At 52.2% G+C, this 57,671-nt stretch carries 48 protein-coding genes, 3 pseudogenes and 1 other annotated feature (1 of these 52 cut by a window edge); of the genes and pseudogenes, 32 read left to right on the forward strand and 19 right to left on the reverse strand.

All coding sequences use genetic code 11. From position 1 onward, the window contains the following. On the reverse strand, positions 1-601 hold the 5' portion of the coding sequence (gene arcA, locus HV334_RS03560) for a two-component system response regulator ArcA (protein WP_001194359.1). 116 nt of this gene lie to the left of the window's left edge; 601 of the gene's 717 nt are visible here — the first part of the coding sequence; its start codon is at positions 599-601; its stop codon lies off the left edge, out of view. A gap of 95 nt (positions 602-696) precedes the next feature. Here arcA and yjjY point away from each other — a divergent pair, with 95 nt between their 5' ends. The 6 genes from yjjY to thrC all read left to right on the forward strand — a co-directional run bounded on the left by yjjY (position 697) and on the right by thrC (position 6,963). Beyond that, positions 697-837, forward strand: coding sequence for a protein YjjY (gene yjjY, locus HV334_RS03565; protein ID WP_042998021.1), 141 nt, complete (start codon positions 697-699; stop codon positions 835-837). 399 nt (positions 838-1,236) lie between these two features. Beyond that, positions 1,237-1,923 carry a tRNA/rRNA methyltransferase gene (locus tag HV334_RS03570; RefSeq protein WP_181221184.1) on the forward strand — a complete coding sequence of 229 codons (687 nt, stop codon included), beginning with the start codon at positions 1,237-1,239 and terminating at the stop codon, positions 1,921-1,923. A gap of 206 nt (positions 1,924-2,129) precedes the next feature. Beyond that, positions 2,130-2,256, forward strand: a sequence feature (Thr leader region). Next, on the forward strand, positions 2,135-2,200 hold the full coding sequence (gene thrL / locus HV334_RS03575; RefSeq protein ID WP_032337689.1) for a thr operon leader peptide: 66 nt from the start codon (positions 2,135-2,137) through the stop codon (positions 2,198-2,200). (Overlaps the previous feature by 66 nt.) A gap of 23 nt (positions 2,257-2,279) precedes the next feature. Further along, on the forward strand, positions 2,280-4,742 hold the full coding sequence (gene thrA / locus HV334_RS03580; protein WP_047414492.1) for a bifunctional aspartate kinase/homoserine dehydrogenase I: 2,463 nt from the start codon (positions 2,280-2,282) through the stop codon (positions 4,740-4,742). A 1-nt stretch (position 4,743) separates the two neighbouring features. After that, positions 4,744-5,673, forward strand: coding sequence for a homoserine kinase (thrB, locus tag HV334_RS03585; RefSeq protein WP_019078325.1), 930 nt, complete (start codon positions 4,744-4,746; stop codon positions 5,671-5,673). Positions 5,674-5,676: 3 nt separating this feature from the next. Next, complete coding sequence (gene thrC, locus HV334_RS03590; protein ID WP_181221185.1) at positions 5,677-6,963, forward strand: threonine synthase; 1,287 nt, start codon at positions 5,677-5,679, stop codon at positions 6,961-6,963. An 84-nt stretch (positions 6,964-7,047) separates the two neighbouring features. On the opposite strand, the gene yaaA is transcribed toward thrC, so the two are convergent. Both yaaA and HV334_RS03600 read right to left on the reverse strand, forming a co-directional pair. Continuing rightward, a complete protein-coding gene (gene yaaA / locus HV334_RS03595; RefSeq protein WP_016155647.1) occupies positions 7,048-7,821 on the reverse strand; it encodes a peroxide stress protein YaaA in 774 nt (257 codons plus the stop codon). A gap of 77 nt (positions 7,822-7,898) precedes the next feature. Beyond that, the gene (locus HV334_RS03600) at positions 7,899-9,329 is read right to left on the reverse strand and encodes a sodium:alanine symporter family protein (protein WP_016151630.1); all 1,431 of its coding nucleotides are present in this window, start codon (positions 9,327-9,329) and stop codon (positions 7,899-7,901) included. Between the two features lie 274 nt (positions 9,330-9,603). Between HV334_RS03600 and tal the strand changes: the two genes are divergently transcribed. The 3 genes from tal (at position 9,604) to HV334_RS03615 (ending at position 12,687) form a co-directional block, all read left to right on the forward strand. Next, a complete protein-coding gene (gene tal, locus HV334_RS03605; protein ID WP_016151631.1) occupies positions 9,604-10,557 on the forward strand; it encodes a transaldolase in 954 nt (317 codons plus the stop codon). A 110-nt stretch (positions 10,558-10,667) separates the two neighbouring features. Further along, a complete protein-coding gene (gene mog, locus HV334_RS03610) occupies positions 10,668-11,255 on the forward strand; it encodes a molybdopterin adenylyltransferase (RefSeq protein ID WP_141875888.1) in 588 nt (195 codons plus the stop codon). A 124-nt stretch (positions 11,256-11,379) separates the two neighbouring features. After that, the gene (locus tag HV334_RS03615; protein WP_016151633.1) at positions 11,380-12,687 is read left to right on the forward strand and encodes an MFS transporter; all 1,308 of its coding nucleotides are present in this window, start codon (positions 11,380-11,382) and stop codon (positions 12,685-12,687) included. A 34-nt stretch (positions 12,688-12,721) separates the two neighbouring features. On the opposite strand, the gene satP is transcribed toward HV334_RS03615, so the two are convergent. Next, positions 12,722-13,288 (reverse strand): acetate uptake transporter, encoded by a 567-nt coding sequence (gene satP, locus HV334_RS03620; RefSeq protein WP_003018969.1) that lies wholly within the window; start codon positions 13,286-13,288, stop codon positions 12,722-12,724. Positions 13,289-13,899: 611 nt separating this feature from the next. On the opposite strand from satP, the gene dnaK reads away from it, so the two are divergent. From dnaK to nhaR, 4 genes and pseudogenes are all read left to right on the forward strand, one after another. Further along, complete coding sequence (gene dnaK / locus HV334_RS03625) at positions 13,900-15,822, forward strand: molecular chaperone DnaK (RefSeq protein ID WP_016151634.1); 1,923 nt, start codon at positions 13,900-13,902, stop codon at positions 15,820-15,822. An 85-nt stretch (positions 15,823-15,907) separates the two neighbouring features. Further along, the gene (gene dnaJ / locus HV334_RS03630; RefSeq protein WP_008786151.1) at positions 15,908-17,041 is read left to right on the forward strand and encodes a molecular chaperone DnaJ; all 1,134 of its coding nucleotides are present in this window, start codon (positions 15,908-15,910) and stop codon (positions 17,039-17,041) included. Between the two features lie 209 nt (positions 17,042-17,250). Further along, positions 17,251-18,417 (forward strand): Na+/H+ antiporter NhaA, encoded by a 1,167-nt coding sequence (nhaA, locus tag HV334_RS03635; RefSeq protein ID WP_016151635.1) that lies wholly within the window; start codon positions 17,251-17,253, stop codon positions 18,415-18,417. Positions 18,418-18,455: 38 nt separating this feature from the next. Further along, a pseudogene (gene nhaR, locus HV334_RS03640) lies at positions 18,456-19,362 on the forward strand (transcriptional activator NhaR). A 48-nt stretch (positions 19,363-19,410) separates the two neighbouring features. On the opposite strand, the gene HV334_RS03645 reads toward nhaR, so the two are convergent. Together HV334_RS03645 and HV334_RS03650 are read right to left on the reverse strand one after the other, a co-directional pair. Beyond that, on the reverse strand, positions 19,411-21,450 hold the full coding sequence (locus tag HV334_RS03645) for a glycoside hydrolase family 31 protein (RefSeq protein WP_181221186.1): 2,040 nt from the start codon (positions 21,448-21,450) through the stop codon (positions 19,411-19,413). Positions 21,451-21,490: 40 nt separating this feature from the next. Continuing rightward, complete coding sequence (locus HV334_RS03650) at positions 21,491-22,864, reverse strand: MFS transporter (RefSeq protein WP_103766848.1); 1,374 nt, start codon at positions 22,862-22,864, stop codon at positions 21,491-21,493. Between the two features lie 777 nt (positions 22,865-23,641). On the opposite strand from HV334_RS03650, the gene HV334_RS03655 reads away from it, so the two are divergent. Together HV334_RS03655 and HV334_RS03660 are read left to right on the forward strand one after the other, a co-directional pair. After that, on the forward strand, positions 23,642-25,123 hold the full coding sequence (locus HV334_RS03655) for a glycosyl hydrolase family 18 protein (protein ID WP_019078334.1): 1,482 nt from the start codon (positions 23,642-23,644) through the stop codon (positions 25,121-25,123). 257 nt (positions 25,124-25,380) lie between these two features. After that, positions 25,381-26,106 (forward strand): winged helix-turn-helix domain-containing protein, encoded by a 726-nt coding sequence (locus HV334_RS03660; protein WP_103766847.1) that lies wholly within the window; start codon positions 25,381-25,383, stop codon positions 26,104-26,106. 120 nt (positions 26,107-26,226) lie between these two features. Here the strand turns inward: HV334_RS03660 and HV334_RS25220 are convergent. Together HV334_RS25220 and rpsT are read right to left on the reverse strand one after the other, a co-directional pair. Next, a pseudogene (locus HV334_RS25220) lies at positions 26,227-26,559 on the reverse strand (transposase domain-containing protein); the annotation flags it as partial. A gap of 69 nt (positions 26,560-26,628) precedes the next feature. Then, complete coding sequence (gene rpsT, locus HV334_RS03670; RefSeq protein ID WP_003018940.1) at positions 26,629-26,892, reverse strand: 30S ribosomal protein S20; 264 nt, start codon at positions 26,890-26,892, stop codon at positions 26,629-26,631. 105 nt (positions 26,893-26,997) lie between these two features. On the opposite strand from rpsT, the pseudogene HV334_RS25225 reads away from it, so the two are divergent. The 9 genes and pseudogenes from HV334_RS25225 (at position 26,998) to HV334_RS03710 (ending at position 35,446) form a co-directional block, all read left to right on the forward strand. Then, a pseudogene (locus tag HV334_RS25225) lies at positions 26,998-27,213 on the forward strand (DUF2575 domain-containing protein). Between the two features lie 7 nt (positions 27,214-27,220). Beyond that, the gene (gene ribF / locus HV334_RS03675) at positions 27,221-28,159 is read left to right on the forward strand and encodes a bifunctional riboflavin kinase/FAD synthetase (RefSeq protein ID WP_181221187.1); all 939 of its coding nucleotides are present in this window, start codon (positions 27,221-27,223) and stop codon (positions 28,157-28,159) included. 37 nt (positions 28,160-28,196) lie between these two features. Beyond that, entirely contained in the window at positions 28,197-31,013 is a 2,817-nt protein-coding gene (gene ileS, locus HV334_RS03680; RefSeq protein WP_181221188.1) for an isoleucine--tRNA ligase, read from the forward strand. Beyond that, positions 31,013-31,510 carry a signal peptidase II gene (gene lspA / locus HV334_RS03685; protein WP_003018932.1) on the forward strand — a complete coding sequence of 166 codons (498 nt, stop codon included), beginning with the start codon at positions 31,013-31,015 and terminating at the stop codon, positions 31,508-31,510. The genes ileS and lspA overlap by 1 nt, the downstream gene beginning before the upstream one ends. A 117-nt stretch (positions 31,511-31,627) precedes the next feature. Continuing rightward, positions 31,628-32,077, forward strand: a complete 450-nt coding sequence (fkpB, locus tag HV334_RS03690) for an FKBP-type peptidyl-prolyl cis-trans isomerase (protein ID WP_003018929.1) — start codon at positions 31,628-31,630, stop codon at positions 32,075-32,077. A gap of 1 nt (position 32,078) precedes the next feature. Then, complete coding sequence (gene ispH, locus HV334_RS03695; protein ID WP_047500149.1) at positions 32,079-33,029, forward strand: 4-hydroxy-3-methylbut-2-enyl diphosphate reductase; 951 nt, start codon at positions 32,079-32,081, stop codon at positions 33,027-33,029. A 66-nt stretch (positions 33,030-33,095) separates the two neighbouring features. After that, positions 33,096-34,010 (forward strand): ribonucleoside hydrolase RihC, encoded by a 915-nt coding sequence (gene rihC / locus HV334_RS03700; protein ID WP_047500151.1) that lies wholly within the window; start codon positions 33,096-33,098, stop codon positions 34,008-34,010. 97 nt (positions 34,011-34,107) lie between these two features. Continuing rightward, positions 34,108-34,671 (forward strand): glucose-6-phosphate isomerase family protein, encoded by a 564-nt coding sequence (locus tag HV334_RS03705; protein WP_016151641.1) that lies wholly within the window; start codon positions 34,108-34,110, stop codon positions 34,669-34,671. Next, positions 34,664-35,446 (forward strand): glucose-6-phosphate isomerase family protein, encoded by a 783-nt coding sequence (locus HV334_RS03710; protein ID WP_047500153.1) that lies wholly within the window; start codon positions 34,664-34,666, stop codon positions 35,444-35,446. The genes HV334_RS03705 and HV334_RS03710 overlap by 8 nt, the downstream gene beginning before the upstream one ends. Before the next feature lie 41 nt (positions 35,447-35,487). Here the strand turns inward: HV334_RS03710 and HV334_RS03715 are convergent, their stop codons facing one another. The 5 genes from HV334_RS03715 to HV334_RS03735 are packed head-to-tail and all read right to left on the reverse strand — an operon-like array spanning position 35,488 to position 39,801. Then, complete coding sequence (locus tag HV334_RS03715; RefSeq protein WP_016151643.1) at positions 35,488-36,306, reverse strand: PTS system mannose/fructose/sorbose family transporter subunit IID; 819 nt, start codon at positions 36,304-36,306, stop codon at positions 35,488-35,490. After that, a complete protein-coding gene (locus tag HV334_RS03720) occupies positions 36,306-37,106 on the reverse strand; it encodes a PTS sugar transporter subunit IIC (protein WP_016151644.1) in 801 nt (266 codons plus the stop codon). The genes HV334_RS03715 and HV334_RS03720 overlap by 1 nt, the downstream gene beginning before the upstream one ends. Positions 37,107-37,116: 10 nt before the next feature. After that, positions 37,117-37,611 carry a PTS sugar transporter subunit IIB gene (locus HV334_RS03725; protein WP_003837349.1) on the reverse strand — a complete coding sequence of 165 codons (495 nt, stop codon included), beginning with the start codon at positions 37,609-37,611 and terminating at the stop codon, positions 37,117-37,119. An 11-nt stretch (positions 37,612-37,622) separates the two neighbouring features. After that, complete coding sequence (locus HV334_RS03730; protein ID WP_103766845.1) at positions 37,623-38,051, reverse strand: PTS fructose transporter subunit IIA; 429 nt, start codon at positions 38,049-38,051, stop codon at positions 37,623-37,625. Positions 38,052-38,055: 4 nt separating this feature from the next. Continuing rightward, a complete protein-coding gene (locus HV334_RS03735) occupies positions 38,056-39,801 on the reverse strand; it encodes a class I mannose-6-phosphate isomerase (protein WP_181221189.1) in 1,746 nt (581 codons plus the stop codon). A gap of 187 nt (positions 39,802-39,988) precedes the next feature. Between HV334_RS03735 and HV334_RS03740 the strand changes: the two genes are divergently transcribed. The 5 genes from HV334_RS03740 (at position 39,989) to caiF (ending at position 47,468) form a co-directional block, all read left to right on the forward strand. After that, positions 39,989-40,996, forward strand: a complete 1,008-nt coding sequence (locus tag HV334_RS03740; protein ID WP_016151647.1) for a LacI family DNA-binding transcriptional regulator — start codon at positions 39,989-39,991, stop codon at positions 40,994-40,996. Between the two features lie 133 nt (positions 40,997-41,129). Next, complete coding sequence (gene dapB / locus HV334_RS03745) at positions 41,130-41,951, forward strand: 4-hydroxy-tetrahydrodipicolinate reductase (RefSeq protein WP_016151648.1); 822 nt, start codon at positions 41,130-41,132, stop codon at positions 41,949-41,951. Positions 41,952-42,406: 455 nt separating this feature from the next. Further along, a complete protein-coding gene (gene carA / locus HV334_RS03750; RefSeq protein ID WP_181221190.1) occupies positions 42,407-43,555 on the forward strand; it encodes a glutamine-hydrolyzing carbamoyl-phosphate synthase small subunit in 1,149 nt (382 codons plus the stop codon). Between the two features lie 17 nt (positions 43,556-43,572). Next, positions 43,573-46,800 (forward strand): carbamoyl-phosphate synthase large subunit, encoded by a 3,228-nt coding sequence (carB, locus tag HV334_RS03755; RefSeq protein ID WP_047498316.1) that lies wholly within the window; start codon positions 43,573-43,575, stop codon positions 46,798-46,800. Positions 46,801-47,072: 272 nt separating this feature from the next. Beyond that, the gene (gene caiF, locus HV334_RS03760; protein ID WP_016151651.1) at positions 47,073-47,468 is read left to right on the forward strand and encodes a carnitine metabolism transcriptional regulator CaiF; all 396 of its coding nucleotides are present in this window, start codon (positions 47,073-47,075) and stop codon (positions 47,466-47,468) included. A gap of 42 nt (positions 47,469-47,510) precedes the next feature. Here caiF and caiE read toward each other — a convergent pair whose 3' ends face one another. The 3 genes from caiE to caiC are packed head-to-tail and all read right to left on the reverse strand — an operon-like array spanning position 47,511 to position 50,516. Continuing rightward, complete coding sequence (gene caiE / locus HV334_RS03765; protein ID WP_094760786.1) at positions 47,511-48,107, reverse strand: carnitine operon protein CaiE; 597 nt, start codon at positions 48,105-48,107, stop codon at positions 47,511-47,513. A 60-nt stretch (positions 48,108-48,167) separates the two neighbouring features. Beyond that, positions 48,168-48,953, reverse strand: a complete 786-nt coding sequence (gene caiD, locus HV334_RS03770) for a crotonobetainyl-CoA hydratase (RefSeq protein WP_000004376.1) — start codon at positions 48,951-48,953, stop codon at positions 48,168-48,170. Between the two features lie 54 nt (positions 48,954-49,007). Continuing rightward, positions 49,008-50,516 carry a crotonobetaine/carnitine-CoA ligase gene (caiC, locus tag HV334_RS03775; protein WP_249415053.1) on the reverse strand — a complete coding sequence of 503 codons (1,509 nt, stop codon included), beginning with the start codon at positions 50,514-50,516 and terminating at the stop codon, positions 49,008-49,010. A 41-nt stretch (positions 50,517-50,557) separates the two neighbouring features. On the opposite strand from caiC, the gene HV334_RS03780 reads away from it, so the two are divergent. Next, positions 50,558-51,255 (forward strand): IS1-like element IS1B family transposase gene (locus HV334_RS03780; protein ID WP_095033700.1). Its coding sequence is split into 2 segments (ribosomal slippage): positions 50,558-50,807 and positions 50,807-51,255, totalling 699 coding nucleotides; the frame shifts between segments, so codons are not numbered across the junction. Positions 51,256-51,400: 145 nt separating this feature from the next. Here HV334_RS03780 and caiB read toward each other — a convergent pair. From caiB to caiT, 3 genes are all read right to left on the reverse strand, one after another. Then, entirely contained in the window at positions 51,401-52,618 is a 1,218-nt protein-coding gene (gene caiB / locus HV334_RS03785) for an L-carnitine CoA-transferase (protein WP_019078349.1), read from the reverse strand. A 105-nt stretch (positions 52,619-52,723) separates the two neighbouring features. Beyond that, the gene (gene caiA, locus HV334_RS03790; protein WP_003018898.1) at positions 52,724-53,866 is read right to left on the reverse strand and encodes a crotonobetainyl-CoA dehydrogenase; all 1,143 of its coding nucleotides are present in this window, start codon (positions 53,864-53,866) and stop codon (positions 52,724-52,726) included. 34 nt (positions 53,867-53,900) lie between these two features. Next, a complete protein-coding gene (gene caiT, locus HV334_RS03795) occupies positions 53,901-55,418 on the reverse strand; it encodes an L-carnitine/gamma-butyrobetaine antiporter (protein WP_047498325.1) in 1,518 nt (505 codons plus the stop codon). A gap of 481 nt (positions 55,419-55,899) precedes the next feature. Between caiT and HV334_RS03800 the strand changes: the two genes are divergently transcribed. Further along, positions 55,900-56,670 carry an electron transfer flavoprotein FixA gene (locus tag HV334_RS03800; protein ID WP_047498327.1) on the forward strand — a complete coding sequence of 257 codons (771 nt, stop codon included), beginning with the start codon at positions 55,900-55,902 and terminating at the stop codon, positions 56,668-56,670. Positions 56,671-56,685: 15 nt separating this feature from the next. Further along, positions 56,686-57,627, forward strand: a complete 942-nt coding sequence (locus HV334_RS03805) for an electron transfer flavoprotein subunit alpha/FixB family protein (RefSeq protein WP_047498330.1) — start codon at positions 56,686-56,688, stop codon at positions 57,625-57,627. The last annotated feature ends 44 nt before the right edge of the window (positions 57,628-57,671 follow it).

Consider the following 57,671-nt stretch of genomic DNA (forward strand, 5'->3'; position numbering starts at 1 on the left):
CGGTACGGTCATGCGGCTTCAGTTCGCGACCGGTCATTTTTTTCAACAGTTCTGCGCGAGACTGGATTTTGCCCGGATTCTCACAGAAGTGAAGCATGGCGCGGAATTCGCTGCGTGGCAGTTTATACTGCTCACCGTCAGGACCAATCAGAGAGCGGCTGTTGATGTCCAGCTCCCAGCCATTGAACTTGTAGCTTTCGACGCTACGGCGTTCTTCGCTGACAGTACCCAGGTTCATGGTACGGGACAGCAGGTTACGAGCACGGATAGTCAGTTCGCGCGGGTTAAACGGCTTGGTGATGTAATCGTCTGCGCCGATTTCGAGGCCGAGAATTTTATCGACTTCGTTATCACGGCCCGTCAGGAACATCAGCGCAACGTTAGCTTGTTCGCGAAGTTCGCGTGCTAACAGCAGGCCATTTTTCCCAGGCAGATTGATATCCATAATCACAAGGTTGATATCATATTCAGAGAGAATCTGATGCATTTCCGCGCCATCTGTCGCTTCGAATACATCATAGCCTTCTGCTTCGAAAATGCTTTTCAACGTGTTGCGTGTTACTAACTCGTCTTCAACGATAAGAATGTGCGGGGTCTGCATGTTTGCTACCTAAATTGCCAACTAAATCGAAACAGGAAGTACAAAAGTCCCTGACCTGCCTGATGCATGCCGTAAATTAACATGATCGGCGTAACATGACTAAAGTACGTAATTGCGTTCTTGATGCACTTTCCATCAACGTCAACAACATCATTAGCTTGGTCGTGGGTAGTTTCCCTCTGGACCCGACAGTGTCAAAAACGGCTGTCATCCTAACCATTTTAACAGCAACATAACAGGCTAAGACATGCCGGACACCCAATAAAACTACGCTTCGTTGACATATATCAAGTTCAATTGTAGCACGTTAACAGTTTGATGAAATCAACGTATCCAAATGTTTGCTTTCATCACAAAATTGCAATATTACAACTAGTTGCACGAGCAAATTAATAAATGTAATGAATCCAACCGGTGCGATCCATTTTAAATTAAATTATCATGGATAAACAGAGGGATATGCAACTTTTGTTAACATAAAAAGCAATAGTACACCCGGGAAATAGTTTAGCATTTTTTAATGGATGCGAAATGCTTTTTCAGTGATTTCTGTTAAAAATATGTAAATTCGCACTGCGTAATATGTTGAAGCACGTCACATTTTTCCTTGCAGACTGGCCAAAAAGAGTATCGAAATGCGTTTAACAATTATTCTGGTTGCCCCCGCCAGAGCGGAAAATATTGGTGCGGCTGCCCGCGCTATGAAGACTATGGGGTTCACCCAATTACGCATCGTTGACAGCGAAGCCCACCTGGAACCCGCCACGCGATGGGTCGCGCATGGTTCTGGCGATATTATTGATAATATTAGCGTTTTTTCAACGTTGGCGGAGGCGCTGTACGACGTAGATTTTACCGTCGCGACCACTGCGCGTAGTCGGGCGAAGTTCCATTACTACGCTACGCCGGTCGAACTGGTTCCTCTGCTGCAGGAAAAATCAACGTGGATGGATCATGCCGCGCTGGTTTTTGGTCGTGAAGATTCAGGGCTGACCAACGAAGAATTGGCCCTGGCGGATGTACTCACCGGTGTACCTATGGTGGCTGACTATCCTTCACTCAATTTGGGGCAGGCGGTGATGGTGTATTGCTATCAATTAGCAGGTTTAATACAACAACCCGTCAAAAACATTGAGGTGACGGATGAGCTTCAGCTACAGGCATTGCGCGCGCGCGTTTTGCGTTTATTAGCCACGCTGAACGTTTCTGACGACATCAAGTTGGCGGACTGGCTGCAACAGCGAATGGGTCTGTTAGGGCAGCGAGATACGGCAATGTTGCACCGTTTTTTACATGATATAGAAAAAAGCATCACGAAATAAAGTATCGAACTGTTTTTACTGTGTGGTGTTTTATTCTGGATTCAAGTAGGGCTGACATACTGTATTGGTCGAAACTAAAAGGGCAAGCAGTCGCTCGTGAACAAGTTTCGGAATGTGACCAATTTAAAAATTTATTGACTTAGGTCAGCAGATACTTTAACCCTAAAAGAATACAGGACAGATAATAAATAATTACAGAGCACACAACATCATGAAACGCATCAGCATCACCATTACCACAACCATCACCATTACCACAGGTAACGGTGCGGGCTGACGCGTACAGGAAACACAAGAAAAAGCCCGCACCTAAACAGTGCGGGCTTTTTTTTCGACCAAAGGCAATGAGGTAAACCATGCGAGTGTTGAAGTTCGGCGGTACATCAGTGGCAAATGCAGAGCGCTTTCTGCGGGTTGCCGATATTCTGGAAAGCAATGCCAGACAGGGGCAGGTCGCGACCGTTCTCTCTGCCCCCGCAAAAATTACCAACCATCTGGTGGCGATGATTGAGAAGACCATCGGTGGTCAGGATGCTTTAGCCAATATCAGCGACGCCGAACGCATTTTCTCTGAGCTGTTGGTGGGGCTTGCCGCCGCGCAACCGGGTTTCCCGCAGGCTCCGCTCAAAGCCTTTGTTGAACAAGAGTTTGCACAGATTAAGCACGTCCTGCACGGTATCAGCCTGCTGGGTCAGTGCCCGGACAGCATCAATGCTGCGCTTATTTGCCGTGGTGAAAAAATGTCGATCGCCATCATGGCTGGCCTGCTGGAAGCGCGCGGGCACAACGTGACGGTCATCGACCCGGTAGAGAAATTGCTGGCGGTAGGCCATTACCTCGAATCTACCGTTGATATCGCCGAATCTACGCGCCGCATTGCCGCCAGCCGTATTCCTGCGGACCATATGATTCTGATGGCAGGATTTACCGCCGGGAATGAGAAAGGAGAGTTAGTGGTGCTGGGGCGTAATGGCTCTGACTACTCTGCCGCCGTACTGGCCGCCTGTTTGCGCGCCGATTGTTGTGAGATCTGGACCGATGTCGATGGTGTATATACCTGCGATCCGCGCCAGGTACCCGACGCCCGACTGCTGAAGTCGATGTCTTATCAGGAAGCGATGGAGCTTTCTTACTTCGGCGCTAAAGTGCTGCACCCACGCACCATTACCCCTATTGCCCAGTTCCAGATCCCGTGCCTGATTAAAAATACCGGCAATCCACAAGCGCCCGGCACGCTTATCGGTGCCAGCAGTGATGATGACGATTTGCCGGTAAAAGGGATTTCTAACCTCAATAACATGGCGATGTTTAGCGTCTCCGGCCCTGGGATGAAAGGCATGGTGGGGATGGCGGCGCGAGTTTTTGCCGTGATGTCGCGCGCAGGCATCTCGGTGGTGCTGATCACCCAATCCTCTTCTGAATACAGCATCAGCTTCTGCGTCCCGCAGGGCGACTGCGCGCGTGCGCAACGCGCCATGCAGGATGAATTCTATCTCGAACTGAAAGAAGGCTTGCTGGAGCCGCTGGCGGTGACTGAGCGTTTGGCGATCATCTCGGTCGTTGGCGATGGTATGCGCACGTTGCGTGGCATCTCGGCGAAATTTTTTGCCGCGCTGGCTCGCGCGAACATTAATATCGTGGCAATCGCCCAGGGCTCGTCTGAGCGTTCCATTTCGGTAGTGGTGAATAACGACGACGCGACCACTGGCGTGCGTGTGACCCATCAGATGCTGTTCAACACCGATCAGGTGATTGAAGTATTTGTCATTGGCGTTGGCGGCGTGGGCGGTGCGCTGCTGGAGCAGCTTAAACGTCAGCAAACCTGGCTTAAAAAGAAGCATATCGATCTGCGCGTGTGCGGCGTGGCGAACTCGAAGGCCCTGCTGACCAACGTCCATGGTCTGAATCTGGAAAACTGGCAGTCGGAGCTGGAAAGCGCGAAAGAGCCTTTCAACCTGGGGCGCTTAATTCGTCTGGTGAAAGAATATCATCTGCTCAATCCGGTGATTGTCGACTGTACTTCAAGTCAGGCGGTCGCGGATCAGTATGCGGATTTCCTGCGCGAAGGCTTCCATGTGGTTACGCCGAACAAAAAGGCCAACACGTCGTCGATGGATTACTACCATCAGCTGCGTTTTGCTGCGGCGAAGTCTCGTCGTAAATTCCTGTACGACACCAACGTAGGCGCGGGCTTGCCGGTAATTGAGAACCTGCAAAATCTGCTCAGCGCGGGCGATGAACTGCAACGTTTCTCCGGCATTCTTTCTGGTTCGCTGTCGTTTATTTTCGGCAAGCTGGATGAAGGCATGAGCTTCTCCGAGGCCACCACCATGGCGCGTGAGCTGGGCTATACCGAACCCGATCCGCGTGACGATCTATCCGGTACGGACGTGGCGCGTAAGCTGCTGATCCTGGCCCGTGAAACCGGTCGTGAGCTGGAGCTTTCTGACATTGTTATTGAGCCGGTCCTGCCAAAAGAGTTTGATGATTCCGGTGATGTTTCCGCGTTTATGGCGAAATTGTCGCAGCTGGATGACGCCTTTGCCGCGCGTGTGGCGAAAGCCCGTGATGAGGGGAAAGTATTACGCTATGTTGGCAATATTGAAGAGGATGGCGTCTGTCGCGTGAAAATAGAGGCCGTAGACGGCAACGATCCGCTGTTCAAAGTGAAAAACGGTGAAAACGCGTTGGCGTTTTACAGCCACTATTATCAGCCGCTACCGTTGGTTCTGCGCGGATACGGCGCGGGTAACGACGTGACGGCGGCGGGCGTATTTGCCGACCTGCTACGTACCCTTTCATGGAAGTTAGGAGTCTGACATGGTGAGAGTTTATGCCCCGGCTTCCAGCGCCAATATGAGCGTCGGGTTTGATGTGCTCGGAGCGGCGGTAACCCCGGTGGACGGTTCGCTGTTAGGCGATGTGGTATCCGTTGAGGCGGCTGACAATTTCAGCCTCAACAACCTCGGTCGCTTTGCCAATAAGCTGCCGCCTGAGCCGCGAGAAAATATTGTCTACCAGTGCTGGGAGCGATTCTGTCAGGAGCTGGGTAAAAGCGTTCCGGTGGCGATGACGCTGGAAAAAAATATGCCGATTGGCTCCGGGTTAGGCTCCAGCGCGTGTTCCGTTGTGGCGGCGCTGGTCGCCATGAACGAGCATTGCGGTAAACCGCTCAACGATACGCGCCTGTTGGCGATAATGGGTGAGCTGGAAGGGCGTATCTCCGGCAGTATTCATTACGATAACGTCGCCCCGTGCTTTTTGGGCGGTATGCAGTTAATGATCGAAGAAAACGGCATTATCAGCCAGCAGGTGCCAGGCTTTGATGAGTGGCTGTGGGTACTCGCGTATCCGGGGATTAAAGTGTCGACGGCAGAAGCGCGGGCGATTTTACCTGCGCAGTATCGCCGTCAGGACTGTATCGCCCACGGGCGGCATCTGGCTGGGTTTATCCATGCCTGCTATTCCCGTCAGCCAGGGCTTGCCGCGAAGCTGATGAAAGATGTCATTGCTGAGCCGTACCGTACCCGCCTGCTGCCAGGCTTTAGCCAGGCGCGTCAGGCGGTAGCGGAAATCGGGGCGCTGGCCAGCGGCATCTCCGGTTCGGGGCCGACGCTGTTCGCTTTGTGCGACAAGCCGGATACGGCGCAGCGTGTAGCAGACTGGCTGGGTAAAAATTATCTGCAAAATCAGGAAGGCTTTGTTCATATTTGCCGGTTGGACACGGCGGGCGCACGGGTACTGGGATAATCAATGAAACTGTATAATCTGAAAGATCATAACGAACAGGTCAGCTTTGCACAGGCCGTCACGCAAGGGCTTGGCAAGAATCAGGGATTGTTTTTTCCGCACGATTTGCCGGAATTCAATCTGTCAGAAGTCGATGAAATGTTGAACCAGGACTTCGTTAGCCGCAGCGCGAAGATCCTTTCCGCATTTATCGGTGAAGAAATCCCACAGGAGATTCTCGAACAGCGCGTGCGTGCGGCGTTTGCCTTCCCGGCGCCGGTTGCTCAGGTTGCCGCGGATATCGGCTGTCTGGAGCTGTTCCACGGCCCAACGCTTGCATTTAAAGACTTTGGCGGGCGCTTTATGGCGCAGATGCTGACGCATATCAGCGGCGACAAACCGGTTACCATTCTGACGGCGACCTCTGGAGACACTGGTGCGGCAGTCGCACATGCCTTTTATGGCCTGAAAAATGTGCGCGTGGTGATCCTTTATCCGAACGGCAAGATTAGCCCATTACAGGAAAAACTGTTCTGTACACTGGGTGGCAATATTGAAACCGTGGCGATTGATGGCGATTTTGATGCCTGTCAGGCGCTGGTGAAACAGGCGTTTGATGACGAAGAGCTGAAGGTAGCTTTGGGGCTGAATTCGGCTAACTCAATTAACATTAGCCGTCTGCTGGCGCAAATCTGTTACTACTTTGAGGCCGTGGCTCAACTGCCGCAAGAGGCGCGTAATCAACTGGTTATTTCCGTTCCCAGCGGCAACTTTGGCGATCTGACTGCCGGGCTGCTGGCAAAATCACTGGGCTTGCCGGTGAAGCGTTTTATCGCGGCGACCAACGTCAACGATACGGTTCCACGCTTTCTTGCACAAGGTGAGTGGGCGCCGAAAGCGACACAGGCGACGTTGTCGAATGCGATGGATGTCAGCCAGCCAAATAACTGGCCGCGGGTGGAAGAACTGTTCCGCCGTAAAATCTGGCGTCTGAATGAGCTGGGTTATGCCGCTGTTGACGATGCCACTACTCAGGATACGATGCGTGAGCTGCATGAGATGGGGTACACCTCAGAACCGCATGCGGCGGTGGCTTACCGTGCGCTGCGTGACCAACTGAACCCTGGCGAGTACGGCCTGTTCCTCGGTACTGCGCATCCGGCAAAGTTTAAAGAAAGCGTTGAAGAGATTCTTGACCTGACGCTGGCTCTGCCAAAAGCGCTGGCGGAACGCGCGGACCTGCCGCTGCTTTCTCATCACCTGCCTGCTGATTTTGCTGAACTGCGCAAGCTGATGATGACCCGCAGTTAACGGTTGTGCCCGCTGGCGCTTTGCTTAGCGGGCCTACAAAACCAGTCGGCCGGATTGGGAGTTCGCCGCCATCCGGCCTTTTTACTACTGCTCCTGGCGCTTAAACACCAGTTCGCCATTTCCTGACGCTTCTTCATCAAAGAAATAGCCTTCGCTGTTAAAGGCGGTCAGCTGTTCTGGCTGCGTTAAGCGGTTCTCAATAATGTAGCGACTCATCAGGCCGCGCGCTTTTTTGGCATAGAAGCTGATGACTTTGAACTTGCCGTTCTTCTCGTCGAGGAAGACCGGTTTGATAAGCTCCGCGTTGAGCTTTTTCGGCTTCACGGATTTAAAATACTCATCCGAGGCGAGGTTAATCACTACGCTGTCGCCTTGCGCTTCCAGCGCTTCGTTAAGTTTATCGGTGATGGTATCTCCCCAGAACTGGTAGAGATCTTTACCTTTCGCATTGGCCAGACGAATACCCATCTCCAGACGGTAAGGCTGCATCAAATCCAGCGGACGCAAAACGCCGTACAGCCCGGACAACATCCGTAAGTGTTGCTGAGCGAAGTCGAAATCCGCTTCGCTGAAGGTTTCAGCCTGCAGTCCGGTATACACGTCGCCTTTAAACGCCAGAATGGCCTGGCGCGCGTTTTCCGGCGTGAAGTCAGGCTGCCAGTCATGGAAACGCGTGGCGTTCAGATCCGCCAGCTTGTCGCTAATTCCCATCAGCTTGCCAATTTGCGGAGCAGAGAGTTGGCGCGCCACGTGAATAAGCTGCTGAGAGTGATCCAGCAGTTCGGGCAATGTATGACGTGTCGTTGCCAGCGGACTTTGGTAGTCGAGCGTTTTTGCAGGTGAAATCAGAATCAGCATATCCAGTCCTTGCAGGAAATTTACTGCGACTTTAGCAAAAAAAACGACAGAATTGATCGATGGTTGCGATTGCCGCGCTATCCGCGCGGCGTCTCATCCCAGCTTTCGGGCGCAAGTTGTTGTCTGATATCAGGATAACGGCGCGGATCGAATTCTGGGCGCACCCCGAGTTTGCGTTGGCGTAGATAGTCGCAGGCGATAGTCTGCACAACCGGTGAAAGCAGCAGAATCGCCGTCAGGTTAGTGATGGCCATACACGCCATAATGATGTCCGCCAACTGCCAGACCAGCGGAACGCTGACTAACGTTCCGCCGATAACGGTGCTAACGGTGGCGATCCTTAATAGCCAGATGACGCGGATATTGTCCAGCTTCAGGAAAACGAGGTTATTTTCCGCATAGATGTAGTTGGCTACGATAGAGCTAAAGGCAAACAGAATCACAATTAACGCCACGAATCCGGCACCCCATTCTCCCGTCACTGAAACCATCGCTTTCTGGAGTAACTGGATGCCTTCCATCGGTACATAGCTGGCGTCATTACCCGCCAACAGAACAATCATCGCGCTGGCCGTACAGAGAATCAGCGTATCAACTAATACTCCGATCATTTGCACAATGCCTTGTGCCGCAGGATGCGGAGGCCAGGATGCTGCCGACGCGGCCGCGTTCGGAGTTGATCCCATTCCGGCCTCATTAGAAAACATACCGCGTTGAAAGCCGCTGGCAATGGCCTGGCTTAGCGTATACCCGGCGGCACCGGCTGCGGCTTCCTGCCAGCCAAAGGCACTTTTTATAATGGTCATGATAATGCCGGGGAGCTGCCCGAAATGCCAAAGACAGATGACGATGCTGCAACCGACCCACAACAGCGCCATCATCGGAACGAACCATTGCATCAGGCGGGCAACGCCTTTAATGCCGCCAACGATTGCCAATAATGACACTATTGCCAGTGCGATACCGGTGAAGAGGGGAGGGATATCAAAAGCAAAGGTCAGCGCATGAGAGACCGAATTAGCCTGAACGCTGTTAAAAATCAGACCATAAGCAATGAGTAAAAAGATGGCAAAAAGAACGCCCATCCAGCGCATGCCCAGCCCACGCTCCATATACCACGCAGGACCGCCGCGAAACTGTCCCTTGCTGTCGCGCTCTTTATACAGTTGGGCAAGAGAGCTCTCGGCAAATGACGTCGCCATACCAATGATCGCCGAGACCCACATCCAGAACACGGCTCCCGCGCCGCCAGCGGCAATCGCCAACGCCACGCCCGCCAGATTTCCGCTACCGATACGTGCGGCAAGACTGGTGCATAAAGCCTGAAAGGAAGTTAAACCGCCCGGCTGCGGGCTGATGCTGTTTTTAAGACTTTTGCCAAACTGGCGAATATAGCGGAACTGAATAAACCCTGTACGCCAGGTGAACCAACATCCTGCGCCAAGCAGGAGGTAGATCATCACCGATCCCCAGAGTATTTCATTAATAAATGAGAAAAAATCAGGCATTAACATCCCTCTTGTTGATGCCGGTAAGCGCGAATATTCCCGTGTAAGCGCTACCAATAATCGACCAGTATATACCTTATAAGGTGATTGATTGCGGGAGTTTATCATAACAATCGTTATATCCCTTAATTGCGCATCACAGGCATGGCGATGCGTAATCAGGGCTGAGCGGCTGGTCGGACAATCCAGGCGGTTGCGCTGAGAGTGCGTCGTGCTATCATCAGGGAAGATCGGTTACATCCCCCTAACAAGCTGTTTAAAGAGAATCGCTATCATGACGGACAAATTGACCTCCCTTCGTCAGTTCACCACAGTAGTGGCCGACACCGGAGACATCGCGGCAATGAAGCTGTATCAGCCTCAGGATGCCACAACTAACCCTTCTCTCATTCTTAACGCAGCGCAGATCCCGGAATACCGCAAGCTGATTGATGACGCTGTAGCCTGGGCTAAGCAGCAGAGCAACGACCGTGCGCAGCAGGTCGTCGACGCGACCGACAAGCTGGCAGTAAATATCGGTCTGGAGATCCTGAAACTGGTCCCAGGTCGTATCTCCACTGAAGTTGACGCTCGTCTGTCCTACGACACCGACGCGTCCATCGCTAAAGCAAAACGCCTGATCAAAATGTACAACGATGCTGGCATCAGCAACGATCGCATCCTGATTAAACTGGCTTCAACCTGGCAGGGCATCCGTGCCGCTGAGCAGCTGGAAAAAGAAGGCATCAACTGTAACCTGACTCTGCTGTTCTCCTTCGCGCAGGCGCGTGCATGTGCAGAAGCTGGCGTATATCTGATTTCTCCGTTCGTTGGCCGTATTCTTGACTGGTACAAAGCCAATACCGACAAGAAAGAGTATGCACCGGCAGAAGATCCGGGAGTGGTTTCCGTAACGGAAATCTACGAGTACTACAAACAGCACGGTTACGAAACCGTAGTTATGGGTGCGAGCTTCCGTAACATCGGAGAAATCATTGAGCTGGCAGGCTGCGATCGTCTGACGATTGCTCCGGCACTGCTGAAAGAACTGGCGGAAAGCGAAGGTGCTATCGAACGTAAACTGTCTTTCTCCGGCGAAGTGAAAGCGCGCCCTGCACGTATCACCGAAGCTGAGTTCCTGTGGCAGCACAACCAGGATCCAATGGCTGTAGACAAACTGGCGGACGGTATCCGTAAGTTTGCTGTAGACCAGGGTAAACTGGAAAAAATGATCGGCGATCTGCTGTAATCATTAGTGCGTGGCCCTGATATGGGTCACGCTACCTCTTCTGAAACCTGTCTGTCCTTCCCTTCGCAGTGTATCATTCTGTTTAACGAGACTGTTTAAACGGAATAATCATGAATACTTTACGCATTGGCCTGGTTTCCATTTCTGACCGTGCTTCCAGCGGCGTTTACCAGGATAAAGGTATCCCGGCCCTTGAAGAGTGGCTGGCGTCTGCCCTTACCACCCCTTTTGAGCTGCAAACGCGGTTGATCCCGGATGAACAGGCGATCATCGAACAGACCTTATGTGAGCTGGTAGATGAAATGAGCTGTCATCTGGTGCTGACTACCGGCGGAACGGGTCCGGCCCGTCGTGACGTAACGCCTGATGCAACGCTTGCCGTAGCCGACCGTCAGATGCCGGGCTTTGGTGAGCAGATGCGCCAGATAAGCCTGCACTTTGTGCCAACGGCGATTCTTTCCCGTCAGGTTGGCGTGATTCGCAAGCAGGCGTTGATCCTGAATCTGCCTGGGCAGCCAAAATCGATCAAAGAGACGCTGGAAGGCGTGAAAGATGCCGACGGTAAGGTTATCGTGCCGGGTATTTTTGCAAGTGTACCGTATTGTATACAGCTATTGGATGGGCCGTATGTGGAAACCGCAGCGACTGTTGTAGCATCTTTTCGTCCTAAAAGCGCAATACGCGATACAAATGCCTGAAAGTAGCCCGATCGTGGCATAAGTACCAATGACAGTGGAGTATTGAATTGTTTACGATATAGTAATTTTTGCTTTACATATATCAACGAACAGATTCAATTACTTCACTGACTCATGGTTTGCTATGTCACAACACACTCGACCGCTGAATCGCCAGGATTATAAAACCCTTACGCTTGCTGCCCTTGGTGGTGCGCTTGAGTTTTATGATTTCATTATCTTTGTCTTCTTTGCCGCTGTTGTTGGCGAGCTTTTCTTCCCCGCAGACATCCCTGAATGGCTACGTCAGGTGCAAACCTTCGGCATTTTTGCCGCCGGCTATCTGGCGCGTCCGCTGGGGGGCATCATCATGGCGCACTTTGGCGATCTGGTCGGGCGCAAGAAAATGTTCACCCTGAGCATTTTGCTGATGGCGATACCGACGCTGGCTATTGGCCTGTTGCCTACTTACGCCTCAATGGGGATCCTCGCGCCGCTGCTGTTACTGCTGATGCGTATTTTGCAAGGCGCTGCCATCGGCGGAGAAGTTCCGGGCGCGTGGGTGTTTGTGGCGGAGCATGTACCGGAGCGTCGTATCGGCATTGCCTGCGGAACGCTGACTGCCGGCCTGACGGTGGGAATTCTGCTGGGGTCGGTGGTTGCGACGCTGGTGAACACCAGCCTGACGCAGCAGGCGGTGCATGATTACGGCTGGCGTATTCCTTTCCTGCTGGGGGGCGTGTTTGGGCTGGTGGCGATGTACCTGCGTCGCTGGCTGCAGGAGACACCCATATTTCTCGAAATGCAGCAGCGTAAAGCGTTGGCGCAAGAGCTACCGGTGAAGTCAGTGGTGAGCAAACATAAAAAAGCGGTAGTTATTTCAATGCTGCTGACCTGGCTGCTATCGGCTGGGATTGTGGTGGTGATCCTGATGTCACCAGTCTGGTTGCAGAAGCAGTATGGCTTTGCGCCGGCGCTAACGTTACAAGCCAACAGTGTCGCTACCATTATGCTGTGCGTCGGTTGCCTGCTGGCTGGGTTTATTGTCGATCGGGTCGGCGCCAGCAAAACCTTTATTGTCGGCAGCCTGCTGCTGGCCTGTTCAAGCTGGTTTTTCTATCACCTGACCGGCAGCCATCCCCAGCATTTGTTCCTGTTATACGGGCTGGTGGGGTTATGCGTTGGCGTGGTGGGTGCTGTGCCTTATGTGATGGTGCGGGCGTTTCCGGCGGAAGTCCGCTTTACCGGAATATCCTTTTCTTACAACGTGTCGTACGCCATTTTTGGTGGTCTGACGCCAATCGCCGTCACGATGTTAATGAGCGTGTCGCCGATGGCTCCGGCCTGGTATGTGCTGGCGTTATCGCTGGTAGGGCTAGGTTTGGGGATTTGGCTGCGACAGGATCTTTATCATCGCGATTCGAGCGTACAGGCAGAGTTACAGCGCTTGTAAGGAATATCCCCCCGTCAGGGGGGATAGCATCAGATTAGTGCGCTTCACCAATCGGCAGGATGGTACGGCCAAACTGTTCGTTCAGCACTTCACCCATCGCCAGGTAAATGGCGCTTGCACCACACACTAAGCCTACCCAGCCAGCAACGTGAATGATCGCTTCGTTACCCGCAATGTTGCCAACGGCCAGCAGGGCGAACAGCACTGTCAGGCTCAGGAACACGAACTGCAGCATGCGCGCGGCTTTCAGCGTACCGAAGAACATGAACAGAGTGAACACGCCCCACAGACCGAGGTAAGCGCCCAGGAACTGACCATTGGTTGCATCCGCCAGGCCCATTTTCGGCATCAGCAGGATCGCAACCAGCGTCAGCCAGAACGAACCGTAGGAGGTAAAGGCGGTTAAACCGAAGGTGTTGCCTTTTTTATATTCCAGCAGTCCGGCAAAAATTTGCGCGATACCGCCGTAGAAAATGCCCATCGCCAGAATAATAACGTCCAGAGCGAAGAAACCCGCGTTGTGCAGGTTAAGCAGAATGGTGGTCATGCCAAAGCCCATCAGGCCCAGCGGTGCCGGATTAGCCAACTTAGTGTTGCCCATAATTCCTCAAAATCATCATTGATTGAATGGTGAAATAGTTTCCCCGAATAACGATCGCTGTCTTCGGGGCGCGGCATGATAATCAGGGGAGAAGGCACTGTCTATGATCTAACGAAGGGAAAATGAATTATTTTCCCTGTGATGGGCATCACGTTTGCCAGTTACGGCGGTGCTGCTCAGCAGCAGGCCCATAAGCAGGCTGGTGGAAAGAGTTAACACAGATTTCATGGGGTTTCTCTTTGACGGCTGCAACAGTGTGTGACTTCAGACCAGATTACCGTCGTCATAAAAACGATTCATGCTCGTAATCTTTTCTTTTTATTGCAATTTTTATGTGAATAACTTTCCTGATTTAATTGGTTGTATGAATTAATTCTGGTTGGCGACTATTCATTTTTCTCTCTTTTTGCCTTTTTTCTGCGAATTTAATGCCACAAGGCTAAAAAAATTTTTCATGCCCCCCTTGATGACGTGGGTTACGACCCCATCTTGTAGACAACCGCAGTGGTGAGTCTGAAAAAAAACGATTCAGGGTAGTTGAAACCGCACGTTTCGCCCTTATTACAGATTCACAACCACATGATGACCGAATTTTTAGTGGAGACGTTTAGATGGGTAAAATTATTGGTATCGACCTGGGTACTACCAACTCTTGTGTAGCGATTATGGATGGCACTACTGCACGTGTGCTGGAGAACGCCGAGGGCGATCGCACCACGCCTTCTATCATTGCTTATACCCAGGATGGTGAAACTCTGGTTGGTCAGCCGGCTAAACGTCAGGCAGTGACAAACCCGCAAAACACCCTGTTTGCGATTAAACGCCTGATTGGCCGCCGCTTCCAGGACGAAGAAGTGCAGCGTGATGAAGCCATCATGCCGTACAAAATCATCGGTGCTGACAATGGTGATGCATGGATTGACGTAAAAGGTCAGAAAATGGCACCGCCGCAGATTTCTGCTGAAGTGCTGAAAAAAATGAAGAAAACGGCTGAAGATTACCTGGGTGAACCGGTAACTGAAGCAGTTATCACCGTACCTGCATATTTTAACGATGCTCAGCGTCAGGCAACCAAAGACGCCGGCCGTATCGCAGGTCTGGAAGTAAAACGTATCATCAACGAACCAACCGCAGCTGCACTGGCTTACGGTCTGGATAAAGAAGTCGGCAACCGTACTATCGCGGTTTATGACTTGGGTGGTGGTACTTTCGATATCTCTATTATCGAAATCGACGAAGTTGACGGTGAAAAAACCTTCGAAGTTCTGGCAACCAACGGTGATACCCACCTGGGTGGTGAAGACTTCGATAGCCGTATGATCAACTACCTGGTTGACGAATTTAAGAAAGATCAGGGTATCGACCTGCGTAACGACCCGCTGGCGATGCAGCGTCTGAAAGAAGCCGCTGAGAAAGCGAAGATCGAACTGTCTTCCGCTCAGCAGACCGACGTGAACCTGCCGTACATCACTGCAGACGCGACTGGTCCGAAACACATGAACATCAAGGTGACCCGTGCGAAACTGGAAAGCCTGGTTGAAGACCTGGTTAACCGTTCTATCGAGCCGCTGAAAGTTGCTCTGCAGGATGCTGGTCTGTCTGTTTCCGACGTTCAGGACGTTATCCTGGTCGGTGGTCAGACTCGTATGCCGATGGTACAGAAGAAAGTAGCTGAGTTCTTCGGTAAAGAGCCGCGTAAAGACGTTAACCCGGACGAAGCTGTGGCAATCGGTGCTGCCGTTCAGGGTGGTGTATTGACCGGTGATGTGAAAGACGTGCTGCTGCTGGACGTTACCCCGCTGTCTCTGGGTATCGAAACCATGGGTGGCGTGATGACTGCACTGATCGCGAAAAACACCACTATCCCGACCAAGCACAGCCAGGTGTTCTCTACCGCTGAAGACAACCAGTCTGCGGTAACCATCCACGTGCTGCAGGGTGAACGTAAACGTGCCGCTGATAACAAAGATCTGGGTCAATTTAACCTGGATGGCATCAGCCCGGCTCCGCGCGGTATGCCGCAGATCGAAGTTACTTTTGACATCGATGCCGACGGTATCCTGCACGTTTCCGCGAAAGACAAAAATAGCGGTAAAGAGCAGAAGATCACCATCAAGGCTTCTTCTGGTCTGAACGAAGAAGAAATTCAGAAAATGGTTCGCGAAGCAGAAGCGAACGCAGAATCTGACCGTAAGTTTGAAGAGCTGGTTCAGACCCGTAACCAGGGTGACCATCTGCTGCACAGCACTCGCAAGCAGGTTGAAGAAGCAGGCGACAAACTGCCGGCTGATGACAAAACTGCCATCGAGTCTGCACTGACCGCGCTGGAAACTTCTCTGAAAGGCGAAGACAAAGCGGATATCGAAGCGAAAATGCAGGCGCTGGCACAGGTTTCCCAGAAACTGATGGAAATCGCTCAGCAGCAGCACGCACAGCAGCAGGCTGGCGCAGCAGGTGCTGATGCTTCTGCAAACAACGCGAAAGATGACGACGTTGTCGACGCTGAGTTTGAAGAAGTGAAAGACAAAAAATAATCGCCCTTTGAACGGGTAATTACTGGCACGGGCGAAGAGGTTTCCTCTCCGCCCGTGCACGCATGTTAGGGGCAGATAAAAAGAGATGGCTAAGCAAGACTATTACGAGATTTTAGGCGTTTCCAAATCAGCGGAAGAGCGTGAAATCAAAAAGGCCTACAAGCGCCTGGCCATGAAATATCACCCGGACCGCAACCAGGGTGATAAAGAGGCCGAAGCCAAGTTTAAAGAGATCAAAGAAGCGTACGAGATCCTCACCGATGCGCAAAAACGTGCGGCTTATGATCAGTACGGCCATGCAGCGTTTGAGCAAGGCGGTATGGGCGGTGGCGGCGGTTTTGGCGGCGGGGCCGACTTCAGCGATATCTTTGGTGACGTGTTTGGCGATATCTTTGGCGGCGGTCGCGGTCGTCAGCGCGCCTCACGTGGTGCTGATTTACGTTACAACATGGATCTCACTCTGGAAGAAGCCGTGCGTGGCGTCACCAAAGAGATCCGTATTCCGACGCTGGAAGAGTGTGATGTTTGCCACGGCAGTGGTGCGAAGGCGGGCACGCAACCCCAGACCTGTCCAACCTGTCACGGTTCTGGTCAGGTGCAGATGCGTCAGGGCTTTTTTGCCGTACAGCAGACCTGTCCACACTGTCAGGGCCGCGGTACGTTGATTAAAGACCCGTGCAACAAATGCCATGGTCATGGTCGTGTTGAGAAGAGCAAAACGCTGTCCGTTAAGATCCCGGCTGGGGTTGATACTGGCGATCGTATTCGTTTAGCGGGTGAAGGTGAAGCCGGTGAACATGGCGCGCCAGCAGGCGACTTGTACGTTCAGGTGCAGGTAAAACAGCACCCAATTTTCGAACGTGAAGGCAATAACCTGTACTGCGAAGTGCCGATTAACTTTGCGATGGCAGCGCTGGGCGGCGAGATTGAAGTGCCGACGCTGGATGGTCGCGTGAAGTTAAAAATCCCGGGCGAAACGCAAACCGGCAAACTGTTCCGCATGCGTGGCAAAGGCGTTAAGTCAGTACGCGGCGGCGCACAGGGCGATCTGCTGTGCCGTGTAGTGGTTGAAACCCCGGTAGGCCTCAACGACAAGCAGAAGCAGTTGCTGAAAGATCTGCAGGACAGCTTTGGCGGCCCGACCGGCGAGCAAAACAGTCCGCGCTCTAAAAGCTTCTTCGACGGTGTGAAGAAATTTTTTGACGATTTGACGCGCTAATTCTCGACTCAATAATCTTTGATAAAAAGCCTGGAACTGAAAAGTTTCAGGCTTTTTTATTTCTGTTTTCCGTTCGGAAAAACCTGAACGACTTTATTTTAATGGCTCGTAAAAACCGATCTATTCATCATGAATAATCTAATTTTAACGAGCTTTATGAAGGTGTAAGATAGTATTTACGAAGTATTCACCCAATAGAGAGAATAAAAGTGAAACATCTGCATCGTTTTTTTAGTAGTGACGCCTCGGGGGGCATCATTCTGATCATCGCTGCCGTGGTTGCTATGCTGATGGCAAATATCGGGGTTACCAGTGGATGGTACCACGCCTTTCTGGAAACGCCCGTTCAACTGCGGGTTGGCGCGCTTGAGATCAACAAAAATATGCTGCTGTGGATCAATGACGCGTTGATGGCGGTTTTCTTCCTGTTGATCGGTTTGGAAGTGAAGCGCGAGTTAATGCAAGGTTCGCTGGCCAGTCTGCGCCAGGCGGCGTTTCCGATCATTGCCGCTATCGGGGGCATGATTGTCCCGGCGCTGCTGTATCTGGCATTCAACTATGCTGACCCTATCACCCGTGAGGGTTGGGCGATCCCGGCGGCAACGGATATCGCTTTTGCATTAGGCGTGCTGGCGCTGTTGGGCAGCCGTGTCCCGCTGGCGTTGAAAATCTTCCTGATGGCGCTGGCGATAATCGATGACCTCGGCGCTATTGTGATCATCGCGTTGTTCTACACCAGCGATCTCTCGCTGCTGTCGCTGGGCGTTGCCGCGTGCGCGATCCTTGTCCTGGCAGCATTGAATCTGTGCGGTGTAAGACGTACCGGTATTTATATTCTGGTTGGCGTAGTGCTGTGGACGGCCGTACTGAAGTCTGGCGTGCATGCAACCCTAGCGGGCGTGATCGTCGGTTTCTTCATCCCGTTGAAGGAAAAACACGGGCGTTCACCGGCGAAGCGTCTGGAGCATGTTCTGCACCCGTGGGTGGCATACCTGATCCTACCGTTGTTTGCCTTCGCTAACGCGGGTGTTTCACTGCAGGGCGTCACCATTGATGGACTGACTTCGGTGTTACCGCTGGGGATCATTGCTGGCCTGTTAATCGGGAAACCACTGGGTATCAGCCTCTTTTGCTGGCTGGCGTTACGCTTCAGGATGGCGCAATTGCCGGAGGGAACGAATTTCCAGCAAATTATGGCGGTCGGCATTCTGTGCGGCATTGGCTTTACGATGTCGATTTTCATCGCCAGCCTGGCGTTTGGGACCGTCGATCCTGAGCTGATTAACTGGGCGAAACTGGGGATCCTGATTGGTTCTTTGCTGTCGGCGGTAATAGGTTACTGCTGGTTACGCACCCGGTTGAACGCAGCAGCCTGACGGGATAACCCTTTCGTGACAATTTTCAGGGAGAGAGTATGTCTCATATAAACTACAACCACCTGTACTACTTTTGGCATGTATATAAAGAAGGATCTGTGGTTGGTGCAGCAGAGGCGCTTTATCTGACACCGCAGACCATTACCGGGCAGATTAAAGCGCTTGAGGAACGCTTACAGGGAAAGTTGTTCAAGCGGAAGGGGCGTGGACTGGAGCCCACCGAATTAGGCGAATTGGTTTTTCGTTATGCGGATAAGATGTTCACGTTAAGCCAGGAAATGCTGGATATCGTGAACTATCGCAAAGAGTCGAATTTACTGTTCGATGTCGGCGTAGCGGATGCGTTGTCCAAACAGCTGGTCAGCAGCGTGCTGAATGCCGCAGTCGTTGAAGATGAACAAATCCATCTGCGTTGTTTTGAATCAACGCACGAGATGCTGCTTGATCAGCTCAGCCAGCATAAACTGGATATGATTATCTCCGACTGCCCGATCGATTCTACGCAGCAGGAAGGGTTGTTCTCGGTGCGGATTGGCGAATGCAGCGTGAGCTTTTGGTGCACCCAGCCATTGCCTGAGAAACCATTTCCGGCCTGCCTCGAAGAGCGTCGATTGCTGATCCCAGGGCGCCGTTCTATGCTCGGGCGTAAGCTGCTGAACTGGATTAACTCACAAGGGCTGAACGTTGAAATCCTTGGCGAGTTTGATGACGCCGCGCTGATGAAAGCGTTCGGCGCAACGCATAATGCTATTTTTGTTGCGCCTACGCTTTATTCCCACAATTTCTATGCCGATGATTCAATTGTTGAAATTGGACGCGTAGAGAATGTAATGGAGGAGTATCACGCCATATTTGCAGAAAGAATGATCCAGCATCCAGCATCCAGCGGTGCAGCGTATTTGCAATGCGGACTACTCGGCATTATTTAAGCTGCAATCAGCCTGATCGTCGTAATGCTTCCGGCTGCGGTGGTTGCCTACAGCCGGAAGGATTCTACAGCTTTAATAAATTTCGGTACTGACCACCTTCGCGGATAAATACCGGAATTCTGTTCAGTGGTGCGGCATAGCGCAGCGTTTGTCCTCCCGCATAACTCTCGCCGGTCACAAGTTCCGTCCATGTTTCCCCTTCTGGTAGCCAGATGTCACGTTCACGCATACCTTCGTGCATGACGGGCGCAATCAGTAGGTCGGGGCCAAAACAGTACTGATCGGTAATTTCCCAACTCCTTGTCTGCTCTGGGAATTCAAAAAACAGGGGGCGCATTACCGGCGCATTGCGTTCGTGCGTTTCCACCATCAGAGCTTTGATGTACGGCTTTAGCTTTTCACGCAACGTCAGACAGCCGGTCAAAACTTCACACACCTCCTCGCCATAGCTCCACACTTCGTTCGCCGCACCGGTCGGGCATTGGGCAATACCATCACGGTAAGCATGTTCCGGTAAAATCTGCGGATCGCGGTTACCGTGCAGACGCATCACCGGGCTAAAGACGCCCCACTGAAACCAGCGAATCAGCAACTCATGAAATTGCGGGTCGTGAATATTACCGCCATGAAAACCACCGATATCCGTCGTCCACCACGGTATCCCCGCGATTCCCATATTGAGTCCGGCGGCAAACTGATTGCGTAGCGATCGAAACGAAGAGTGGATATCTCCGGACCAGACCAGCGCGCCGTATTTCTGGCTCCCGGCCCAGGCGCAACGTAGCAGGTTGATAACCTTGTCTTCGCCATCGGCTTTCATGCCATCAAAAAAGGTTTGGGCGTACATTCGCGGGTAGATATTGCCCACTTCCAGCACTGGCCCGGCGTGATAGCGATAGTTGTCGTAATCGTAAACGCTGAACTCAGGTTCAGCTTCATCTAACCAGAAGAGCTTCACGCCTTTATCGTAATAGTTGCGCTTAGCTTTACCCCAGACGTAGTCACGAGCGCCTGGATGAGTGGCGTCAAAAAAAGTGGTATTGCCGAGGAAATCCATATTGATCGGTATTCCGCGTTCCGTTTGCACCAGCCAGCCGTTTTCATGCATCTCCCGATAGCTCTCGGTGCGGTTATCCACCGTCGGCCAGACAGAGACCATCAGCTCAATGCCCAGTGATTTTAGCTCGGCGATCATGGCGCCGGGATCGGGCCAGTCGCGCTGGTCGAACATCCAGTCCCCCTGATTTGGCCAGTGGAAGAAATCGATAACGATAACCGAGATGGGCAAGTTGCGTCGTTTATACTCGCGGGCGACCGCCAGCAGCTCTTCCTGAGTACGATAGCGGAGTTTGCACTGCCAGAAACCCATGGCGTAATCCGGCATCATCGGCGGTGTGCCAGTAGCAAGCGCGTAAGCCTGGCTGATTTCTGCGGGGGTATCGCCAGCGGTGATCCAGTAGTCCAGTTGTTCGCTGACCTGAGCTTCCCATTCAGTGACGTTGTGGGCGAAGGTTACGCGACCAACTGCTGGATTGTTCCATAAAAATCCGTAGCCCAGACTTGAAAGCATGAATGGTACTGAGGCTTGGGAGTTACGCTGTGCCAGCTCCAGAACGCACCCTTTAAGATCCATATTGGCCTGCTGATACTGGCCCATGCCATAGATTTTTTCCCCTTCAGCGGCTTCGAAGCGGGCTTTAATCGAATATTTTCCTCCCGGAATAGGGCGGAATTCGCGCCCTTCAAGGTTTAGGGCGCTGACGTACTGACCGTGTGAAGACTCGTCCTCACCGATTTCGCCCCGCAGACGCCAGAACTCCTGCAACAGGGGCTTATGCGAATGGCGGTAAAAGGTGACTTGCCCTTTTTGATTGACGACAGCGATAATTTTACCGTTAGTCAGCGTCGCCTGGTGGTGCTCATAAACAATATGGCAGAGGCTTTCTGCGACGGGCTCATTCAATGCCCAGTCCTCATTTCTCATTACCGGTAGATGACGGCCGCTGCGCACGCGTAGGCTGTTCTCGCCCCAGGGTTCAATCCACAAATAGCGATCGTTTTGCTGCCAGACCAGGCGACGCGGGTCATGTTGCACAAATGGCATGGTGGTGCCTCCCGTATTTCGAGGGTGAAGGTAAGGTATGTTATTGATTGATGGTTACCAGATCGTGGCGAATCTTCTCTTCCATCGCTTCGTATTTACGGAAGAAAAGCAGCGGGATCGCCGCGAGCGTGAAGAGCAAGGCAGGCGTCCAGATAAAGGCCCAGGTAATTCCTTCCAGACCTGCAGCGTTCTGGGCGTGGTTCGGAACATAGCCAAAACTGTTCATGATCCAGGCGGCGAAAGCGGTACCTAGGCCACTGCCCATCTTGATGCAGAAAGTACTGCCGAAGGCGATAAGAATGCCGGTAGCCTTGATACCCGTTTTCCATGCGCCGAAGTCGACGGCGAAGCCCAGCATGGCAAACGGCATTGAGCAGGCGATTCCGCTGCCGATATTTCCGAGCACCCAGGCAGCGATGAGGAAAGGAATGTTGTCCGCCGCCAGCCACATCAGGACGCCGCCTAAGGTGGCGACCAGTAAGCCGCCTACCCATATCCAGGTTTTAGCCAGGTATTTGCTAAAGAAAGGAATGGCGATGATAAACAGGATCTGAATTGTCGCCAGGCTGTTAATCAGCGGAACCAGATCTTTGCGGTCAAGGTTGTAGGTTAGATAGTAGACAATCGTCGTGGAGCGCTGCTGCAGGGCGATCCAGAAGATCAGGTTTGCCAGCACCATCAGGATCCATGGCCAGTTACCTTTCATCGCCGTGAAACTTTTTTTCATCGGCAATCTTGGTTCTTGCTGTATTTTATCCGCATCCATTTCACGGATATTTTTAAAGGCGAAAAGCGTTAGTGAACAGGATATGACGGCAAACAGAATCGCCGTATAAATAAATCCTGTATGATCGTTTCCGTTACCTAAAAATGCTACAAGGGGCAATGCAGTGGCATTCATTAATAAAACCCCAATTTGCCCGCCGGTCATTCTCCAGGAATTTAATACCAGCCGCTCCTTGGGGGATAGGGTCATCAGGGGTAATATTGCGCTGAGTGGTGTATTAAGTCCGGTAAATAAAATGCTGGCAATCATGTAGGATATTGCTGCATAGATGGCTTTTCCTGTCATACTGATATCGGGAGACCAAAATGACAGCGCGCTGAATACACCAAAAGGCAGCGGTAACCATAAAAACCAAGGGCGGCATTTACCGTAACGCGAACGCGTCTTATCGATGATGATTCCCCAGATGGGGGCGTCTATACCATCTACAATACGCGCCAGTAGCAGGATAACCCCGGCTACGGCGAGGCTGATACCCGCAACGTCCGTGTAGAAATATAAGATGTAGGTTGAACCGAAACAGTACAGTAGATTACCTGCCACATCTAAAGAGCCGTAGCTAATACGCTGTAGTAAAGATAATGATGCTGACCCGCAAGACTGGGTATCCTCAATAACAGAACTCATAATGATAACTCCGATATTGGTGCGATACGCCCAGAAAAACAGCTTTTACTTTCTAAGCAATAGGGTGTTTTTTATTTTTTGTTTCCAGAAAACGTTAGCCTTTGGATTGAAATAGTGGTTAATTGGTTTTATGAAAAATAGTTAACTCTGGCATCGTGATCAATTATCAAATCTTACTTCAGGATTGCGTTTATTCGTTTTTGGATGAGTAATTATTTCATTTGTTATGGTGGTCACAATTTCATCTACAATGAAATTAAAAAAGTTAAACAGTGAAAGAAAATAACTTTCATGTACCTGGTGAGGTGGCGGACTGAAAGGAGGAGCGGGCAGGAGGAGTACTGTTCAAGATCAGTGAATGACGGTTGCTGTCGAATCAGGCTGCAAACGACAGGCATAATAAACCCGCTTACGCGCAATGCCGCGCCGCTTAAGTGAACGGTATTGGGTTGTGGGGGGTTGTTACTCGGCCAGTCGGTACACTGCGCCCTGCCACCTTGTGGCAGGGTCACTGGCGTGCGTTGATCAAAGTGGATGTGCCGGAGAAAAAATCTTTAAGATCAAACAGAAAGTAATTTCCTGAGACCCTCCAGCCCGCTTCTTACCCTATCTCATAACCTGTTTTATACAGAAAATGAGATCTCATCAAATCGATATCTCATGGTTTCAAAGCGTTTGTGATTAGCACCCCTCGCATAATGGGAGCATTACATAGGTGTCCCACCGGACGTATGGGACACACTATTTCTTCTATGACTCATTAACGAGGTAAGCATTATGACTAACAGCAAACTGGTACAAAATGATTCGCTCAGTACAAAAGAGTACGAGCAGAACGGATTTGTGGCGGCCACGGAAACCAATGAGTTTAGCTATACATCGGCGCGTGTTGCGAAGGTAGCCTATAACGAGTACAAGCCCAACGAGTTTAAAGTGTCCGGTTACTGGACGGACTGGTCGCAATATGACGGCCGTCTCGATGGTGATTTCGCGCCTTCCAGCTGTGGGCGCGGCGTTGACCTGGCGTTATTAGACCCCTTTGCTTACGATAAAATTACGCTGGGTTTCTGCGGGATCGTCGGCGATACCGGCGAGAAAGCGACGACCATCAACAATGCCGCAGTCGACTTCCAGCGTACGCAATGGCAACCCACTTTTGTCGATGCGTGGGGAGATGTTGCCTCCTACCGCAACTGCGGCTTTGCGGGCTGGGTAAGCAATGATTACATGGCGCTTTTCCATCAGTACGATGCACAGGGCGTTCTGGGGGGGTTACGCGATGTACAGAAAAAGAACCCGAATCTCCATCTTTCAATGAGTATCGGCGGCTGGACCATGAGCCAGGCGTTCCACTTTATGGCTAAGGATCCACATAAACGTGCGCTATTCTGCGACGGCCTGACCGATCTGTTCACCCGATTCCCGATGTTTAGCGAAATCGATCTGGATTGGGAATATCCGGGTGCCCCGGGAAATACCGGTAATACCTACGATGATACTGACGCACCAAATTTTGCTGCCTTGATTAAGGATGTGAAAGCCGCGCTGAATAAAATCAATCGCAGTGATGTGAAAATTAGCGTTGCCGCGGCTGGTGACATCGAGAAACTGAAAAAAGCCAATATTCCAGCGCTCATTGATGCGGGGGTCTGGGGCATTAATTTAATGACCTACGACTTCTTTGGTACGCCGTGGGCTACCGAGCTGGCGCATCATACCAATCTCTACCCGAATGGCAGCGCGAATAACTGGAGCGTAGAGACCGCCGTTAATTATCTGGAGTCGATTGGGGTGCCGCTTAAACAGGTCTTTATCGGTTATGCCGGTTATAGCCGTAATGCCCATGATGCGACGATCCAGAGCGTATCTCCGCTGAAAGGAACTTACACGCCAGGATACGGCACGACGGTCGGAACATTTGAATCCGGCTCAACGGAATGGTACGACCATATCGCAAATTATCTTGATCTGGAAAACCAGACCGGTCGCAATAATTTTATTGTTTACACCGATGAAGTGGCGGATGCGGATTTCCTGTATAACCCACAGTCTAAAGTCTTTATGTCGCTGGATACCCCGCGCACCGTGAAGGCCAAAGCCGAGTACGTAAAATCCCGCGGCCTGGGCGGCCTGTTTACCTGGACGGCGGATTTGGATCGTGGCCCGCTGGTGAATGCGGCTCGCGAAGGGCTGGGCTGCGAAATGACGCGGCAAACTGTTGATATGAGACCGTTCTATTTTAAAGGTATTACAAAGTAAGCGCTCATGTCCCCCTGTAAAGGGGGACATTTTCGGCTGTCTCATCGTGTAAAAAACATAGATAAGTAAATAAATATTGTGTATCAGGTGAATTATTATTTTGGATTGAATAAGTAAGTTTATATTACATTTTATGACATTGCCTTCTTGTTTTTAGATTTTTTTATGGTTTTTTACATCAGGTTTGACAATTCTCTCAGTTAGATGATTATTTTTGGTACTAAAATAATGCATCTCAATAGTTAATGGATTTTCAAATGGTTACATCATTCATGATTGGAAATGATTTATTGTTTGATACAAGTGAAATGGTTCTTCATCATCTTAAGGATGGGGAAAGTATTCATTTATCCGGCGTGAAAGGTCGCTGTTTGAAGTGTCTCATCTCACATACCCAACAAGATATAACGACAAAAAAGCAAATTTGCGATGAGGTATGGGGACAATTTGGTTTATTCGCCAGCGATAGTACGTTATTGCAGACGATTTATGCCTTGCGGCGGGATTTGCGGGATATAGAGATGACGGATTTAATCGTGACCCATCCCCGACTGGGCTACCAGATCAATCCGGCCTATAGCGTTACACCGGTTGCTGAATTAGGCGCTGAAAAAAATGAACCTGCTGCCATTGAGGTATTTTCCTGTCCTTCTGACACTGATATTCTCAGTGCTCATTATGAAATTCAGAAAAAAACCGAAGGCAAAAAAACAGACGTTGCCGTTAATCTCTCCCTGCATAAGGCGAGGGTTATTTTAGCGTTCCTGACATTTGTATTGACTACAGTATTAGTACTCCTGACAGTGTTTTTCTACAGGGAAGAGTTACGTCTTCATAATGGCGGGAAAAACCTGTATTTAAATCCTGAAACGGGAAAAGATAGTCATGGACAAAAAGGATTTATCCTGTGCCAGTGCAATAAGTACGATACAAGCGAAAATTGCAAAAATCATGAATATATATGTAAAAAAGTGACTTCATGATATTTTTCGTTACGTAATGCAACTTAAGTTTATTATGCGTTTGGTGGATAAGGCGAGAGCGTCATCTTGCCACCGAAAAGCTCGGTTAACCGTCGTTCGGCAAGATGATGCGTCCAGTGATGAGCCGGTTAGATGAAATAATGCCTCAAGCGGTTCATCACGGAATTTCCAGCAGGTCTGATTAATAGAGTTGGCAGCCAGAGAGCCATCCAGAACAAGCTCGAGTTTTGTCACCGCATCGGTGATGTAGAGATCATAATGAAGCTCATTCCGATAATTAACCAGATAACAAGTTCCGCGGAGAGTTTATGCTTTCTGATACTGGCTTTATCTGTGGAGCGAAGGACCTGAGAGACATTCAGGAGGTATTGAGTGCCGAAAAGAGGAAAGAGATTCGGGTTCAGCCCAAATTGTATCGCATAGCGACAGGTTGAAAGTATGAAAAAGCCCCATCAAAAATGATGGGGCTTATTTGTGCTACGCTTGCGTGATTTTTTTCACAAAGCGACAACAAGCAGGCGATTAAGCCAGTTTGTTGATCTGTGCAGTCAGGTTTGCTTTATGACGTGCAGCTTTGTTTTTGTGGATCAGACCTTTAGCAGCCTGACGGTCCACGATCGGTTGCATTTCGTTAAATGCTTTCAGTGCAGTAGCTTTGTCGCCAGCTTCGATAGCTGCGTATACTTTCTTGATGAAAGTACGCATCATAGAGCGACGGCTAGCGTTGTGCTTGCGGGCCTTTTCAGACTGAACGGCGCGCTTCTTAGCTGATTTGATATTAGCCAAGGTCCAACTCCCAAATGTGTTCTATATGGACAATTCAAAGGCCGAGGAATATGCCCTTTTAGCCTTCTTTTGTCAATGGATTTGTGCAAATAAGCGCCGTTTAAATTGCAGCACTCGTTGCGTAGTGATGGCGCAGGATTCTACCAGCTTGCGGGGCGTGAATACAGCCTTTCCACGAGAAAAATTGCATTGGTGTGCCCGTGAAGGGCGTCAATTTGTTTCATAACGATGAAAACCATCCTCTTTCTGTTTCGTAGAAACAATCGCCGGTTAACGTTGAACGCGGTACAGGGTATACTTTCACGATTTTCACTGTTTTGAGCCAGACATGAAGCTGATACGAGGCATACATAATCTCAGTCAGGCCCCGCATGGGTGTGTGCTGACTATTGGTAATTTCGACGGCGTGCACCGTGGCCATCGTGCGTTGCTGCAGGGCTTACGGGAAGAAGGGCGCAAACGCAATTTACCGGTGATGGTGATGATTTTCGAGCCGCAGCCGCTGGAGCTGTTTGCGACGGACAAGTCACCTGCGCGCCTCACCCGCCTGCGGGAAAAACTGCGTTATCTGGCGGAGTGCGGCGTTGATTACGTGCTGTGCGTGCGTTTTGACAGGCGCTTCGCGGCATTAACGGCGCAGACCTTCATCAGCGATCTGCTGGTGAAGCGCCTTGATGTACAATTTCTTGCCGTTGGTGATGATTTCCGCTTTGGCGCTAGCCGTGCGGGCGATTTCTTGTTATTACAGGAAGCGGGCGCTGAGTATGGTTTTGATATCACCAGCACCCAAACCTTCTGTGAAGGCGGTGTGCGCATCAGCAGCACCGCGGTACGTCAGGCGCTGGCGGAAGATAACCTGCAACTGGCCGAAAGCCTGCTTGGGCATCCTTTTACTATCTCAGGACGCGTAGTTCACGGTGACGAGTTAGGGCGCACTATCGGTTTTCCGACGGCAAACTTACCGCTTCGTCGCCAGGTTTCTCCGGTGAAAGGGGTTTATGCGGTTGAAGTAATGGGGCTGGGTGACAAACCTTTACCCGGCGTCGCCAACATCGGCACACGCCCGACGGTAGCAGGCGTACGCCAACAGTTGGAAGTGCATCTATTGGACGTTGTAATGGACCTGTATGGTCTCCATATAGATGTAGTACTGCGTAAAAAAATACGCAGCGAACAGCGATTTGCCTCGCTGGATGAACTAAAAGCGCAGATTGCGCGTGATGAGTTGACTGCCCGTGAATTTTTTGGGCTAACAAAACCGGCTTAATGCCTATACGAGTTTTAAATACGGAACCGAGAATCTGATGAGTGACTATAAATCAACCCTGAATTTGCCGGAAACAGGGTTCCCGATGCGCGGCGATCTCGCCAAGCGTGAACCGGGAATGCTGGCGCGTTGGACTGATGATGACCTGTACGGCATCATTCGTGCGGCCAAAAAAGGCAAAAAAACCTTCATTCTGCATGATGGCCCTCCTTATGCGAATGGCAGCATTCATATTGGTCACTCGGTTAACAAGATTCTGAAAGACATTATCGTGAAGTCCAAAGGACTCACGGGATTCGACTCGCCTTACGTTCCGGGCTGGGACTGCCACGGTCTGCCTATCGAGCTGAAAGTAGAGCAGGAATACGGCAAGCCGGGCGAGAAGTTCACCGCCGCTGAGTTCCGCGCCAAATGCCGTGAATACGCAGCGACGCAGGTTGACGGTCAGCGTAAAGACTTTATCCGTCTTGGCGTGCTGGGCGACTGGTCGCATCCGTACCTGACCATGGACTTCAAAACTGAAGCCAACATCATTCGTGCGCTGGGTAAAATCATTGGTAACGGTCACCTGCACAAAGGTGCGAAGCCGGTGCACTGGTGCGTTGATTGCCGTTCCGCGCTGGCGGAAGCGGAAGTTGAGTATTATGACAAAACCTCCCCGTCCATCGACGTTGCGTTCCACGCCGTCGATCAGGACGCGGTAAAAGCGAAATTTGGCGTTTCTGACGTCAATGGCCCGATCTCACTGGTTATCTGGACTACCACCCCGTGGACGTTACCTGCGAACCGCGCAATCTCTCTGGCGCCTGATTTTGACTATGCGCTGGTGCAGATTGACGGGCAGGCTGTGATTCTGGCGAAGGATCTGGTTGAAAGCGTCATGCAGCGTATTGGTGCGGCTGAATACACTATTCTGGGCACCGTAAAAGGCGCCGAGCTGGAACTGCTGCGCTTTACCCATCCGTTTATGGGCTTTGACGTGCCGGCTATTCTTGGCGATCACGTGACGCTGGATGCTGGTACCGGTGCGGTCCATACCGCCGGCGGCCACGGTCCGGATGACTACGTCATTAGCCAGAAATACGGTCTGGAAATCGCTAACCCGGTTGGCCCGGACGGCGCATATCTGGCGGGTACCTATCCGGATCTGGACGGTGTGAACGTCTTTAAAGCCAACGACAAAATCGTTGCGCTGCTGAGCGATAAAGGCGCTCTGCTGCACGTTGAGAAGATGCAGCACAGCTACCCGTGCTGCTGGCGCCACAAATCGCCGATCATCTTCCGTGCGACTCCGCAGTGGTTCGTCAGCATGGATCAGAAAGGTCTGCGCGCGCAGTCACTTAAAGAGATCAAAGGCGTGCAATGGATCCCGGATTGGGGCCAGGCACGTATTGAATCGATGGTTGCCAACCGTCCTGACTGGTGTATCTCCCGTCAGCGTACGTGGGGTGTGCCGATGTCTCTGTTTGTTCACAAAGACACCGAAGAGCTGCATCCGCGTGCTATCGAACTGATGGAAGAAGTGGCCAAACGCGTTGAAGTTGACGGCATCCAGGCGTGGTGGGATCTCGACCCGAAAGATATCCTTGGCGATGAAGCTGACCAGTATGTCAAAGTCCCGGATACGCTGGACGTGTGGTTCGACTCCGGTTCAACCCACTCATCCGTCGTGGACGTGCGTCCTGAGTTTGCAGGCCATGCGGCAGATATGTATCTGGAAGGTTCTGACCAGCACCGCGGCTGGTTCATGTCTTCTCTGATGATCTCCACTGCAATGAAGGGCAAAGCGCCATACTGTCAGGTACTGACCCACGGTTTCACCGTTGATGGTCAGGGTCGCAAAATGTCCAAGTCTATCGGTAACACCGTAAGCCCGCAGGACGTAATGAACAAACTGGGCGCGGATATTCTGCGTCTGTGGGTCGCTTCTACCGACTATACCGGCGAAATGGCCGTTTCTGACGAAATCCTGAAACGTGCTGCCGACAGCTATCGTCGTATCCGTAACACCGCACGCTTCCTGCTGGCGAACCTGAACGGGTTCGATCCGGTAAAAGATATGGTGAAACCGGAAGAGATGGTGGTGCTGGATCGCTGGGCGGTAGGTTGTGCACAAGCGGCGCAGGAAGAGATCCTGAAAGCTTATGAAGCTTATGACTTCCACGAAGTAGTACAGCGCCTGATGCGCTTCTGCTCCGTAGAAATGGGTTCGTTCTACCTCGACATCATCAAAGACCGTCAGTACACCGCGAAAGCTGACAGTGTGGCGCGTCGTAGTTGCCAGACTGCGCTGTTCCATATTGCAGAAGCGCTGGTACGCTGGATGGCGCCGATCATGTCCTTCACCGCCGATGAAATCTGGGGTTACCTGCCGGGAGATCGTGAGAAGTACGTCTTTACCGGTGAATGGTACGAAGGTCTGTTTGGCTTAGGCGAAACCGAAGCGATGAATGACGCCTACTGGGACGAGTTGCTGAAAGTGCGCGGCGAAGTGAACAAGGTCATCGAGCAGGCGCGTGCGGATAAGAAAGTCGGTGGTTCGCTGGAAGCGGCGGTTACTCTGTACGCTGAACCAGAACTGGCGGCGAAACTGACCGCGCTGGGCGAAGAGTTGCGCTTTGTTCTGCTGACCTCCGGTGCGACGGTTGCGGATTATGCAGCGGCTCCTGCTGACGCTCAGCAGAGCGAACTGCTTAAAGGTCTGAAAATCGTACTAAGCAAAGCCGAAGGTGAGAAATGTCCGCGCTGCTGGCATTACACTACCGATGTCGGCCAGGTGGCGGAACATGCAGATATCTGCGGACGCTGTGTCAGCAACATCGCCGGTGATGGCGAACAACGTAAGTTTGCCTGATGAGTAAGCCTCTCTGTTCAACAGGACTACGCTGGCTGTGGCTGGTGGTAGTCGTGCTGATTATCGATTTAGGCAGCAAATACCTGATCCTCCAGAACTTTGCTCTGGGGGATACGGTGTCGCTGTTCCCGTCGCTTAATCTGCACTATGCGCGTAACTATGGTGCGGCGTTTAGCTTCTTAGCCGACAGCGGTGGCTGGCAACGTTGGTTCTTTGCCGGTATCGCCATTGGTATCTGCGTTATCCTGATGGTGATGATGTATCGCTCGAAGGCGACGCAGAAGCTAAACAACATCGCGTATGCGTTAATCATTGGCGGTGCGCTGGGCAACCTGTTCGACCGCCTGTGGCACGGCTTCGTGGTTGATATGATTGACTTTTACGTCGGTGACTGGCATTTCGCGACATTCAACCTTGCCGATACGGCGATCTGTATCGGTGCGGCATTGATTGTCCTCGAAGGCTTCTTACCGTCGAAAGAGAAAAAAGCCGCATAAAAAAATGCCGGATGGCGCTATGCTAATCCGGCCTACAATATACTGCGATCCTTGTGGGCCCGGTAAGCGTAGCACTATCGGGCAAACAGGCGGCAGCAATTTTAAAGAGCAACCTGCATGTCTAAATCAGTACAGAGTAACAGTGCGGTGCTGGTGCACTTCACCCTTAAGCTCGACGATGGCTCCACCGCAGAGTCAACCCGCAATAACGGCAAGCCTGCGCTGTTTCGCCTGGGCGACGGTTCTCTGTCTGAAGGACTGGAACAACACCTGCTGGGGTTAAAAGAAGGTGATAAAACCACTTTTGCTCTGGAGCCGGATGCCGCCTTCGGCGTGTCAAGCCCGGACTTAATTCAGTATTTCTCGCGTCGGGAATTTATGGACGCGGGCGAGCCAGAAATTGGCGCTATCATGCTCTTTACCGCAATGGACGGCAGTGAGATGCCTGGTGTGATCCGCGAAATCAATGGTGACTCGATCACGGTTGATTTCAACCATCCGCTGGCCGGGCATACCGTTCATTTTGATATTGAAGTGCTGGAAGTCGAACCGGCACTGGAGGCGTAAAATGCAGATCCTGTTGGCCAACCCGCGCGGTTTTTGCGCTGGCGTAGACCGCGCTATCAGCATTGTGGAAAACGCGCTGGCTATTTACGGCGCACCGATTTATGTCCGTCATGAAGTGGTGCATAACCGCTATGTGGTGGATAGCCTGCGCGAGCGCGGCGCTATTTTTATTGAGCAAATCAGTGAAGTACCGGATGGCGCGATCCTGATTTTCTCCGCTCATGGTGTGTCTCAGGCGGTGCGTAACGAAGCCAAAGGCCGCGACCTCACGGTTTTTGATGCGACCTGCCCGCTGGTAACGAAAGTGCATATGGAAGTTGCCCGCGCCAGCCGTCGCGGTGAAGAATCAATTTTAATTGGTCACGCCGGGCATCCGGAAGTTGAAGGCACGATGGGCCAGTACAGTAACCCGCAGGGGGGAATGTATCTGGTCGAATCACCTGAAGATGTGCTGAAACTGAATGTAAAAAATGAAGGCAAATTGTCCTTCATGACGCAGACTACTCTCTCCGTTGATGACACCTCTGACGTTATTGACGCGTTGCGAAGCCGTTTCCCGAAAATTGTCGGGCCGCGCAAAGACGATATCTGTTATGCCACGACCAACCGTCAGGAAGCGGTGCGTGCGCTGGCGGAGCAGGCCGATGTTGTGCTGGTGGTCGGCTCGAAAAACTCTTCTAACTCCAACCGTCTGGCTGAACTGGCCCAACGAATGGGGAAAGCGGCGTATCTGATTGACGATGCGACCGATATCCAGGAAGCGTGGGTGAAAGAAGCCAGGTGCGTGGGCGTGACGGCCGGTGCCTCGGCGCCTGATATCCTGGTGCAAAACGTGATTGCTCGCCTGCAGGAGCTTGGCGGTGGGGAAGCTATTCCGCTGGAAGGGCGTGAAGAAAACATCGTTTTCGAAGTACCGAAAGAGCTGCGTGTGGATGTTCGTGAAGTAGAGTAAGTCTTTCCGGTTACGATTATGAGAAGATGCCAGACTTAACGTCTGGCATTTTTTTATGGAGAAACCATGCGCTTACCGATCATTCTTGATACCGATCCCGGCATTGATGATGCTGCCGCTATTGCCGCCGCGCTGTTTGCCCCTGAGCTGGATCTGCAACTGATGACCACGGTAGCAGGTAATGTGTCGGTGGAAAAAACCACCCGTAATGCATTGCAACTGCTGCACTTCTGGAATGCGGATATTCCACTGGCGCAGGGGGCATCGATGCCGCTGGTGAGAACGCTGCGAGATGCCGCTTCCGTACACGGTGAATCAGGTATGGAAGGGTATGAATTTGTCGAACACGACCGCCAGGTGATGGCAAAACCTGCCTTCCAGGCCATTCGCGATGCGTTGATGCATGCCCCGCAGCCTGTGACGCTGGTGGCAATTGGCCCCCTGACCAACATTGCGCTGCTGCTGACTCATTATCCTGAATGCATATTCAACATTCACCGTCTGGTGATTATGGGCGGTTCTGCCGGGCGCGGGAACTTCACGCCAAACGCCGAGTTTAATATCGCTATTGATCCCGAGGCCGCCGCAAAAGTCTTCCAGAGCGGGCTGGAGATTGTGATGTGCGGGCTGGATGTCACTAATCAGGCCATGCTCACCCCTGACTATCTGGCGACGTTGCCGCAGCTTAACCAGACGGGAAAAATGCTGCACGCGCTGTTTAGCCATTACCGTAGCGGCAGTATGAATACGGGGCTACGAATGCACGACCTGTGCGCTATTGCCTGGCTGGTGCGCCCGGAACTGTTTACCCTGCAGCCGTGCTTCGTGGCGGTTGAAACCCAGGGTGAATATACCTCGGGTACGACGGTGGTGGACATTGAAGGACGTTTAGGGCATCCGGCAAATGCCCAGGTCGCGCTGGGGCTGGACGTTGAGGGGTTCCAGCAGTGGGTGGCAGAGGTACTGACGCTGGCACCTTGAGGCTGTGATCCGGCCCGCAATATGCAGATAGCGATAGCAGGTTAATCGATTAATCTGCTAATCTGATCCTGTTGTTCTCCTCGGGCCGGAGACACATATGAACCTTTCTTTTATCCAGCCACCGCAGGTGGCGTGGGCAAGCGGCGCTTTAGCTGATGGCCTGTTATTGCGTAAATCCACCCGTATTGAGGATCTTCCAGACGTTTTTGCCGATGAACACGCCCGTCAACAGCTGGCTGGCGAGCAGGTCGTGTATGACGTCGAGATGCTGGATACCTCTCCCGCTGAAGGTGAACTCTACACCGGCGTTACCCATCTTTACCCTGGCCGGGTCGGCTGTGAGTATTTTATGACCCGCGGGCATTTCCATGCGCGCCGCGAACAGGGGGAAGTCTATTTTGGTCTGCGTGGCACCGGTTTGCTGCTGTTGCAAACTGAGCAGGGCGACGCGAGGCTGGAAAAAGTATTCGCGGGATCTGTCCATATTATCCCCGGCTTTACCGCGCATCGGTTAATCAACACCGGGGAAGAGGTTCTGTCGGCGCTCGCCGTATGGCCAGGGATTGCGGGTCATGATTATGCAGCGCTCGCCAGCGGCTTCAGAATAAGGGTCTTTGAGGAAAATAAGACGGTTCAGGCGAAGGAGGTACAGAATGGGTGACTTAGCGCATTCTTACGCCCTGGATATGACGGTCCATCATCACCCGCTTGGTTTTAGCTATGGGGATGAGGTTACCGGGCCGATGCCGGAGATTCGTCAACTTGACCAGATTCGCGCCTCGCTGCGCGATCCGCACTGTGAAGGGCCGCAAGAGGTGTATGCCATAGCGATGGATGTGGCGCGAATGCAGGATCGCGAAGAGTTGAAAAAGCGGATGCTGTTGTTTGGCGTGGTGACCTATGCGGCGGGACGGCTGGGAGAAGAGCCGGTGCGTAGTCAGGGACATATTCATCGTATTAGTCAGCACAGCGGCTGGTCTCCGCCGGAGCTTTATGAAATCTGGCAGGGAAAAGCGATCATTTATATGCAGGAATATGTTGAGGATGACCCAGGCCGCTGTTTTGCTGTAATTGCCGGACCCGGTGAGAAAGTGTTGGTACCACCCGGTTGGGGGCATGCGACTATATCCGCAGACCCGGATGTACCGTTAACCTTTGGCGCGTGGTGCGATCGTGAATATGGTTTTGAGTACGACGCTGTGCGTGCGCATAAAGGACTGGCATGGTATCCGCTGCTGCAGGGCAACAACGTTATCTGGCAGCATAATCCGCGTTACATCCCTGGACGACTGCAGGCCGTTACGCCCAGACAATATACGGAATTCTCGATTACCTCCGCACCTGTTTATCAACAATTCATCGAGGACCCGGCGCGTTTCCAATTTATCTCACGCCCGGACAAGCACCCCGAGCTGTGGCAAAACTTTCATCCATAAAAAAACCGGGGCATAGCCCCGGCTGTACCGTTTTCTGTGTGTTATCCCGCAAACAGGCCCGTGGCGACGCCGAGGGCGGCCAGTATCAACAGTAAAATCATCGCTTTCACTGGTGACACACCGCGCTTGGCCATCAGATACCAGGTACCAAGCACCACAATCAGCGGCAGTAACTGCGGGAAGATACCGTCCAGCATCTGTTGAACATGGATATTCACCCCATCTTTGGTAATAAACTCCAGCCCGGTGCCAAGTTTAACGTAGCTGGCCGCCACGCCCCCCATGACAAACACACCCAGCAGCGATAACGCTTCACGCAGACGGGCAGACTTGCTGCTCACCAGCATTTCCACCGAGCCAGAACCCATTTTGTAGCCTTTCAGGAACAAGAACCACGAGCCGGGAATGATGATGGCCAGCCAGGCAACGGTATAAAACAGCGGCCCGAGAATGTTACCGCCGGCCGCCAGGGCCATGCCGATGCTGAGCAGGATAGGGATCAGCATGCCAGGGATCATTGAATCGCCGATCCCGGCAATAGGGCCCATCAGGCCAACCTTCAGGGTATTGATGGTCTCCCCATCGATCGGCTCACCGTTCGCTTTTTTCTCCTCCAGCCCCAGCACCATGCCGTTTACGATCGCGCCTATCTGGGGTTCCGTATTATAGAATGAGGCATGACGGCGCAGCATTTCAGTACGTTGAGCTGCGTCGGGATAGAGCTTTTTCGCCACCGGAAGCATACTCAGACAAAAGCCAAAAGATTCCAGACGTTCAAAACTCATCGATGACAAGTTGTGCATCATCCATGCGCGCCAGCAGCGGCGAAGATCTTTACGCGTAAGTGTACGTTCTTCCATCAGAATTCATCCTCATCATCATCGGCTACCGACTTTGCATTCGCGGCCTGCGGCGGTTCCGGTTTGTAGTTGTAATGGATCAACGCCAACAGCGAACCGACGATCACCAGCGCGACCATGTTGAGTTTTAAAAATACGATGCAGACAAAACCGACGAGGAAGTAGATCAGCATGGTGTAGTTTTTGATGATCTGCTTTAGCAAAATCGCGATCCCGACGGCGGGTAAAATGCCGCCCAGTACGTTCATCGTTGACAGAACTATTTTCGGCAAGCTGTCCATAAAACCGCTGATATATTGCGCGCCGAAGTAAACCGCAATAAAAGTTGGCACAAAACGCAGGACAAAGTTTGTCACCTGTGGCCAGATGGCGCTGTTCAGGTAAATACCGCGTTCGTCGCCCCGTTCCAGCGCCACATCTGCCCGGTGATTCCAGAAAGAGTTCAGTACCATCATCGCGTTAAACAAAATGGTTCCGGCGATACCGATGGTCGCCGCCAGTGCGACCGCGACCTCGGGGCCTTTTCCTGAAAGGATCCCTAAGGCGATTGCGGGGTAAGCGACAAAGTTGAGATCGGCCGGCATCGAACCGCCAGGCGTTACCATCGCGATATATACCGCCTGAACCGCGACGCCAATCATGATCCCGGTTTTAATGTCGCCGAGAATAATCCCGACCAGCATTCCGGAAATCAGCGGGCGGGTGATCAGATACCAGCCGCCGGTCAGCCCCAGAAGCCAGGGACTGCTGAGGGCGCCGAGATAGCAAAGTATGCCAATCAACGTAGCTTCGATAATCATCGTGCGCTCCTTATTTCAGCTTCTGACGTGCGTCCTGCCAGCTGTAGCAACTGGCATCAGGAACCAGGCGAAACTCAACCAGGTGTCCATGTTGCGTCAGCCAGTCAAAGGCGGCAATTTCATCCCCGTTGACCGACTGATTCGGGCCGATGGTGGTGGTATCAGCACGCGCGCTCATCGGACCTACATTAATCTTGCCGTTGGCATTTTTCAGGCTGATACCTGCTTCTTCAATGCGTTTGAGCGTGACGGGTGATTTGCCAATGACGAAATAACGTTTCTCGCTGGCAATGACTTTTGGCAATTTTTCAATCGCGGTGGCCGTATCAAACAACCAAACTTTGGTGTCCTGTACGGCGCCTTTCATCACCGAAGAGAGCAAAGGGTCGGCCGCGACGGCGTCGTCTATAGCGACGATCCCATCACAGGGCAGCTCTTTGGCCCAACGTGTCACGAGCTGCCCATGGATTACGCGGTCATCGATACGTACAAAAGAAATACTCATAGTGTTTTCCTTTAAAAATCGTCGGACTGAACGGATAAAACCGGGGCGGCTTTAATCAGCGTGGGTATCGTCAGCGCCAACAGCTCGACGGCTGCGGCGTGAACATCCGTTAAATGGCAAATCTCCTCGCTTTGTAACAGCATCGGGAAATTGACCCCCGCTACGACGGCAACGGGAGGAACCGTTTGTGAAGAAAAAGCATGATGGCAGGCGACATTCCACGGCGTACCGCTTTGCATGTCACACAGCACCAGTACGCCGTCAGCGTCTTTTCCGGCACTGGTGAGAACCTGAGAGAACGTCTCTTTAAACCCTTCGATACCTGTCTGTTCACTCAGCGTGACGGGGTAAACATGCGGTAATTCTCCATAAACCATACGACCGCTGGCGAGAAGCGCGTCCGCCAGGGGACCATGGGTGGCAACAATTACGTTAATCATGCGCTTATCCTCTAACCCAGGCTTTAATCGTGGCGAGCTGTTGACCGATGCCTTTGCCAAACGGCGAAATACGATATTCTCCGACGGCGGCAGGGATGATAAAGGTCTCTGCATAGTTGACGACAAACGGGGGAAACGCGCCGCTCGGGCTTTCAACAACGGCCTGCGCACCTTCGACCAGGTTCAGGACGTTGACGCCGCCATGGGTATGGTGAGTGACCGGTGCCGTAAACCAATGGCGACGCGTTTCGATAAATTCGCGTTCGTGCATTCCGGTTCTTTCTTCCCGCCAACCCTCTCCTTCAGCCAGGGGTTCAATACGGTTGACGAGGTTGTCGTGCACCCATTGCGTGTCGCGCTGCCAGTCAATAACCTGCTGACCGTGATCCAGATGCACCGGACGCGGTAAGCCGTCTAACCCTAAGCGGCCCCAATCCCACAGCTTGAAGGTGAAGATATAGGGCGTTGCGCTGATCTCCAGCACCATGGTTCCTGCACCCGAGCAGTGTACGGTTCCGGCGGGGATCAGGAAGTGATCGTGTTTATGTGCAGGGATCTGGTTAACGAATCGTTCATCATCAAAGGTTTTTTCGCCACGACCCGCGGCCCTGAGGTCGTCGAGCATATCCTGCGGTGCGATCCCGGTTTTGGTCCCGAGATACACCACGGCGTCCGGCTCGGCTTCGAGAATGTAATAGCTCTCATCCTGTGTATAGTGCATACCAAACTGCTGTTGAATGTACTCCGTGAGCGGATGAACCTGAAAACTCAAATTCTGGCCGCCAATAGTGTCGAGGAAGTCAAAACGGATCGGGAATTCCGCGCCAAAGCGCGCGTGAACTTTTTCACCCAGCAGGGGGCGGGGACAGGTCAGTACCAGATCCTGAGAGGGGATCTCGATCCGCACGTTGCCAAAACGCAGTAACAGGCTGTTTTCCTCGGGCACGCAATCAAAACACCACGCGTAATTGGGGGCTGAGGGATCGAGATCGAAGCGTTGTTTCATCCATTGCCCGCCCCAGACGCCTGGGTCAAAGAAAGGGGCAACGCGAAACGGTTGTTCGGTGGTTTGTTGCAGACCGGCGCGTAACGCGTCGCCGCTGACCATCGCGGGACTATTTTCTACCGTGGTATCGAGCAAATAATCGGCGCGTTTGAGTAACGGCGTTTTGTGTTTGTCGAATACCCGCCATTCAATGAAAAAAGCACGTTTGTAACGACGAAGAATATCTTCATCCTGGTTTTCTGCACCCCAGTTACCCAGCCCGTTATGACGCATACGCTGTTGAATTTCCCAGCGCGGAAGATCGGCATAAACCAGTACGTCACCAGGGTGTGCCAGCGCAGCGCCCGAGCCGTACACGACAACCAGCCCTGAGGTAACGGCATCAATCTGTTGGCGGAGTTGGCTGAGTCTGTCGCTATCAAAAAATTCATCCAGGTGATGACAGGAGAGAACGCCGAATACGCGATCGTCGGTAAGGTTACGCGCCAGTAAATCATGCAGGGCCTGCTCATCGCGGCGGGCGGATTCAATATTTAGCACCAGTGCGGTATCTAATGTCGTAACAAGCTGTTGCTCCAGCTCGTCAAGCCGCACGCCCGGATAGCAATCCACGATCAATACGGTTTTGGCGGCGGTAGAAACCCTGGTGTTAAGCACTGAATGAATCGACGACCAACCCTGCCAGGCGTGGTTGCCATAGCCCTGAACGTTAACCTCAGGGAATTTATTATAGGTTGTACGCATATTCTGTCTCCGTGTTGGCTTATTTAAGATTAATCGATTAACCTTATTTTCATAGTGTGGTTAACGCGATTAACCCGCCATAATCAGAATCCAGTGCGGTGAAATGCACGTTAGCGTGATGTGAATCACACGTAAAAAGGCAATATTTCGGTTATTCGATTAACCTTCGAAATAAACAGGAGAGGTCATGACTACAGTCACGCTGGCGCAGGTTGCTGAACGCGCGGGAGTCTCCACGGCAACCGTTTCAATGGTGTTGCGTAACCGGGGGCGCATTTCTCAGGCCACACGTGACAGGGTGCTCAAAGCGCTGGACGATGCCGGCTACGTTTATAATCAAACCGCCGCTAACCTGCGTAACCGGAGCAGTAATCAGGTCGGATTGTTGTTACACGATATCACTAACCCTTTTTACGGTGAGATGACTGCAGGGCTAAGCCATGAGATGGAGCGGCATGACCTGCTTCTGTTTCTGGCAAACAGTGAAGAGTCAGGAGAAAGGCAGCAAAAATTTGTCGACTCGTTGATGCGCAATAATGCCTGCGGCATGGTGCTCTGCGCGGCGCGCGAAACACCGACCTCTTTCTTCGAGGCGCTGAAAAGGCGCAATATTCCCGCCATCATGGTGGTTCGCCCTCTTAGCGACCCTGATTTTGATTTTGTGGGAACCGACAACTTTCTCGGTACGCAAATGGCCACCACCCATTTAGTCAAAATGGGGCATAAGAATATTGCGTTTATCGGTGGTAGCCCAAGTTCCGGGAGCCGGGCACAGCGTATCGGTGGATTCACCAGCACGTTGCTGGAGCAGGGAATATCGCCGAATCCGCAATGGATAGTGGCGACACAGGCCAGCCAAATTGACGGCGCAAAAGTGGCAGAGTCGCTTCTTATGCGGTTCCCGGAAATTACCGCCGCCGTTTGTTATCAGGATATTGTGGCGCTTGGGGTTATGCAGGCATTACGTAAAATGGGGCGTGAACCAGGGCGCGATTTTGCGCTGGTGGGGTTCGATGACATCACTGAAGCGGCGCTGGTACAACCTGCGCTCACCACCGTGTCGGTGGCCGCAAAAGAGATAGGTCGCAAGGCTGGAGAGCTACTTTATAGTCGCATTCAGGGAAATGACGAACCTCCGAAACGCATTATTCTGCCGCCTGCGCTGGTGGTCAGAGAATCATGTGGTTTTCGCTGATCGTCATGCCTTTTACTGATATCTCTCCCTGTTTATCATTAAATTCTAATTATCGACGTTTTCGGCTGGCGGCGCAGCGATGTGCTGGTTAATCTGAAAACGATTTACGTAAAATTAACAAAAGAGAATAGCTATGCATGATGCACAAATCCGCGTTGCCATCGCGGGAGCCGGAGGGCGCATGGGGCGTCAGTTGATTCAGGCCACTCTTGGCATGGATGGCGTACAGCTCGGCGCGGCGCTGGAGCGCGAAGGTTCTTCTTTGCTGGGAAGCGATGCCGGAGAATTAGCGGGAGCCGGTAAAACGGGCGTTACCGTGCAAAGTAGTCTTGAGGCGGTGAAAGATGATTTTGATGTTTTCATCGATTTTACTCGCCCGGAAGGCACGCTGGCGCATCTGGCGTTTTGCCGCCAGCACGGTAAAGGGATGGTGATTGGCACCACTGGCTTTGATGACGCGGGCAAACAGGCTATTCGTGATGCTGCGCAGGACATTGCTATCGTTTTCGCCGCGAACTTTAGCGTTGGCGTTAACGTCATGCTTAAGCTGCTGGAGAAGGCGGCGAAAGTGATGGGTGATTACACCGATATTGAGATTATTGAAGCCCATCACCGTCATAAAGTGGATGCGCCGTCAGGCACTGCGCTGGCGATGGGGGAGGCGATTGCCGGGGCGCTGGATAAAGATTTAAAAGAGTGTGCCGTCTATTCGCGTGAAGGTTACACCGGTGAGCGCGTACCCGGTACGATCGGTTTTGCCACGGTGCGGGCGGGAGATATCGTTGGTGAGCATACCGCGATGTTTGCCGATATTGGCGAGCGCATTGAGATCACGCATAAAGCCTCCAGCCGCATGACCTTTGCCAATGGCGCAGTACGATCGGCAATTTGGCTGAAATCAAAATCAAACGGTCTTTTTGATATGAAAGATGTGCTTGATTTACGCAGTTTATAACTTTTATTACCCTTCGTGATGTGGTTATTGTAATCATAACTATTTGATTACATAGGGCAATATTTTATTGCCCTTTTATTTTTCGCTTTTTAATTTGATTTTTTATTTAACGGCCTGTTTGTTGATATTTTGCAGGGTTATTTTGTTATTTCAATGTAAATTTTGACCAAATGGTCCACTTTTATCTATCGCGCTTCCTGTTTTTACACTCTTTATCTTCCGCAAGCGTTTTCCACCCCAAGTTAGCTGATCTTTTTGCCTGTTAAATCGTGTGTTTTATCTCAGTGGCGTAAAATAATAATAAAAAATGCCCTTTTGGGTAGACTTTTACGTGGGCTATATCTAGAATGCCGCCGTTTGCCAGAAATCCATAGGTAAGCAAATTTGCATTGATTCATGAGGTGTTAATGAATTAATATGCAAATAAAGTGAGTGAATATTCTCTGGAGGGTGTTTTGATTAAGTCAGCGCTATTGGTTCTGGAAGACGGAACCCAGTTTCACGGTCGGGCCATAGGGGCAACAGGTTCGGCGGTTGGGGAAGTCGTTTTCAATACTTCAATGACCGGTTATCAAGAAATCCTCACTGATCCTTCCTATTCCCGCCAAATCGTCACTCTTACTTATCCTCATATCGGTAATGTCGGCACCAATGAAGCCGATGCAGAATCTTCTCAAGTACATGCGCAAGGCCTGGTCATCCGCGACCTGCCGCTGATTGCCAGCAACTTCCGCGATACCGAAGACCTCTCTTCTTACCTCAAACGCCATAATATTGTGGCAATTGCCGATATCGATACCCGTAAGCTGACGCGTTTGCTGCGTGAAAAGGGCGCACAGAACGGCTGCATTATCGCGGGTGATAACCCGGATGCGGCGCTGGCGCTGGAAAAAGCGAAAGACTTCCCAGGTCTGAACGGTATGGATCTGGCGAAAGAAGTGACCACCGCGGAGCCTTATAGCTGGACGCAAGGTAGCTGGACGCTGGCCGGTGACCTGCCGGAAGCTAAATCCGCCGATGAACTGCCGTTCCACGTAGTGGCCTACGATTTTGGCGCTAAACGTAACATTCTGCGTATGTTAGCGGATCGCGGCTGCCGCCTGACGGTTGTGCCTGCGAAAACCTCTGCTGAAGATGTTCTGAAGATGAATCCGGACGGTATCTTCCTGTCCAACGGCCCTGGCGATCCGGCGCCGTGCGACTACGCGATTACCGCGATTCAGAAATTCCTCGAAACCGATATTCCGGTATTTGGCATCTGCCTCGGCCATCAACTGCTGGCGCTGGCAAGCGGTGCGAAGACCATTAAGATGAAGTTCGGCCACCACGGCGGCAACCATCCGGTAAAAGATATTGATAACAACACCGTGATGATCACCGCTCAGAACCACGGTTTTGCGGTCGAGGAGGCCTCCATGCCTGCCAACCTGCGCGTGACCCACAAGTCGCTGTTCGACGGCACCCTGCAGGGGATTCATCGTACCGACAAACCGGCGTTCAGCTTCCAGGGGCACCCTGAAGCAAGCCCGGGTCCACACGACGCTGCGCCGCTGTTCGACCACTTTATCGAGTTAATTGAGCAATACCGTCAGTCCGCGAAATAATCAGGAGTAAAAGAGCCATGCCAAAACGTACAGACATAAAAAGTATCCTGATTCTGGGCGCGGGTCCGATCGTTATCGGTCAGGCGTGTGAGTTTGACTATTCCGGCGCGCAGGCGTGTAAAGCCCTGCGTGAAGAGGGTTACCGCGTTATTCTGGTGAACTCCAACCCGGCGACCATCATGACCGACCCGGAAATGGCCGATGCCACCTACATCGAGCCGATTCACTGGGAAGTGGTACGCAAAATCATTGAGAAAGAGCGCCCGGATGCGGTGCTGCCAACCATGGGCGGTCAGACGGCGCTGAACTGTGCGCTGGAGCTGGAACGTCAGGGCGTACTGGCTGAGTTCGGCGTGACCATGATTGGCGCGACGGCGGATGCTATTGATAAAGCGGAAGACCGTCGTCGCTTCGACATCGCGATGAAAAAAATCGGTCTCGATACCGCACGTTCAGGCATCGCTCACACCATGGAAGAAGCGCTGGCGGTTGCCGCTGACGTCGGCTTCCCGTGCATTATCCGTCCGTCTTTCACCATGGGTGGCACCGGCGGCGGTATCGCCTACAACCGCGAAGAGTTTGAAGAAATTTGCGAACGCGGTCTGGATCTTTCCCCAACCAACGAACTGCTGATTGATGAATCGCTGATTGGCTGGAAAGAGTACGAGATGGAAGTGGTGCGTGATAAAAACGACAACTGCATCATCGTCTGCTCCATCGAAAACTTCGACGCGATGGGCATCCATACCGGTGACTCCATCACCGTTGCGCCAGCCCAGACGCTGACCGACAAAGAATATCAAATCATGCGTAACGCCTCGATGGCGGTGCTGCGTGAAATCGGCGTTGAAACCGGTGGTTCTAACGTCCAGTTTGCGGTAAACCCGAAAAACGGCCGTCTGATTGTTATCGAGATGAACCCGCGCGTCTCCCGCTCCTCGGCGCTGGCGTCCAAAGCAACCGGCTTCCCGATTGCGAAAGTCGCAGCCAAGCTGGCGGTAGGTTACACCCTCGACGAACTGATGAACGACATCACCGGCGGGCGGACTCCGGCTTCGTTTGAGCCGTCCATCGACTACGTTGTGACGAAAATTCCACGCTTCAACTTCGAGAAATTTGTTGGCGCTAACGACCGTCTGACCACCCAGATGAAATCTGTCGGTGAAGTGATGGCGATTGGCCGCACCCAGCAGGAGTCTCTGCAAAAAGCGCTGCGCGGTCTGGAAGTGGGCGCGACCGGCTTCGACCCGAAAGTAAGTCTGGATGACCCGGAAGCGCTGACCAAAATCCGCCGCGAGTTGAAAGACGCGGGCGCCGAGCGTATCTGGTACATCGCCGATGCTTTCCGTGCTGGCCTGTCCGTCGATGGCGTGTTCAACCTGACCAACATCGACCGTTGGTTCCTGGTGCAGATTGAAGAACTGGTGCGCCTGGAAGAAAAAGTCACAGACCTTGGCATCAACGGCCTCGACGCTGACTTCTTGCGCGTACTGAAGCGCAAAGGTTTCGCCGATGCGCGTTTGGCGAAACTGGCCGGCGTACGCGAAGCGGAAATCCGCAAGCTGCGTGACCAATATAACCTGCACCCGGTCTACAAGCGCGTGGATACCTGCGCGGCAGAATTTGCCACCGACACCGCTTACATGTACTCCACTTATGAAGACGAGTGCGAAGCGAATCCAACTCAGGATCGTGACAAGATTATGGTGCTGGGCGGTGGTCCAAACCGTATCGGTCAGGGCATTGAATTCGACTACTGCTGCGTACACGCCTCGCTGGCGCTGCGCGAAGACGGTTACGAGACCATCATGGTCAACTGTAACCCAGAAACCGTTTCTACCGACTACGATACCTCCGACCGTCTGTACTTCGAGCCGGTAACGCTGGAAGACGTGCTGGAAATCGTGCGCATCGAGAAGCCGAAAGGCGTTATCGTGCAGTACGGCGGCCAGACTCCGCTGAAGCTGGCGCGCGCGCTGGAAGCGGCAGGCGTGCCGGTTATCGGCACCAGCCCGGATGCTATCGACCGTGCGGAAGACCGTGAACGCTTCCAGCAGGCGGTTGACCGTCTGAAGCTGAAACAACCGGCTAACGCCACCGTGACCGCCATTGAAATGGCGGTTGAGAAGGCGAAAGAGATTGGCTACCCGCTGGTGGTGCGTCCGTCCTACGTTCTCGGCGGCCGCGCGATGGAAATCGTCTACGACGAAGCCGACCTGCGTCGCTACTTCCAGACCGCGGTCAGCGTTTCTAACGATGCGCCGGTACTGCTGGACCGTTTCCTTGATGACGCGGTGGAAGTGGACGTGGACGCCATCTGCGACGGCGAGATGGTGCTGATTGGCGGTATTATGGAGCACATCGAACAGGCGGGCGTGCACTCCGGTGACTCCGCATGTTCTCTGCCTGCGTATACCCTGAGCCAGGAAATTCAGGATGTGATGCGCCAGCAGGTGCAGAAACTGGCCTTCGAACTGCAGGTTCGCGGTCTGATGAACGTCCAGTTTGCGGTGAAGAATAACGAAGTTTACCTGATTGAAGTGAACCCGCGTGCGGCGCGTACCGTTCCGTTCGTCTCCAAGGCAACGGGCGTACCGCTGGCGAAAGTCGCGGCGCGCGTGATGGCCGGGAAAACGCTGGCACAGCAGGGCGTCACCAAAGAAGTTATCCCGCCGTACTACTCGGTAAAAGAAGTGGTGCTGCCGTTCAACAAGTTCCCGGGCGTTGATCCGCTGTTAGGGCCAGAAATGCGCTCTACTGGTGAGGTGATGGGCGTGGGCCGTACCTTCGCGGAAGCGTTCGCCAAGGCACAGCTCGGCAGCAGCTCCACCATGAAAAAACAGGGTCGTGCGCTGCTCTCCGTTCGCGAAGGCGATAAAGAGCGCGTGGTTGACCTGGCGGCGAAGCTGCTGAAGTTTGGTTTCGAGTTGGATGCGACGCACGGCACCGCGATTGTGCTGGGCGAAGCCGGTATCAATCCACGTCTGGTGAACAAGGTGCATGAAGGCCGTCCGCACATTCAGGACCGTATCAAGAATGGCGAGTACACTTACATCATCAACACTACCGAAGGCCGTCAGGCTATTGAAGACTCCAAGCTGATTCGCCGCAGCGCACTGCAGTACAAAGTGCATTATGACACCACCCTGAACGGCGGTTTCGCGACGGCGATGGCGCTGAATGCCGATGCTACCGAGAAGGTGACCTCGGTTCAGGAAATGCACGCGCAGATCAAAAAGTCATAAAAAAAAGGTCCGGTGATAATTGCGCTAACCGGGCCTGCAATATAATTGGGAAAGGGTTTCTGTAAAGAAACCCTTTTTTATCTCTCATAAGGTCATTCCTGGCCAACCGCGCTTTCATAACCACATTTTCAATGTAATAAGCACGATGTTGCTCACACTAATCAACATTCAAGTCGCATACTATCCCTTATATCCACAATTTTAATATGGCTTAGTTTTTATTAATTTGGACAGGCCGTAGCCAGATTTTTAATTTGTGAAATGGTGTGCTTATGTGTGAAAAATATGTTGAAAGACCGCTTTATTTGTTAATTGCTGACTGGATGATGGCTGAAGATCGTTGGATCACAGCAAAGGAAATTTCCCGCCATTTTGATATTGAACACTGCAAAGCAATTAATACGCTCTCTTATATTCTGTCGGAAGTGGGAGAAATTGTTTGTGAAGTTAAGATGATCCCTAATCAAATTGCAGGCCGCGGCTGCCAGTGCCAGCGTTTGGTGAAAGTCATCAGTATTGATTCTCATCTCTACAGACGATTGAATCACAATTTGCAGGAAAAAAAGGTGAGTGTGGCGAAAACGCCGCGACTGCCAGCGGTTCCCCCAACAGAGCTTAACCGTGAGCAGAAATGGCAGATGATGCTCTCCAAGAGCATGCGTCGATAATGGTGATTTGCCGGATCGGCGTGAGCGCTTCTCCGGCATAAATTACCGTGCTGATTTTGGCTTTACGTCCGTCGTGCCTTTCAGGCGCGGCCGGTTTTTTTCGACCTGCGTTAATGGCAAGGTTTCGTGTAGTCCTGTTTGGCAGCGGATTGCAAGGTCCTGATATTCTTTGGTGTTCAGCCGTTTCCAGTCCAGCTCCTGGTCCGTGACTTCACGCAGTACGCGAACCGGTGAACCAACCAGCATCTGCCTTGCCTCTCCCTGAAATCCGGCTTTGACAAAGCTCATGGCAGCGACAATGCTCTCTTCGCCAATCACCGCGCCGTCCATAATCACGCTGTTCATGCCAATCAGTGCATCTCTGCCCACCACGCAGCCGTGCAGGATTGCGCCATGGCCGATGTGTCCATTCTCATGCACGATAGTGTCGGTGTCGCAGTAGCCGTGCATGATGCAGCCATCCTGCAGGTTAGAACCGGCTTCCAGAATCAGGCGACCATAGTCACCGCGCAATGAGGCGTGTGGACCAATATAAACCCCGGCCCCCACAATGACATCGCCAATCAGCACAGCGCTGGGATGGACATAGGCATCCGGATGTACCACCGGAATCAGGCCCTCAAAGGCGTAATAGCTCATTGTCTTATCTCGGTTTTATTGCCGGATTGCGGCGTAAATACCTTATCCGGCATAGGCACATTAACGACCTTTCCATACCGGATCGCGTTTTTCCGCAAATGCCTGTGGTCCTTCGAGCGCATCTTCCGAGTGCAGCACCGATGGATAGTGCTTCAGCACACCGCTGCGGATGTACCGGTAGCCTTCTTCCACCGGCATTTCGCTGGTCGCACGGTAAATTTCTTTCAGCGCGGCGATAGCCAGCGGTGCGCTATTTACCAGCTGCTGCGCCAGTTCGCGCGCGCTATCCATCAGTTCGCTCTGGCTGACAACGCGGTTGACGATGCCCCAGCGCAGTGCTTCTTCGGCGCTCATTCGTCTGCCGGTCATCACCATTTCGTTAACGATTGCCGGTGGCAGCAGTTTAGGTAAACGCAGTACGCCGCCGCTGTCAGGCACGATCCCGAGTTTTGCTTCCGGCAGCGCGAAGCTGGCATTTTCCGCACAGACGATAAAATCCGCCGCCAGCGCCAGCTCAAAACCGCCGCCAAACGCGTAGCCGTTTACCGCGGCGATGACCGGCTTATCGAGGTCGAAAATTTCGGTTAAACCAGCGAAGCCGCCTGGGCCAAAATCGGCATCTGGCGCTTCACCTTCGGCCGCCGCTTTTAAGTCCCAGCCCGCAGAAAAGAATTTCTCTCCGCCGCCGGTGATAATTGCTACGCGTAATTCCGGGTCATCACGAAAATTAAGAAAAGCTTCCCCCATTGCAAAGCTGGTTTTAGCGTCAATGGCATTGGCTTTAGGCCGGTCAAGGGTAATTTCCAGGATCGGGCCGTTACGGGTCAGATGTAATGATTCACTCATAGTTCATCTCCAGATAATTAGGTTTCCCGGCCGGAGGAATTCCGACCGGAAGGGTTATTTCAGATTTTTTTTGATTATTTTTCCTGAACAATTGCGCGGCAGGTCGGTTCTTATCTCCATAAAAGAAGGAACCTTGAATTTCGCCATATTGTTTTCGCAGAAGCTGAAGAACTCAGCTTCGCTTAATGTTTCGCCCTCATTAAGGACGACAAAAGCTTTAATGGCTTCATCACGGATCGAGTCTTTAATACCGACAATCACAATGTCCTGAATTTTCGGATGCGCAGAAATAATATTTTCCAGCTCGACGCAGGAGACATTTTCCCCACCGCGTTTAATCATGTTGCAGCGTCTGTCGACGAAATAAAAAAAACCGTCCGCATCCTGGTAACCCGAATCACCGGTATGTAACCACCCTTCAGGTTCCAGCGTTTTGGCAGTAGCGTCGGGTTGCGCGTAGTACTCTTTGAAGATTGTTTTTCCCGGCACGCCTTTAATGCAGATTTCGCCAATTTCTCCGGCGGGCAGGGGACGGTTGTGATCGTCACGGATTTCGGCTTCATAGCTAAAACCCACGCGACCAATAGAAGGCCAGCGCCGTTTGTCTCCAGGGCGATCGCCAATAATGCCCACGATGGTTTCGGTCATGCCGTAGGAGGTCAGCAGTCTGACGCCAAAGCGGTCGATAAAGGCATCTTTTTCCTGTTCGGATAAATTGAGATAGAACATCACTTCGCGCAGGTGATGCTGTCTGTCCGTTGGGGCTGCGGGTTGGACCATCAGCGTTCTGATCATCATCGGGATGCATTCGGTGACCGTCGCCTGATATCGACGCACCTGATCCCAGAACGCCCTGGCGCTGTACTTCTCCACCAGCACAAAGGTGCTGCCTGCGGAGAAGGCAGCCATGGCAGCCGTACACTGACAGTCTATATGGAAAGCGGGCATCACCGTCATATAGACGTCATCATCGCGCAGAGCGATTTGCCAGGAGGTGTAGTAGCCCGCAAAGCGCAGGTTGTAGTGGGTAATCACCACCCCTTTAGGCCGCGAGGTGGTGCCTGAGGTAAACAGAATTTCCGCCGTATCGTCAGTGGATAACGCAGGCGTATAGCACAGATTAGTCGACTGGCGGGCTTGCAGTTGGGTAAAGTGGCTCACGCCGTCGTCAACCGGAAGCTGCTCGCCAATCAGACAGATATGATTAAGCGGAGTGGTATTTTCCAGCCGTATCTGGCGGTACATAGGATAAAACTCGGCACTGGTGACCAGCAGGCTCACCTGGCTGTTTTGCAGGATCCAGGCGCTCTCTTCGCCCAGCAAGCGGGCATTAATCGGCACCATAATGGCGCCAATTTTTGCCAGTCCAAACCAGCAAAAGATAAATTCCGGACAGTTATCCAGATGCAATGCGACCTTGTCGCCCTTGCGGATCCCTAAGGAATGGAAAAGGTTCGCCGTGCGGTTTATCTCTTCATTGAGCGAGGCATAGCTATACTGCCGAACGATTCCTTCGCAGGATTCGAAAATTAACGCCGTTTTATCTCCGGGTGATGCTGCCAACTTACTGATTTAGTGTATGATGGTGTTTTTGAGGTGCTCCAGTGGCTTCTGTTTCTATCAGCTGTCCCTCCTGTTCAGCTACTGACGGGGTGGTGCGTAACGGCAAAAGCACTGCCGGACATCAGCGCTATCTCTGCTCTCACTGCCGTAAAACATGGCAACTGCAGTTCACTTACACCGCTTCTCAACCCGGTACGCACCAGAAAATCATTGATATGGCCATGAATGGCGTTGGATGCCGGGCAACCGCCCGCATTATGGGCGTTGGCCTCAACACGATTTTCCGCCATTTAAAAAACTCAGGCCGCAGTCGGTAACCTCGCGCATACAGCCGGGCAGTGACGTCATCGTCTGCGCGGAAATGGACGAACAGTGGGGATACGTCGGGGCTAAATCGCGCCAGCGCTGGCTGTTTTACGCGTATGACAGGCTCCGGAAGACGGTTGTTGCGCACGTATTCGGTGAACGCACTATGGCGACGCTGGGGCGTCTTATGAGCCTGCTGTCACCCTTTGACGTGGTGATATGGATGACGGATGGCTGGCCGCTGTATGAATCCCGCCTGAAGGGAAAGCTGCACGTAATCAGCAAGCGATATACGCAGCGAATTGAGCGGCATAACCTGAATCTGAGGCAGCACCTGGCACGGCTGGGACGGAAGTCGCTGTCGTTCTCAAAATCGGTGGAGCTGCATGACAAAGTCATCGGGCATTATCTGAACATAAAACACTATCAATAAGTTGGAGTCATTACCTTATCTCCGTACACCCCGGCCAGGTCGTCCCACATCTGACGTAAGTTTTGTCCGCCAACGATATCCATAATGCTTTATCCACTGAAATCAGGCGTGAGCGCTAACCAACCAGCGGGTCAGCGCGTCGCGTTTATTCCTCAACTCTGGCCAGGCCTTTGCCGACCAGCTCATTTATGTCTGCTTCGCTATAACCAATGTTTTTCAGAATGGCGGCGGTATCCATGCCGTGTGACGGCATGCCACGCCAGATTTTCCCTGGGTTGTTTTTAAATTTCGGCATGATGTTCGGCCCTTTGCAGGTGCGGCCGTCCATCGTTTGCCACTGAGTAATGGATTCACGGGCAACGTACTGCGGGTTGCCTTCCAGTTCAGGAATGGTCAGTACCTTCGCGCAGGCGATATTCAGCTCAGCAAAGCGCGCCTGGACTTCGGCGATAGTGTGCGTTGCAAGCCAGGCGTCCAGTTTCTCTTCCACGAGCGGGCCGTAAGGGCATTCCACGCGATGGATAAGCTGGGTGCCTTCCGGGACTTCCGGTGTGCCAAGAATGTGGGCGAGGCCAATATCCTTAAAGCACTCGTTGATTTGCGTGATGCCGACCAGCTCCATGACGATATAGCCATCGGCGCATTTATAGAGACCGCAGCCAGCGTAATACGGGTCTTTGCCTTTGGTCATGCGTGGACAAATTTCGCCACCGTTGAAGTAGTCCATCATGAAGTACTGACCCATACGCAGCATCACTTCGTACATGGCGATATCAATGCTTTCACCCTTACCCGTTTCGCGTACTTTGTGCAGGGCAGCCAGCGCTGCTGTCGTCGCGGTCATCCCGGAGAAATAATCGGCGGTGTACGGGAAGGCAGGCATCGGCTGATCAACATCACCGTTTTGGATCAGATATCCGCTGAACGCCTGTGCGATGGTGTTATATGCCGGAAGATTGGTGTACTCCTCGGTACCAAACTGGCCGAAGCCGGAAAGGTGGGCGATAACCAGTTTCGGGTTATGTTCCCACAGCACGTCATCGGTAATACCGCGGCGAGCAAAGGCGGGGCCTTTACTGGCTTCAATGAAAATATCGGTGGTTTCCATGAGCTTCAGAAACGCTTCCCGGCCTTCATCTTTGAAAATATTCAGCGACAGGGCGTGCAGGTTGCGGCGTGAGAGCTGTGGATAGTTAGGTTGCACGCGGATGGTATCGGCCCATGCGACGTTTTCAATCCAGATAACCTCAGCACCCCATTCGGCGAACATCTGTCCGGCGAACGGGCCGGCAATTTCGATCCCTGAAAAAACCACGCGTACCCCGGCAAGTGGGCCAAAGGTTGGCATTGGTAAATGATTCATAATTTTGCTCCTGGCATTTTTTGTAGGCCCGGTAGGCGCAGCGCCACCGGGCATGTTGCCGGATGGCGGCGTAAACGCCTTATCCGGCCTACGAATCGTGCTGAATTAGCGGTATTGCTTGAGTACCGCACGACCCAACGTCAGGATCTGCATTTCATCAGAGCCACCAGAAACACGGTCAACGCGCAGATCGCGCCAGAAACGCGTGATGCGATGGTTACCCGCGATACCTACACCGCCCAGCACCTGCATGGCGGTATCGACCACTTCAAACGCAGCGTTGGCGCAGAAGTATTTGCACATTGCCGCATCGCCCGAAGTAATGGTGCCGTTATCCGCTTTCCATGCCGCTTCAAGCAGCATGTTTTTCATGGAATTCAGTTTGATCGCCATATGCGCGAACTTCTCCTGAATCAGCTGGAAACGGCCGATCGTTTCGCCAAACTGCACGCGCTGATTGGCGTAGCGCGCGGCGTCTTCAAAAGCGCACATTGCCGTACCGTAGTTGGTCAGTGCGACAAGGAAACGTTCATGATCGAACTCTTCTTTCACGCGGTTGAAACCATTACCTTCCCGACCGAACATGTCTTTCTCGTCCAGTTCAACGTCGTCAAAGGTGATTTCACAGCAGCTATCCATGCGCAGACCGAGTTTCTCCAGCTTGTTGACCTTGATACCCGCTTTGCTCATGTCAACGAACCACTCGGTGTAAACAGGTTTATCCGGCGATGCACCATCTCTCGCCATAACCACGATGTACGGGGTATAGGCGCTACTGGTGATAAAGCACTTACTGCCATTAAGATAAACCTTACCATTTTTACGTGTATAAGTGGTTTTCAGGCTGCCAACATCCGATCCCGCTCCCGGTTCGGTGATGGCAGAGTTCCACATCTGCTTACCGGTGCCCTGGAACGCCATGATTTTATCGATTTGCTCCTGAGTCCCTTCACGCAGGAACGTGTTAAAACCGCCCGGTAACTGGTACAGCACGTAGGTTGGTGCGCCCAGGCGTCCGAGTTCCATCCAGACTGCAGCGACGGTAACAAAACCCGCTTCCAGTCCACCGTGTTCTTCAGGAATCAACAGGCTATCGATGCCCATATCCGCCAGCGCTTTTACAAAACGCTCAGGGTAGACGCTGTCACGATCGCACTCGGCAAAATAAGCTTCCCAGTTCTCACTGGCCATCAGTTCACGAATACCGGCGACAAACAGCTCCTGCTCGTCATTTAAGTTGAAATCCATCTTTCAGCCTCTTGATCAATTGGGTTAATAAGAATTACTTGTCTTTCCAGTGCACTTTGGCGTCTTTAATAAAGGACAGCGTCACCATGATGTTGACGAAGAACAGCGGACATCCTCCGGCGATAATCGCGGTCTGAATCGGCTTCAGCCCACCCAGCGCCAACAGAACGATACCGATGATGCCGACCAGAACGGACCAGCCGATACGCACTAACAGCGGCGGTTCTTCACCATCGCGGACTTCACGACAGGTGGACATCGCCAGGGTGTAAGAGCAGGCGTTAATCAGCGTCACGGTGGCAATAAAGCAGAGGATGAAGAAGCCCCACATGGTGGCGGTGCTGAGCGGTAGAGCAGCCCAGGTTTCGATAATGGCGCGCGCCACACCGTGTTGTTCAATCAGCTGCGGGATATTGAGAACGTTTTTATCCATCAGCAGCAGCGTGTTGCTGCCAAGGACTGTCCACAGGATCCAGGTCGACGCGGTCAGGCCCAGCACCATCCCGAAGCACAGTTCACGGACGGTACGACCACGCGAAATACGGGCCAGGAAGATACTCATCTGGATGGCGTAAATGACCCACCACGCCCAGTAGAAGACGGTCCAGCCCTGTGGGAAGCCGCCTTTACCGATGGCATCGGTATAGAACAGCATGCGCGGCAGATACATCAACAGCATGCCGACGGAGTCGGTGAAGTAGTTCATGATGAAGCTGGCGCCGCTGACGATAAACACCCAGCCCAGCATCAGGAAGCTCAGATAGCTACGCACGTCGCTGGCGATCTTGACCCCTTTTTGCAGGCCGCAGGCCACGCAAATGGCGTTCAATATGATCCAGCAGGTAATGATGATTGCGTCGAGTTGCAGCGTATGCGGAATACCGAACAGATACTGCATGCACTCGGTTACCAGCGGAGTGGCCAGACCGAGGCTGGTACCCATCGCGAAGATCAGCGCCACCAGATAGAAGTTATCGACGATGGTGCCGAACAGCCCTTTTGCATGCTTCTCGCCCACTAACGGTACCAGCGTGGAGCTGGGACGGATGACGTCCATCTTGCGCACAAAGAAGAAGTAGGCGAAAGCCACAGAAAGGAAACTGTAGGTTGCCCACGGCAACGGTCCCCAGTGGAACAGGCTGTACGCCAGGCCCAGCTCTTTCGCAGCCGTAGAGTTAGGCGCGAGAGCAAACGGCGGGGTGGAAATGTAGTAGTAGATCTCGATGGAACCCCAGAACAGCACCGCGGCGGATGTACAGGAAGCGAACATCATAAAAATCCAGCTGGTGGTACTAAACTCTGGTTTTTCGTCGCCTAATTTCTTTTTGGCATACGGGCCAAAGACCAACCAGAACCAGCCGAAGAGCATGACGACCATATACCATTCAAATGCCCAGCCCCAGACATTGGTGACATAACTGAATACCGCATTAATAACGACGTTAGCGGCATCAAGATCTCTTACAGTTAGCCAACAAAGTATCCCAACTATTATTAATGGCGGAAAAAAAACCTTCGGTTCAATTCCCGATTTTCTCTTTTCATTTTTCATAAGTGAATTCCAGTGTGAAAACGAAACTTATTTAGCGTGCCCGTGCATGATCGTTTGTTTATTTATTATTAATGATTTGTTGATAACTTTTTAACCTCTGGGAGCGCCTCAGTGAGTAACCCATAATGAGTATTCATATCGGGTGGTTCTGTTATCTTCGTCACACTTTTTTATGCTGAGTAATTCGCTTAAAAAATTGATATTTTTTGTTTTTAAACAATGAGTTGACTGTAGTTTTTTAACTTTTTTAAGTGACTGGCGTTCAATATTGTTGAACCCGCAGACAATATTGAAAATTTTCATATTTGACGTGATTCTTTCAATATTGGTGAGGTGCATAACACTATTGAAAGTTACGAATTTCAATGTGTGACATTTTCAATATTGGTGATTAAGGTTTTATTTCCGAATTAAAGAGCGTGATATCTGTATTTAACACTGCCGATATAAATACGTTTCCTTCATGATTTCTGGAGATGCAATGAAGATAATTACTTGCTACAAATGCGTACCTGATGAACAGGATATTGCGATTAATAATGCTGATGGTTCACTCGATTTCAGCAAAGCGGATGGCAAAATAAGCCAGTATGATCTGAATGCGATCGAAGCGGCTTGTCAGTTGAAACAACAGTCAGGAGAGGCCCAGGTTGTGGCCATGAGCGTCGGCGGCAAAGCGCTGACCAATGCAAAAGGGCGAAAAGATGTGCTTTCCCGTGGCCCAGATGAACTGATTGTTGTTATTGACGATCAATTTGAGCAGGCGCTGCCGCAACAAACTGCCAGCGCGCTGGCTGCCGCCGCGCAAAAAGCAGGTTTCGATCTGCTTATTTGCGGTGACGGTTCTTCCGATCTTTATGCTCAGCAGGTTGGTCTGCTGGTGGGCGAAGCGCTGAATATTCCGGCGATTAACGGCGTGAGTAAAATCCTCTCTCTTACCGACAGCACTCTGACGGTAGAGCGTGAACTGGAAGATGAAGTCGAAACTCTGAGCATTCCGCTTCCGGCGGTGATCGCGGTCTCAACGGACATCAACACCCCACAAATCCCTTCCATGAAAGCCATTCTTGGCGCGGCGAAAAAACCGGTTCAGGTCTGGTCGCCGGCAGATATTGGCCTTAACAGCGCGCAGGCATATTCCGAACAACACGTTGCTGCACCGAAGCAGCGCGAGCGTCAGCGCGTTGTAATTGAAGGTGACGGTGAAGAACAGATTGCCGCGTTTGTCGAGAATCTTCGCAAAATCATTTAATTATCAGGGGATGTTATGAACAAATTTTCCAGTATCTGGGTATTCAGCGATACCCCTTCTCGTCTGCCGGAACTGATGAATGGTGCGCAGGCTTTAGGTGAAAAAGTTAACACGTTTGTGCTGAGTGAAGCGGACTGCGCGACGGCATGCCATTTAGGCGCAGATGATGTCTGGTTACTCAGCGGTAAACCAGAAGACCGTATGGTCGAAGACTACGCTGATGTGATGGCCGAAACTATTCGTCAGCACAGCGAGGGCGGGGCGGTGCTGCTGCCAAATACGCGTCGCGGCAAGCTGTTAGCGGCAAAACTGGGTTTTCGCTTGTCGGCAGCGGTCTCAAATGACGCCAGTGCAGTCGCCGTGCAGGACGGAAAAGCGGCGGTAAAACATATGGTCTACGGCGGCCTGGCGATGGGGGCAGAAACAATCGCTTCGCCGTTCGCCGTGATAACGCTCAGCAGTGGAACGTTTGACGCGCAGCAACCGGATACCGCCCGCAGCGGCGAGGTGCACACCGTGTCATGGCAGGCTCCGGCTGTAGCCGTTACTCGTACGGCAACTCAGGCACGTCAGAGCAATAGCGTCGATCTCGACAAAGCCCGTCTGGTGGTTAGCGTGGGACGCGGGATCGGCAGCAAAGAAAATATCTCGCTGGCGGAGGCGCTGTGCCAGACGATTGGTGCCGAGCTGGCGTGCTCCCGTCCGGTGGCGGAAAACGAGAAGTGGATGGAACACGAACGCTACGTCGGCATCTCCAACCTGATGCTCAAGCCTGAACTGTATCTGGCCGTGGGGATCTCCGGGCAGATCCAACATATGGTCGGCGCCAACGGCGCGCAGACGATTTTCGCCATCAACAAAGATAAAAATGCGCCGATCTTCCAGTATGCGGATTTTGGCATCGTTGGCGATGCACTGAAGATCCTGCCTGCGCTGACGGCTGCTTTAGCGCGTTAAACCATTTCGGGCAGGATGCGAAGGTGTCCTGCCGCTGACAGGAG

It is taken from the genome of Citrobacter sp. RHBSTW-00944 (assembly GCF_013615435.1).
Classification (GTDB): domain Bacteria; phylum Pseudomonadota; class Gammaproteobacteria; order Enterobacterales; family Enterobacteriaceae; genus Citrobacter; species Citrobacter braakii.

Coding starts and splice junctions, on each gene's coding strand:
- yjjY (WP_042998021.1), top strand. CDS start 697: ATGACTAAAGTACGTAATTGCGTTCTTGATGCACTTTCCATCAACGTC.
- HV334_RS03570 (WP_181221184.1), top strand. CDS start 1,237: ATGCGTTTAACAATTATTCTGGTTGCCCCCGCCAGAGCGGAAAATATT.
- thrA (WP_047414492.1), top strand. CDS start 2,280: ATGCGAGTGTTGAAGTTCGGCGGTACATCAGTGGCAAATGCAGAGCGC.
- thrB (WP_019078325.1), top strand. CDS start 4,744: ATGGTGAGAGTTTATGCCCCGGCTTCCAGCGCCAATATGAGCGTCGGG.
- thrC (WP_181221185.1), top strand. CDS start 5,677: ATGAAACTGTATAATCTGAAAGATCATAACGAACAGGTCAGCTTTGCA.
- yaaA (WP_016155647.1), bottom strand. CDS start 7,821: ATGCTGATTCTGATTTCACCTGCAAAAACGCTCGACTACCAAAGTCCG.
- HV334_RS03600 (WP_016151630.1), bottom strand. CDS start 9,329: ATGCCTGATTTTTTCTCATTTATTAATGAAATACTCTGGGGATCGGTG.
- tal (WP_016151631.1), top strand. CDS start 9,604: ATGACGGACAAATTGACCTCCCTTCGTCAGTTCACCACAGTAGTGGCC.
- mog (WP_141875888.1), top strand. CDS start 10,668: ATGAATACTTTACGCATTGGCCTGGTTTCCATTTCTGACCGTGCTTCC.
- HV334_RS03615 (WP_016151633.1), top strand. CDS start 11,380: ATGTCACAACACACTCGACCGCTGAATCGCCAGGATTATAAAACCCTT.
- satP (WP_003018969.1), bottom strand. CDS start 13,288: ATGGGCAACACTAAGTTGGCTAATCCGGCACCGCTGGGCCTGATGGGC.
- dnaK (WP_016151634.1), top strand. CDS start 13,900: ATGGGTAAAATTATTGGTATCGACCTGGGTACTACCAACTCTTGTGTA.
- dnaJ (WP_008786151.1), top strand. CDS start 15,908: ATGGCTAAGCAAGACTATTACGAGATTTTAGGCGTTTCCAAATCAGCG.
- HV334_RS03645 (WP_181221186.1), bottom strand. CDS start 21,450: ATGCCATTTGTGCAACATGACCCGCGTCGCCTGGTCTGGCAGCAAAAC.
- HV334_RS03650 (WP_103766848.1), bottom strand. CDS start 22,864: ATGAGTTCTGTTATTGAGGATACCCAGTCTTGCGGGTCAGCATCATTA.
- HV334_RS03655 (WP_019078334.1), top strand. CDS start 23,642: ATGACTAACAGCAAACTGGTACAAAATGATTCGCTCAGTACAAAAGAG.
- HV334_RS03660 (WP_103766847.1), top strand. CDS start 25,381: ATGGTTACATCATTCATGATTGGAAATGATTTATTGTTTGATACAAGT.
- ribF (WP_181221187.1), top strand. CDS start 27,221: ATGAAGCTGATACGAGGCATACATAATCTCAGTCAGGCCCCGCATGGG.
- ileS (WP_181221188.1), top strand. CDS start 28,197: ATGAGTGACTATAAATCAACCCTGAATTTGCCGGAAACAGGGTTCCCG.
- lspA (WP_003018932.1), top strand. CDS start 31,013: ATGAGTAAGCCTCTCTGTTCAACAGGACTACGCTGGCTGTGGCTGGTG.
- fkpB (WP_003018929.1), top strand. CDS start 31,628: ATGTCTAAATCAGTACAGAGTAACAGTGCGGTGCTGGTGCACTTCACC.
- ispH (WP_047500149.1), top strand. CDS start 32,079: ATGCAGATCCTGTTGGCCAACCCGCGCGGTTTTTGCGCTGGCGTAGAC.
- rihC (WP_047500151.1), top strand. CDS start 33,096: ATGCGCTTACCGATCATTCTTGATACCGATCCCGGCATTGATGATGCT.
- HV334_RS03705 (WP_016151641.1), top strand. CDS start 34,108: ATGAACCTTTCTTTTATCCAGCCACCGCAGGTGGCGTGGGCAAGCGGC.
- HV334_RS03710 (WP_047500153.1), top strand. CDS start 34,664: ATGGGTGACTTAGCGCATTCTTACGCCCTGGATATGACGGTCCATCAT.
- HV334_RS03715 (WP_016151643.1), bottom strand. CDS start 36,306: ATGGAAGAACGTACACTTACGCGTAAAGATCTTCGCCGCTGCTGGCGC.
- HV334_RS03720 (WP_016151644.1), bottom strand. CDS start 37,106: ATGATTATCGAAGCTACGTTGATTGGCATACTTTGCTATCTCGGCGCC.
- HV334_RS03725 (WP_003837349.1), bottom strand. CDS start 37,611: ATGAGTATTTCTTTTGTACGTATCGATGACCGCGTAATCCATGGGCAG.
- HV334_RS03730 (WP_103766845.1), bottom strand. CDS start 38,051: ATGATTAACGTAATTGTTGCCACCCATGGTCCCCTGGCGGACGCGCTT.
- HV334_RS03735 (WP_181221189.1), bottom strand. CDS start 39,801: ATGCGTACAACCTATAATAAATTCCCTGAGGTTAACGTTCAGGGCTAT.
- HV334_RS03740 (WP_016151647.1), top strand. CDS start 39,989: ATGACTACAGTCACGCTGGCGCAGGTTGCTGAACGCGCGGGAGTCTCC.
- dapB (WP_016151648.1), top strand. CDS start 41,130: ATGCATGATGCACAAATCCGCGTTGCCATCGCGGGAGCCGGAGGGCGC.
- carB (WP_047498316.1), top strand. CDS start 43,573: ATGCCAAAACGTACAGACATAAAAAGTATCCTGATTCTGGGCGCGGGT.
- caiF (WP_016151651.1), top strand. CDS start 47,073: ATGTGTGAAAAATATGTTGAAAGACCGCTTTATTTGTTAATTGCTGAC.
- caiE (WP_094760786.1), bottom strand. CDS start 48,107: ATGAGCTATTACGCCTTTGAGGGCCTGATTCCGGTGGTACATCCGGAT.
- caiD (WP_000004376.1), bottom strand. CDS start 48,953: ATGAGTGAATCATTACATCTGACCCGTAACGGCCCGATCCTGGAAATT.
- caiB (WP_019078349.1), bottom strand. CDS start 52,618: ATGAATCATTTACCAATGCCAACCTTTGGCCCACTTGCCGGGGTACGC.
- caiA (WP_003018898.1), bottom strand. CDS start 53,866: ATGGATTTCAACTTAAATGACGAGCAGGAGCTGTTTGTCGCCGGTATT.
- caiT (WP_047498325.1), bottom strand. CDS start 55,418: ATGAAAAATGAAAAGAGAAAATCGGGAATTGAACCGAAGGTTTTTTTT.
- HV334_RS03800 (WP_047498327.1), top strand. CDS start 55,900: ATGAAGATAATTACTTGCTACAAATGCGTACCTGATGAACAGGATATT.
- HV334_RS03805 (WP_047498330.1), top strand. CDS start 56,686: ATGAACAAATTTTCCAGTATCTGGGTATTCAGCGATACCCCTTCTCGT.